At 64.0% G+C, this 42,644-nt stretch carries 39 protein-coding genes and 3 pseudogenes (1 of these 42 only partly in view); 20 read left to right on the top strand and 22 right to left on the bottom strand.

Annotated elements, in window-relative coordinates; genetic code table 11:
- The 5 genes and pseudogenes from A9310_RS26200 to A9310_RS03685 all read right to left on the bottom strand — a co-directional run.
- Positions 1-297: pseudogene (locus tag A9310_RS26200) on the bottom strand (transposase); the annotation flags it as partial.
- On the bottom strand, positions 186-824 hold the full coding sequence (locus tag A9310_RS03695) for a hypothetical protein (protein ID WP_065629413.1): 639 nt from the start codon (positions 822-824) through the stop codon (positions 186-188). The gene A9310_RS03695 and the pseudogene A9310_RS26200, both read right to left, overlap by 112 nt.
- Before the next feature lie 316 nt (positions 825-1,140).
- Positions 1,141-1,347, bottom strand: a complete 207-nt coding sequence (locus tag A9310_RS03690) for a hypothetical protein (RefSeq protein WP_065629426.1) — start codon at positions 1,345-1,347, stop codon at positions 1,141-1,143.
- A 127-nt stretch (positions 1,348-1,474) separates the two neighbouring features.
- Entirely contained in the window at positions 1,475-1,525 is a 51-nt protein-coding gene (locus tag A9310_RS26550) for an excalibur calcium-binding domain-containing protein (RefSeq protein WP_368072714.1), read from the bottom strand.
- Between the two features lie 155 nt (positions 1,526-1,680).
- Positions 1,681-2,319, bottom strand: coding sequence for a helix-turn-helix domain-containing protein (locus A9310_RS03685; RefSeq protein WP_065629412.1), 639 nt, complete (start codon positions 2,317-2,319; stop codon positions 1,681-1,683).
- 65 nt (positions 2,320-2,384) lie between these two features.
- On the opposite strand from A9310_RS03685, the gene A9310_RS03680 reads away from it, so the two are divergent.
- Both A9310_RS03680 and A9310_RS03675 read left to right on the top strand, forming a co-directional pair.
- On the top strand, positions 2,385-2,798 hold the full coding sequence (locus A9310_RS03680; RefSeq protein ID WP_254661166.1) for a DUF1761 domain-containing protein: 414 nt from the start codon (positions 2,385-2,387) through the stop codon (positions 2,796-2,798).
- 75 nt (positions 2,799-2,873) lie between these two features.
- Positions 2,874-3,883 (top strand): annotated as a pseudogene (locus A9310_RS03675) (IS481 family transposase).
- Here the strand turns inward: A9310_RS03675 and A9310_RS03670 are convergent.
- Both A9310_RS03670 and A9310_RS03665 read right to left on the bottom strand, forming a co-directional pair.
- Positions 3,880-4,652 (bottom strand): annotated as a pseudogene (locus A9310_RS03670) (integrase core domain-containing protein). The pseudogenes A9310_RS03675 and A9310_RS03670 overlap by 4 nt on opposite strands.
- Before the next feature lie 79 nt (positions 4,653-4,731).
- Positions 4,732-5,127, bottom strand: a complete 396-nt coding sequence (locus A9310_RS03665) for a RidA family protein (RefSeq protein WP_065629410.1) — start codon at positions 5,125-5,127, stop codon at positions 4,732-4,734.
- Between the two features lie 124 nt (positions 5,128-5,251).
- Here A9310_RS03665 and A9310_RS03660 point away from each other — a divergent pair, with 124 nt between their 5' ends.
- Both A9310_RS03660 and A9310_RS03655 read left to right on the top strand, forming a co-directional pair.
- The gene (locus tag A9310_RS03660) at positions 5,252-6,217 is read left to right on the top strand and encodes a YafY family protein (RefSeq protein WP_065629409.1); all 966 of its coding nucleotides are present in this window, start codon (positions 5,252-5,254) and stop codon (positions 6,215-6,217) included.
- Positions 6,218-6,295: 78 nt separating this feature from the next.
- On the top strand, positions 6,296-6,973 hold the full coding sequence (locus tag A9310_RS03655; RefSeq protein ID WP_175401069.1) for a hypothetical protein: 678 nt from the start codon (positions 6,296-6,298) through the stop codon (positions 6,971-6,973).
- A 97-nt stretch (positions 6,974-7,070) separates the two neighbouring features.
- Here the strand turns inward: A9310_RS03655 and A9310_RS03650 are convergent, their stop codons facing one another.
- Genes A9310_RS03650 through A9310_RS03635 form a run of 4 tightly spaced genes read right to left on the bottom strand, consistent with a single transcriptional unit; the run spans position 7,071 to position 9,661 of the window.
- A complete protein-coding gene (locus A9310_RS03650; protein ID WP_065629408.1) occupies positions 7,071-7,772 on the bottom strand; it encodes a helicase associated domain-containing protein in 702 nt (233 codons plus the stop codon).
- A 4-nt stretch (positions 7,773-7,776) separates the two neighbouring features.
- On the bottom strand, positions 7,777-8,535 hold the full coding sequence (locus A9310_RS03645; RefSeq protein ID WP_083207244.1) for a helicase associated domain-containing protein: 759 nt from the start codon (positions 8,533-8,535) through the stop codon (positions 7,777-7,779).
- Positions 8,520-9,272, bottom strand: a complete 753-nt coding sequence (locus A9310_RS03640) for an RES domain-containing protein (protein WP_065629407.1) — start codon at positions 9,270-9,272, stop codon at positions 8,520-8,522. Before A9310_RS03640 ends, A9310_RS03645 begins: the two co-directional genes overlap by 16 nt.
- The gene (locus tag A9310_RS03635) at positions 9,269-9,661 is read right to left on the bottom strand and encodes a hypothetical protein (protein WP_005180243.1); all 393 of its coding nucleotides are present in this window, start codon (positions 9,659-9,661) and stop codon (positions 9,269-9,271) included. The genes A9310_RS03640 and A9310_RS03635 overlap by 4 nt, the downstream gene beginning before the upstream one ends.
- A 104-nt stretch (positions 9,662-9,765) precedes the next feature.
- Here A9310_RS03635 and A9310_RS26195 point away from each other — a divergent pair, with 104 nt between their 5' ends.
- The 7 genes from A9310_RS26195 to A9310_RS25510 all read left to right on the top strand — a co-directional run bounded on the left by A9310_RS26195 (position 9,766) and on the right by A9310_RS25510 (position 21,335).
- Positions 9,766-10,983, top strand: a complete 1,218-nt coding sequence (locus A9310_RS26195) for a helicase associated domain-containing protein (RefSeq protein ID WP_368072712.1) — start codon at positions 9,766-9,768, stop codon at positions 10,981-10,983.
- A 294-nt stretch (positions 10,984-11,277) separates the two neighbouring features.
- Positions 11,278-11,481, top strand: coding sequence for a hypothetical protein (locus A9310_RS03625; RefSeq protein ID WP_139104533.1), 204 nt, complete (start codon positions 11,278-11,280; stop codon positions 11,479-11,481).
- Positions 11,466-12,599 (top strand): hypothetical protein, encoded by a 1,134-nt coding sequence (locus A9310_RS03620; protein WP_065629405.1) that lies wholly within the window; start codon positions 11,466-11,468, stop codon positions 12,597-12,599. Before A9310_RS03625 ends, A9310_RS03620 begins: the two co-directional genes overlap by 16 nt.
- A gap of 142 nt (positions 12,600-12,741) precedes the next feature.
- Entirely contained in the window at positions 12,742-13,803 is a 1,062-nt protein-coding gene (locus A9310_RS03615; RefSeq protein ID WP_065629404.1) for a hypothetical protein, read from the top strand.
- A gap of 511 nt (positions 13,804-14,314) precedes the next feature.
- Entirely contained in the window at positions 14,315-16,324 is a 2,010-nt protein-coding gene (locus tag A9310_RS03610) for a site-specific DNA-methyltransferase (RefSeq protein WP_065629403.1), read from the top strand.
- Positions 16,321-18,873, top strand: a complete 2,553-nt coding sequence (locus tag A9310_RS03605) for a DEAD/DEAH box helicase (protein WP_065629402.1) — start codon at positions 16,321-16,323, stop codon at positions 18,871-18,873. Before A9310_RS03610 ends, A9310_RS03605 begins: the two co-directional genes overlap by 4 nt.
- 1,805 nt (positions 18,874-20,678) lie before the next feature.
- A complete protein-coding gene (locus A9310_RS25510) occupies positions 20,679-21,335 on the top strand; it encodes a hypothetical protein (protein WP_139104532.1) in 657 nt (218 codons plus the stop codon).
- 480 nt (positions 21,336-21,815) lie between these two features.
- Here A9310_RS25510 and A9310_RS25505 read toward each other — a convergent pair whose 3' ends face one another.
- The 3 genes from A9310_RS25505 to A9310_RS03590 form a co-directional block, all read right to left on the bottom strand.
- Positions 21,816-22,394, bottom strand: a complete 579-nt coding sequence (locus A9310_RS25505) for a hypothetical protein (protein WP_139104531.1) — start codon at positions 22,392-22,394, stop codon at positions 21,816-21,818.
- A complete protein-coding gene (locus tag A9310_RS25500) occupies positions 22,391-22,819 on the bottom strand; it encodes a hypothetical protein (RefSeq protein WP_075863058.1) in 429 nt (142 codons plus the stop codon). Before A9310_RS25500 ends, A9310_RS25505 begins: the two co-directional genes overlap by 4 nt.
- Before the next feature lie 215 nt (positions 22,820-23,034).
- The gene (locus A9310_RS03590; RefSeq protein ID WP_065629399.1) at positions 23,035-24,084 is read right to left on the bottom strand and encodes a hypothetical protein; all 1,050 of its coding nucleotides are present in this window, start codon (positions 24,082-24,084) and stop codon (positions 23,035-23,037) included.
- A gap of 336 nt (positions 24,085-24,420) precedes the next feature.
- Between A9310_RS03590 and A9310_RS03585 the strand changes: the two genes are divergently transcribed.
- Entirely contained in the window at positions 24,421-24,954 is a 534-nt protein-coding gene (locus A9310_RS03585; RefSeq protein ID WP_254661162.1) for a hypothetical protein, read from the top strand.
- A 180-nt stretch (positions 24,955-25,134) separates the two neighbouring features.
- Here the strand turns inward: A9310_RS03585 and A9310_RS25825 are convergent, their stop codons facing one another.
- Both A9310_RS25825 and A9310_RS03575 read right to left on the bottom strand, forming a co-directional pair.
- Positions 25,135-25,695, bottom strand: a complete 561-nt coding sequence (locus tag A9310_RS25825) for a hypothetical protein (protein ID WP_175401068.1) — start codon at positions 25,693-25,695, stop codon at positions 25,135-25,137.
- A 154-nt stretch (positions 25,696-25,849) separates the two neighbouring features.
- Entirely contained in the window at positions 25,850-26,872 is a 1,023-nt protein-coding gene (locus tag A9310_RS03575) for an endonuclease/exonuclease/phosphatase family protein (RefSeq protein WP_307814794.1), read from the bottom strand.
- Positions 26,873-27,444: 572 nt separating this feature from the next.
- Between A9310_RS03575 and A9310_RS03570 the strand changes: the two genes are divergently transcribed.
- Entirely contained in the window at positions 27,445-28,182 is a 738-nt protein-coding gene (locus tag A9310_RS03570) for a M23 family metallopeptidase (RefSeq protein WP_055476454.1), read from the top strand.
- A 253-nt stretch (positions 28,183-28,435) separates the two neighbouring features.
- Here the strand turns inward: A9310_RS03570 and A9310_RS25820 are convergent, their stop codons facing one another.
- Together A9310_RS25820 and A9310_RS03560 are read right to left on the bottom strand one after the other, a co-directional pair.
- Complete coding sequence (locus A9310_RS25820; RefSeq protein WP_055476455.1) at positions 28,436-28,765, bottom strand: DUF4229 domain-containing protein; 330 nt, start codon at positions 28,763-28,765, stop codon at positions 28,436-28,438.
- A 131-nt stretch (positions 28,766-28,896) separates the two neighbouring features.
- Positions 28,897-30,540: a cytochrome c biogenesis protein ResB gene (locus tag A9310_RS03560; protein ID WP_175401071.1), complete on the bottom strand. Its 1,644-nt coding sequence runs from the start codon at positions 30,538-30,540 to the stop codon at positions 28,897-28,899.
- 380 nt (positions 30,541-30,920) lie between these two features.
- Here A9310_RS03560 and A9310_RS03555 point away from each other — a divergent pair, with 380 nt between their 5' ends.
- The 3 genes from A9310_RS03555 to A9310_RS03545 all read left to right on the top strand — a co-directional run bounded on the left by A9310_RS03555 (position 30,921) and on the right by A9310_RS03545 (position 34,997).
- Entirely contained in the window at positions 30,921-32,198 is a 1,278-nt protein-coding gene (locus A9310_RS03555) for an Ig-like domain-containing protein (RefSeq protein ID WP_139104530.1), read from the top strand.
- Positions 32,199-32,395: 197 nt separating this feature from the next.
- Entirely contained in the window at positions 32,396-32,812 is a 417-nt protein-coding gene (locus A9310_RS03550; RefSeq protein WP_055476457.1) for a helix-turn-helix transcriptional regulator, read from the top strand.
- Positions 32,805-34,997, top strand: coding sequence for a cation-translocating P-type ATPase (locus A9310_RS03545; protein WP_055476458.1), 2,193 nt, complete (start codon positions 32,805-32,807; stop codon positions 34,995-34,997). The genes A9310_RS03550 and A9310_RS03545 overlap by 8 nt, the downstream gene beginning before the upstream one ends.
- Positions 34,998-35,012: 15 nt before the next feature.
- Here the strand turns inward: A9310_RS03545 and lnt are convergent, their stop codons facing one another.
- On the bottom strand, positions 35,013-36,521 hold the full coding sequence (gene lnt / locus A9310_RS03540) for an apolipoprotein N-acyltransferase (protein ID WP_226514238.1): 1,509 nt from the start codon (positions 36,519-36,521) through the stop codon (positions 35,013-35,015).
- A 204-nt stretch (positions 36,522-36,725) separates the two neighbouring features.
- Between lnt and A9310_RS03535 the strand changes: the two genes are divergently transcribed.
- Complete coding sequence (locus A9310_RS03535) at positions 36,726-37,370, top strand: thioredoxin domain-containing protein (RefSeq protein ID WP_055476459.1); 645 nt, start codon at positions 36,726-36,728, stop codon at positions 37,368-37,370.
- Between the two features lie 2 nt (positions 37,371-37,372).
- Positions 37,373-38,002 carry a vitamin K epoxide reductase family protein gene (locus tag A9310_RS03530; protein WP_055476464.1) on the top strand — a complete coding sequence of 210 codons (630 nt, stop codon included), beginning with the start codon at positions 37,373-37,375 and terminating at the stop codon, positions 38,000-38,002.
- 102 nt (positions 38,003-38,104) lie between these two features.
- Here the strand turns inward: A9310_RS03530 and A9310_RS03525 are convergent, their stop codons facing one another.
- From A9310_RS03525 to A9310_RS03515, 3 genes are all read right to left on the bottom strand, one after another.
- Positions 38,105-39,046 carry a cation diffusion facilitator family transporter gene (locus tag A9310_RS03525; RefSeq protein WP_065629398.1) on the bottom strand — a complete coding sequence of 314 codons (942 nt, stop codon included), beginning with the start codon at positions 39,044-39,046 and terminating at the stop codon, positions 38,105-38,107.
- 248 nt (positions 39,047-39,294) lie between these two features.
- Positions 39,295-40,107 carry a cytochrome c biogenesis CcdA family protein gene (locus A9310_RS03520; protein WP_055476895.1) on the bottom strand — a complete coding sequence of 271 codons (813 nt, stop codon included), beginning with the start codon at positions 40,105-40,107 and terminating at the stop codon, positions 39,295-39,297.
- On the bottom strand, positions 40,104-40,673 hold the full coding sequence (locus A9310_RS03515) for a TlpA disulfide reductase family protein (protein WP_101821343.1): 570 nt from the start codon (positions 40,671-40,673) through the stop codon (positions 40,104-40,106). Before A9310_RS03515 ends, A9310_RS03520 begins: the two co-directional genes overlap by 4 nt.
- 506 nt (positions 40,674-41,179) lie before the next feature.
- Here A9310_RS03515 and A9310_RS03510 point away from each other — a divergent pair.
- A complete protein-coding gene (locus tag A9310_RS03510) occupies positions 41,180-42,043 on the top strand; it encodes a M23 family metallopeptidase (RefSeq protein ID WP_223258965.1) in 864 nt (287 codons plus the stop codon).
- Between the two features lie 229 nt (positions 42,044-42,272).
- A protein-coding gene (gene ctaD / locus A9310_RS03505) for a cytochrome c oxidase subunit I (RefSeq protein WP_055476897.1) crosses the window boundary here: on the top strand, positions 42,273-42,644 show its 5' portion. It continues 1,419 nt past the right edge of the window; 372 of the gene's 1,791 nt are visible here — the first part of the coding sequence; its start codon is at positions 42,273-42,275; the stop codon falls past the right edge of the window.

Raw genomic sequence — 42,644 nt, 5'->3', positions numbered from 1 at the left:
TTGAGTCGGTTGTTCTTCACCACGCGGCGGGTAATCGAGATGCTGCGCCCGGAGGCCCGCGTGATCAGCACAGAACCGGCGTAGGTCCTTCAGCGAACGGGCGTCGGTGAACCGCTCGCGGTCGTCGCCGATCTCGCCGAGCACCCGAGCGCCGGAGAGGTCAGCCAGGCCAGGAAAACTGGTGATCACCGCGTAGTCGGGGTACTGCTGGAATGCCTCGGTAGTGGCCTCGGTGAGCTGATCCACGGCGGCGCATTCAGCATCGACGCCACCCAGCAGCGCGAGGGCCTGGCGGCCGGATCGGTGGCGGCGAGCGTCGCGATCGCGGCCGCGGGAGTCGCAACGGGAAGTCCGTCGATTAGGGTCACCTCGTCCCAGGAAAGTGGGCCGTCGACCGCCAGCAGCTCCGCGGTGCGCACGCTGTAGCGACGGATGGAATTGGTCCTGATCACGGCGAGCTGGGGGAGCGGGCCGGTGACATCGGCGAGCCCATGGATGGCCAACGCGGTCGTTCCGGTGACGACGTGGTCAGGCCAGGTGGCCGCCAGCCGTTCGCCGGGAAACAGGAACGTGCCTGCCGCGACCCACGCCAGCCGAGCTGACTCGAGGACACGCCCGCCGACACGGCCGGGTTCGCGCATGACTCGATGCGCGACTGGCACCAGATACTTGTTCTGCCGCAACCTCTTCAGGTCAGTCGCCGTCATCTCGAATCGAGCGCACTGGCCAGTGGTGAGGAAGCCCCACTGCTGGGCGCGAACGTCTGCGGTGTCGATCCACCGCAACGTCAACTGCGGGTTAAGGCGGGGGAGGTGCGCGGTCACGGTGGCCGGTCAGTCCTTGTCGACGGTAGATACGTCTCCATACTCGCCTATCCGACTGTCCGACTTCACGAGCAGCGGCGCCATTGCGGCCGTCTGCCCGTTCTGGTCGTTTGTTGCCGATATGACGACTGAAGCCGCCGATCCGCATCAAGGGTTGACGGCTTCAGCGTGTTGAGGGACGGTGCTGGTCAGTGCGCCTCTCGGCGAGTGGCCGCACGCAGCGACGGAAAGGGGTGAGGCCCGGGGCAATGAGCCCGCCACCGTCGCACCAGTCAACGGCGGCCCCACCCGCGGTATTCCGCGCGGGCTGGCCGATCTATTCGGCGAGCTTGGCGACCGCCTGGGCCCAGAGGAAGAACTTGTTGGTGCCCAGGTCACGCACTGTCTTGATGTTGAACGCCGCCTGGAGCTTTTCGGCGTCACCGTCGCTGACGCCCTGCAACGCCGCGACCGGCGCATCGGCCAGCTCGGCCAGCGACTTGCCTTCGTATGCCTTGTCGAACTTGTCTGCGATTCCAGCCATGACCACTCCTTGAGAGTTCTCGACGACAGGGTTCGCAACACCCGGGAGGGTGCCGCGCCCGCAGCTTAGACCGCCGTCACGACGTTCCGAAAGGACCGTCGTGACGGCGTGTGGGCTGGCGGGGTGTCTATTCGCAGGCGACGCCGTCGCCGTCGCGGTCGATCCGCTCCTGCGGCACGGACTGCGGAGCAGTTGGCGTTACGAAATCCGGCAATTCGGCTTCCGCTCCAGCAGACGTGTCAGACAGCTAGATGTTGCTGGCCATGAGGTTGTTGACGGCGTCGCACCGACTACGGATCGATCCCTCCGATCCGCTGCCTTGGAGGTGGCGTCTTAGGCGAACGCTTGCCGAAGGGGGGCCGCGTCTCCGCGGAGTTCTCCTGCATAGAGCGCTTGGTCGATGGTGAGAGCGCCGGCGACGAAGCCGACAACGGTATCGGCCTCGGCCGCTAGGACGGTGTTCGGTCGATTCTTGTCACCGATCCGCGCGCTCGGACCACCCTCGTCGATGCGGAGAACGATGAGCAGACCCTCGACCTCAAAGCCGATCTCGACGGGCGGCGCTGCCGTCCTCCCGTGGAGAATGGCGGGCAGGGCGAGCGTCAGCCACCGGGGCCGGAACTCGTCATCACCGCGCCCGGCGGCCAGCAGAGGCACGCCCCACCGGCCCAGGGCCTCCATCGGCTCCTTGAGCTCCGTGCCCCATCGTGTCAGTCCGTAGACGACGCCTGTGTCTCCCAGCGCTCGCTCCACAACGCCGGTCTCCTCCATCGTCCGCAACCGCTCGGCGAGGAGGTTGCTCGCCACGCCCGGCAGGGATGCTTTGAGCTCGCCGTATCGCAGGGGTCCGGGCAGCAGCTCGCGCACGATCAGGAGGTTCCAGCGGTCTCCGACGACGTCGAGCGCGCGCGCCAGCCCGCAGAACTGACCGTAGGATCGACGTGATGATGCACGATTGACATTTTCAACCATGCTTGATGGTATCAATGTGCCGTCGTCGTTGCCAGGGCAGTCCGTGCTCCGGCCGTCAAGGAGGTATGAGCATGGAGATCAGCTGGATTGGTGTGCTCCTCGCGTTCGTCGCGGGGATGGTCGTCGCGATGGCCTGGTACTCAAGGGGAGCCATCGCGGACGCCTGGGAAGGACTCACGGGCATCACACCGGAGAAGAACAGACCCGTCCGAACACGGAACCTCGTCCTGCTCGCCGTGTCCAACGCGGCGACCACTTTCGGACTGGCGTTCGCCGTCGGGCTCACGTCGGCGGCCACCGGCAACGACTCCGTGTGGCTGGCGGTGGTGGTTGGGTTCGTCGCCTGGCTGACGCTGTCCGCATCGACTCTTATCCAGCACAACTCGTTCGAGCAGAAGCCTCTGAAGCTGACGATCATCAACGCCGGCTATCAGCTCGCGCTATTCCTCGCGATCACGCTTGTGCTGGGTCTGTTCTAGGCAGGTCGATCCATGACGGGACCATCACGTCCTTGCGCTAGGCGGCAGAGTATGACCTCGAGCATAAGCTCGTCGATGGGCACGCGCAGCCACAAGAATGCGCCACTCACGCCCGAGGTTGCCGACGTCTCGTGGAGCGATGCCGCACCCGGCCGATCGCGCACGTGGCGGCCGAGATGGGCATCTCGCGGGCGACCGCATCGAAGTGGGTGAACCGCTACCGGAAGTTCGGCGAACTCGGGCTGTTTGATCGCTCGTCTGCTCCGGTCCGACAGTCAACCGCGACACCCGGCCAGACGGTGGCGAGGATCGAGCAGCTACGGCGCGAGAAGAAATGGTCGGCGTCCCGCATCGCATTCGAGCTTCACGCGGACGGCACCACCGTCAGTCGGCGCACGATCACCCGCCACCTGGCTCAGCTCGGCTTGAACCGCCGTCGGTTCATCGACCCCAACGGCGAGAACAACCGAGAGATCAAGACCATCACCGCCAAGCATCCCGGGCACATGGTGCACCTGGACGTGAAGAAGGTCGGGCGCATCCCCGACGGCGGCGGCTGGCGAGTGCACGGGAAGAACAGCCCCGAGGCCAGGGCCGCCGCCCGCGCGAAGTCCCGCGGCGCGCGAGCGGGACACGCATACCTACACTCTGCGATCGACGGACACACGCGCCTGGCGTACACCGAATCGCTCGAGAACGAGCAGGCCACCACCGCGGTCGCGTTCCTGAACCGCGCCCGGGAATGGTTCGCCAAGCATGGCATCGGGAAGATCGAGCGGATCATCACCGACAACGGTGCCTGCTATCGCTCCAATGCCTTCGCCGCCGCCCTGAACGGTGCCGAGCACCAGCGGACCCGGCCTTGCACGCCCAAGCACAACGGAAAAGTCGAACGCTACAACCGCATCCTCGCCGAAGAGTTCCTCTACGTCAGAACCTGGACCTCAGAACACCAGCGCGAAAAAGCGCTCGAGACCTGGAACCTGCACTACAACTACCACCGGCCCCACGGCGCGCACGGCGGCAAGCCGCCCGCTTCCGGGACGCCATCACGCGTCAACAACGTCCTGGCCTCATACAGCTAGATGTACTGACCGGGGACGTTGGTCAACCGCGAGAAGGGCGGCTGGTTGCCGCAGGCCGTGTGCGGACGGTGCTGGTTGTACTGGTGAATCCAATCGGCGAGGGCATCGCGTCGTTCCTGCTCGCTGCGGTAACAGCGAGCGTAGGCCCACCCGTCAGCCATGGTGCGGTGGAAGCGCTCAACCTTGCCGTTGGTCTGAGGACGGTACGGGCGCGTCCGCTTCGGCGTGATCGACAAGGCCTCGCAGGTATTGCGCCACAGATGCGAGCGGTGGCGGAGCGGTTCTTTTCGCCTTGGCGGCGGCCGACATAACGCCAGCCGCCTCCGTCGGGGATGTTCCCGAGCTTCTTCACATCCACGTGCACGAGCGACCCGGGGTAGTCATGCTCGTAACGGCGGACAACTTCGCCTGTGGCGCGGTCTACGTATGCGAGCCGGTTCAGCCGGGCGGTCGTGAGGATTCGATGCACGGTGGACGGCGCGATGCCGAGCCTGCTCGCAAGTTGGACCGGCCCTTCGCGAAGTCGCAGGCGCAGGCTCACGCACCGCTTCGTCGTCGCCTTGCGCGTCTTGTGCGGCGAGGTCTTCGGCCGCGAGGACCGGTCGTGCATCGATTCGCCATTTGCGTAGCGATCTGCCCACCGCTTCACTGTCGGCCAGGACACCTGGAAGCGAGCGGCGACCTCGCTGATCGGCCAGCCGTCATCTACGACCAGGCTAGCGACTTTGAAACGGTGACGGGGAGTCAGAGCGGCATTTGCGTGGGACATGGGACTCCTTAGGACTCTCGGACGGTCAGCAGGGTTACCCTGCTGACCGTCCGAGATGAGATTCAAAAAGGGGGAAACGTTATGCGACAGCGGTTCCTTCGAGCTCGACCATCTGGCCGGGGATCGCCAGGCGGGTGACGCCGAGCATCGTGGTAGTCGGGGCGACTCCTGCCGCCCGGAGCTTCCCGGCGAGCACGCCGTAATGCGGGAACATCGCGTCCACGTCGGTGGTGTAGACGTTGAGGCGGACCAGGTTCTCCATCGACATACCGGCCTCGGCGAGCACGGCCTCGAGGTTCGCCACGGCCAACGCGAGCTGGGCCTCGACGTCCCCGTCATGCTCGGGCCGACCATCCTTGCTCATCGCTGTCTGTCCCGAGATGTACAGCGTCCTTGTCTCCCCTGAGATGACTTCGCCCTGGTTGAAGCCCATCTCCTGCGACCAAGTCACCGGATTTACTGCCGTGCGTTCCATCGCTGCTCCGTTCATTCGTTCCGCAGCGCCCGGCCGCCCTATGGCCGCCGTCCTCGACGCTGCGCTACTAGCCTCCCAACGAATCACGACACCTTGTGTCGTGTATTCTGGTGAAGATGGATGCATGCGAGCAGACCGACTGGTCTCGCTGGTGCTCCTGCTGCGCCAGCGAGACCGAATAACCGCCGACCAGCTGGCCAGTGCGCTCGAAGTGTCCACGCGCACCGTGCTGCGCGACATCGACGCCCTCTCGACTGCGGGCGTCCCGGTTTACGCCGACCGCGGTCGATACGGTGGCTATTCACTCCTTCCCGGCTTCCGCACCGAACTGACCGGGCTGAACCATGACGAGGCACTCGCGCTGCTCACCGCCGGATCATCCCGCGGCGAGAAGGTCTTCGGCCTCAGCGCACCGCTAGCCTCGGCGATGCGAAAGGTCGTCGACGCGCTGCCCGAGGGGCACCAGGTGAGTCTTGGCGATGCGGCCAAACGGTTCCTCGTGGAGCCGGAGACCGACCTTCTCTCTCGCCGTGCCCCCACCGAAGACCTGGCCGACGGCGTCATGAGCGAGGTCCGAGCCGCGGTGCTCACCGGCCGCCGGCTGCGATTCAACTACGCGGCACCTGGCAAAGCACCGAGTCGTCGAACCGTCGATCCGATTGGACTGGTCACCGTCCGCGGGCGCACTTACCTGCTGGCGACGAGGTCCGGAGACGATCGGACTTACCGTGTGTCTCGGATGCTCAGGGCCGAAGCGCTCCCCGAACCAGCGCAACGCCCCGCGCAGGTCGACCTCGACCGCATCTGGGCCGAGCGCACCGCACAGTTCCTCTCCGAGAACCACATCCCCGTCGTCGTCCGCATCAAGACCTCACGTCGTGAGGAACTGCTGGAGAATGCCAGTGCTGTCCGTGCCGAGGAACCGGAGCCGGATGATTGGATCCGCCTCGACGTGACCTTCGAAGACCTGCGCCATGCGGTGTGGGCAGTGTGGCGGCTTGATACGGACGCCGAAGTACTAGCGCCAGAATCCGTCCGCGATGCCATGTACGTGCGTGCCGAAGCATTGACGGCACGCTATCGATCCTGACGATCCGTACCGACTAACGTGTCCGGTCAGAACAGCTAGAGGTCTCCGAACCTCCCGGTGGCATGGTGAAATGCAGCGATGAACGTCCCACTCCACCGCCAGTGGCGGACTGCGACGGCTGCAGCGTGTGTGGTCATCGCCGCCGCCGTGACGGGCTGTGCGCCGGACTGGGAGGTCGACCCAGCGACCGAGTCGGTGCTGTCCTCAACCTCGGTTGTCCCTGAGGTCACGGCGACCTCGACGGTGTCGGCGTCGTCGGTCACCGACACCTCGGACCTGGCGAACCTGATGGCGATCGCCACCCACGTGTTCACCGGCCGCGTCGACGGTCAAGCCGGAACCACAGCGCTCGATGCGATTCCCGAAACCCAGTACCGAGTGCGCACCGGAGTATCGATCAAAGGTTCCGTGCCCGAGAGCGTGGTGGTCAACCAGCAGGGCGGGATCACCGACCGGGTCTACATCTCGGTCAACGGCGACACCCCACTTGCGGTGGGGCAGTGGTACCTGTTCGCCACCCGCTACCTCAAGGCGCAGAACTGGTACACCCTCATCCCGGTCGACGGCCGCACACCCGTGACCGAGCAGCAGGCGCACGACCCCGGCTCACCGCCGCTGGCGGCCGCGGCCGCGGCGACGCCCGCCCGCCCCCGGGCGGGGGTCGAACGCGAATCGCCGAGCCCGTCGCTGACCTTCCCCACACCCCGGCCGGGCGATCACCACCCGCCCCCGCCGTCACCGACCCAGCCTCGCTGACCGGTCAGGTCGTGTGTGGTGCCCCCGGTCGAAACTCGAACTGACACTGGACGGGTTTCGAATCCGTTGCCTCAGCCCGGCGGTCTGCTGTGTTGGATCAGGAGCGGTCTCCCGCAGTCCACCGCCAGTCGGGGAACTCGGTTTCGAGGCGGCGGACCCGGCCGGCCGGCAGTCGGCCTCGACGGTAGTCGGCGCGACGGTTCGCCGCCCACTGGCCGATCGCGAAGCCGTCGATCACCTCACGCTGGCGGGGGTTGCTGGTGCCGTGCACTACTCGATACCTGTGCAGGTGCGCGACGCCGGCCTCGAACGCGGCGGCCGATGCCGCGTCCTGGGGGTTCCACAGCCAGTCCGCGAACTCGTTGTCGAAGAGAGCGATTCGGTCAGCGGGTAGTCGGCCTGTGCGGTGGTCGGCGCGACGGTTCGCCGCCCACTGGCCGATCGGGAAGCCGTCGATGACGTCGTGTTGGCGTGGGTTGCTGGTGCCATGGGCGGCGACGTAGCGGCGCAGGTGTGCAATCCCGGTCGCGAAGGCGGCATCGAGCACGTTCCACTGCCAGTCGGGGAAGTCGGTTTCGATGCGCGCGATTCGCTCGGGCGATAGCCGGCCGAGCCGGTAGTCGGTGCGGCGGCTGTCGACCCAGGCGCCGATACGGAAGTCGTCGATCGTTGCGTGGCGGGGTGGTGAGCTCGATCCATGCTCTGCGGCGTAGCGGTGCAGGTGTGCGATCCCGTCGTCGAACCGCCRATCGTCCGCACGTCGGCGGCCAGCGGTCGGGGAGTTGTGCTCGCTGGGCACGGCGTCACCGCCTGCTCTTCGTGGCGGCGGGTCGTACGGTCCACCGCCAGTCAGGGAACTCGGTTTCGATGCGGCGGATCCGCTCCGCGGATAACCGGCCTTTGCGGTAGTCGGCGCGACGGGTGGCGACCCAGATACCGATCGGGAAGCCGTCGATCACATCCCGCTGAGGGACCTGGCTGGTCCCGTGGGCGGCGACGTAGCGGCGCAGGTGGGACAGGCCGGTCTCGAATGCCGTCGCGGAGGCCTCGTCCTGAGGCAGCCACTGCCAGTCCGGAAACTCGGACTCCAGACGCGCGATCCGGTCGGCCGACAGTCGGCCTCTGCGGTAGTCGGCGCGGCGGGACGCGACCCAGGTGCCGATCTCGAAACCGTCGATCACATCGCCTTCTCCGGCGTTGCTCGTGCCGTGGACGGCGACATACCTGCGCAGATTGGTGACGCCGACGTCGAACATCGCGTCGCGCACGTTCCACACCCAGCCGGGGAACTCGGTTTCGAGGCGGCGGATCCGCTTGGCCGACAGATGGCCCCGCCGGTACTCGGCACGGCGGTTGACGACCCACTGACCGATCGCGAACCCGTCGATCGTCGCGCCGCGGGGAGGTGAGCTGGAACCATGCATGGCGGCGTAGCGGTGCAGGTGGGCGATCCCGGTGTCGAAGAGACGGTCGTAGGCATTACTACGGCTGGTCGAGCCAGGCTCATGCTCGTTCGGCGGTGCGGGACAGCCTGTTTCAGGCAGTTCTAGGCGGGGGTCCACTCGAGTCCGAGGAGGGTCAGGGCGCGGGCCAGGTGTGGATCCGCGGCGTCGATGGGGCAGTGGTCGACCACGTCGATGTGGGGGCTGATGTCGGGGTCGGCGGCGCGTTCGTAGAGCGCCCACATGCGCAGCTGGTCGCCGTGGCGGGAGTCGAACTCGATCCCGTCGACTGCTGCCTGTCCGTGGTCGGTGAGGGCGTAGAGCCAGCGGGAGATGGCCTGGGTGAGACCGCGGGGTCGCCCGTCCCGTAACGCGGCGGTGTCGAGGTCATCGAGCCCGTAGCGGATCGCGAGCGGCCGAAACACCGTTCGCAGGGTGGCGAGGCTGTCCGGGGCGGCGGGCACCGCGAACCGTCCGGTCAGGGTGGCGTGGCCGAGCATCCGTGCCTCACACCACGATCGCGGGACGCGACCGGGCGGCAGCGTGGGATGGTCCTGCTCGTCTTCGTCGTCGACGACGATGTCGTCGAGCTCGGCGATCAGTTGCGGGCTGGGTCGGGCGAAGGCGAGGACTTCGAGGTAGCAGGCCAGGGGAGTGTCGGCGCAGTACAGGGTGCGCCACACCCCGTCGGGGTCGTCCCAGCGGCCGGCGAAGCGGCCGTCGGTGGCGTACTCCCACGGCGTCCACTCCCACGGACTGGGTGCGTACCCGACTCGATAGATGGGCGTGGCGGCCCGGATGCTGGTGGTGATCGGGCCGTGCGGGGTGCCGATCGTCGACGTGCGGGGTTGGTTCATCCCACCGCGGCGAACTGGCGGGCAGCGTTGAGTACCTGGGGGCCGACGTCGGCGAGGTCGCCGTCGCGCAGCAGCAACGCCGGCGCCCGGTCGTCGAGGACCGGGTTGAGGCCCTGGAACCAGGCTTGTGCGACGGCGGGGGTGTCGCGTTCGGTGATCAGGCGGGCGGCGCGGTAGGCGATCCGGAGCCGTTCGACGTCCTCGGGGTTGGCGATGGTGCGGGTGCCCTCCGCCCACTGCCGCACCGCCCGGGTCTCGCTCACCCGCCCCAGGTAGGCCACGAGCTTCGCGCCGAGCAGATCGCGCAACGCAGCCACGAGTTCGGGCTGCGACATACGGGCCGCTTCGGCGTAGGCGGCCAAATCCGGCCGGGGATGCGCTGCTGTCATGGTGATCACCTCAGATCCCAGTATAGATCCCATCCCGTGTGACAGCTAGACACCAGCGGGATTGCCCGCCGCGAACCCCTCGATGGTCGTAGTGAGAACGCCGGGTGGGTGGTCGACCGCCCGGCGGCAACAGGCACGCTAGGACTGTGACCAGCCGATACGATGAGGGTATCGCCCATCTACATCGGTATCGGGCCGTGCACGGCACCAGCAGCCCACGCCAGCGGGACGTCATCGACGGATTCCCGATCGGTACCTGGGTCGCCACCCGTCGCGCCGAATACCGGTCCGGACAAATGCCACCTGGACACGCCCACCAGCTCGAAGCCGAGTTCCCCGACTGGCAGTGGACCCTCAGGGCCCGAGCACCGTTCCACGTCGGCCTGGACCACCTGCACCGCTACGTCGCCACGCACGGCACCAGCTCGCCACCCCGCCACGCCACGATTGACGGATTCCCCATCGGCGCCTGGGCGGCCAAACGCCGCACCGAGTACCGACAACACCGACTCTCACCCAAACGGATCACCCAGCTCGAAATCGAGTTCCCCGACTGGAAATGGAACGTCCGATCTCAGCACATAGCGCCGGCGACGGTTCAGAGACGTTCGGTCACGAATCCTGTCACCGGTACCGTCGCTGCCATGGCGTATGCGACCGAACAACGACGCATCCTCGTCACTGCCTGCGCACCGTTTCGCGGGTTGCAGGCGCCGTCGGGCTACCCCGACGGATTAGCGCTGTGCGTGATCGACTCGGTGCAGTCGACCGGCGTCAGCTACTCCAGCGTCGAGAACGTGGTGGCCCGCTACAGGTCGTATCGGCGTGCTCATGGCGATGACCCGGACACAGACGGTGTCCCTGAGCTGCTTGCCACCTTCGACGAGCTCGGTGACCCGGGTGGCTGGGCGCAGAAGATCGGCAACAACAACCGCACCTCCACCCGCAGCGGGGTCCTCAAGTCGCAGGCGATCCGAGATGCGGCCCGCGTGCTCGACGGCGCGCGGATCGCCTCCGCAGAGGATCTCCGAGAGACGGCCAACGACGAGACGCAGCTGGCACAGATCCGGGATAAGTGGTGCGTTGTGACGGGGCAGCGCAGCGGAATTACCTGGCATTACCTGCAGATGCTGGCCGGGATACCGGGCGTGAAACCGGATCGGATGATCTGTCGTTTCGTTGCGGACTCGTTAGGGCTTGCCCGCCGCAGTGTCACACCGCAGTTCGCATTTGAGATCGTGACGGCCGCCGCGGCGGACATAGGCATGTCGCCCACTGATCTTGACCACGCCATTTGGCAATACCAGCGCGGCAGAAAGTAGGGTCTCGCAACGAGTGGCGTTTGCTGGAATCGAAGCTCCGTGACGCATCGGCGGCGTCTTCGATCGTTGCGATGCGCATGCGCATGCGAAGTTTGATCCCTCAACCAGGATTCGCTGCTGAAGTTGAGTATCTCGATGCTGGTCGTTCACAGGAGCACAGCCCAGGTGGCGGGCCAGGCCTATACCGGGCGAGGTGCCATCGGTGGTTAGCAGATCCTTGCCAGAGTCATGGTCGTTCACTACGTTCGCGAGAGGATCGACACTAGACAGCGTCTCTTCTGGGGAGGAATTTTCGTGGCGGACCACGACGTACGATTTAGCGCCAGCAGAGTGCGCGTCGCCGGCATCGATTTCGAGTTTGACGTTGCGATCGATGGAAAAACCCTCGGTACCCTCTACGTTTCCGAGGGCAATCTCCAGTGGCGACCCAAACACGGACAGAAGCGGTCGGTCATTCCCATCTCGTGGAAGGAATTCGCCGAATGGGCAGAGTCGTAGCTCAAAAGGGAACTCCCAACGCCGACGGCACAAGTGCACGCGTCCAGTTATGTCTACTACAGCCGTGGCAGCAAGCCGTGGATTGGTTTTTCCCTGGCGATGACGACGACCCCGATATCGGCGACCTCGTCTGGCGGACGCCACCAACGTACGCCGCCGGCGACATCATGGTGTACGTGGTCGACGCCCCCAGCCCAGCGATCATCAAGATCGACACCCTGTCCAGGGGTGACGACGACGATGGTCTCAACGCCCCACCCGACTCGGAATGGGGCCCCTTCGACGCGGGACTGTCGCTGCGGGCTATCGAAAAACGGCTAGGCGACACGTTGCCGGAGGCGCCGGCGACGATTACCGACGACAACCTCGGCCGGCGTTTGCTCGCCGCTATCGAGGCCGAAGAGGTTAACCCCACCCCATGGCGCGACGTCGACGAGTCCTGGTGCCGATGGCAGCCAACCGACAAATCACCCCCCACGCCGTTCGGCCCGACCGACTGTCTCTGCTGCGGCCGACACTTCACCTCAGCCGTGCCCGCCGAATCCCATCACCGCGACGTCGGGGACGACGAGGACCCCGCATTTGCCGACGGCGCCCCGGTTACAGTGTGTTCCGACTGCCACGGCCAGCTGCACCGACCGCTGCCCACCAGCCTGCCTGACCTCATCTGCGCGCGGCGGCCGTTATGCCCGTCTTGTTCAGCCGAACGCACCCTGGAAGTGATCTGGGGTATGCCTGCGGGCCCTCCGGGGCCCGGCGTCGCGCTCGCCGGCTGCGTCATCACCGGGCACACTCTGGAGTACCGCTGCGCTGCATGCGGTTACGAATGGACCGACGACGACACTGCCTATCCCGTCGCTGAAGGCGCCGGCGGTGGAGACCGCGTTCGAGCCCGGTTGAGCGACTACCCACTCGGCGACTTCCCGCCCGCGCGTCGTCAGCAACCTGGCCGCCTCGTAGTGGGGCGATACCATCCCCACCACGTCGACGGAGCGTGGGAATCAGGCACCCGGCACCTGGTCATCGGCGAGGATCGCAAACACTACATCGTCGACCCCAGCACCCTGCGATGGGCTGACCCCACGACATACACCAACCTCAGTCCGTCACCCGACTAGCAGCCCCCGGTCGTCGATGACGTGAAATGGCGCGGTGCTGCAGCGGGTTAGCGATTTGGCATCCGCCAGATCGCTGAACGGGCGATGTCCGCGACAGATGCAAACGGGGCTCCCAATTCGTCAACGGGTCTAGCATGACGGTGTGACAGACATCAACATCCTGGCCGTCGATGGGCCGGCAGCGAAGCCGCTCACCAGCGGATCTTTCGCAGCTTCCGGGTTCCTTGAAACCACCCACCTCGAGCAGTGGGTGGTAGAGAACCCAGTAGTCCTCGGCGAAGGTGTGATGATTGTCGCGCGACAGTACTCTAAGTGGTCCTCGAGCGAGGGGGACTTAGGACGGGAACGTCTCGATGTCCTCGCGTTAGACAAGTCTGGCCAACTCGTTGTCGTCGAGCTCAAGCGAGGAAATGACGCTCGAATTCACCTACAAGCCATCACCTATGCTGCGCTCGTGGCGGGTTTCGACAAGCAAGCATTGGCGGAGGCCCACGCCGAGTACATGGCGACGGTCGGGGAGTCGTGCTCGAACGAAGAGGCATTACAGCGTCTACAACAGCACGTCACCGATGACTGGAACGACGAGATACTCAAACTGCCGAGGGTAGTTCTTATCGCCGAGAAATATGCCGCTCAGACGTTAACGACCGTTGCGTGGTTGTCAGATATCGCACCGACGTTGGCTATCGAGATGCACACCGTGAATCTGTTCTATGACACAAGAGGGGATCAACCCTCGGCGCCGTGCGTCGTGTTTAGACGGCAGTACCCGCCAGACGACCCGTCTACTCGAGTTCTTACGCCTGGAGTCGCAAGCATTGAGTCAGCGGCTACCCGTATTGCGCAACGACAGCGTTCTTCCCGGTCGACTTATCTCCTGTACGACCACCAAGCTATCCCAGAGGGAGCAACCGTTGATTTGAATTTGCGCGGCGCCATTGCGCTGGATCTAGTGGCTGAAGTAGAGCAGTGGATCGGGGAACGTCCAGAGCGAGGACACGCGACATGGACGCGTCACAGGGATAAGCCACTCCGCTGGCTTGCAGACGACGAAGAGTCTGACCGGTCTTGGACTCCGACTAGCCTCGCGAGGCACATCGTTGCCGCAGCAACTGGACTGACCCGAGACGCTATACCGGGCGGAGACGTCTGGCTCTATGGCGAAAAGAACCTGATAACGCTCGCGCGTGAGGTGTCGACCTAGTGTAACAATCACTGGAAAGCCTACGTGCCGAGAACTACGGTCCTTGGGGCTGAATCCCGTAACTGACGCCATACGGTGAGGCAGCACTTGCTGCCGTGTTCGGATGCTGTCATCGGATGCGCAATCAGGTGGATAGCACGTCGGTGAGACTAGTGACAGATAGCTGATCCTGGACCTGGTCGAGGCCGCGAGGGATTGAAGGTTCATCCATAGGCCGGGTCGACGTAACTGATGATTATCGGCGTCTCCTAAGGATCGACGTGATCGACGATCTTCTGTGGGCGGTAGCCGGGGGGCCGTAGTCATCGGCAATCGGTGTCGGTCAGAGTCGGCGATGCGCAGCGAGTGCCGTGGCCACAGGGTTCAGGTCAAGATGTCACCTATCCGTGTAGCAGTCCCGGCCACGGGCACGGACTACAACATGTGTGACTGGCTATCTACCCGATGGCGCCCGAACCAATGCGGACCCATAGGCTTCTCCGGTAACTGTTGCGGCGGAGAGGTGAGGTGGATGGCCGACGAATCGAACGTCCTCGATCAGCTGATCTCGCGTGTCGATGATGAAACCCTGCGTGCTCGCCTGGCGCAGGAGGTCGACCTACTGCGTGGCTCGCGACGCTTTGGACTCGTGTTTGACCGGCATCTCCCGGAGTCGGTCCGCCTGCCCGACCATCCGATCCGCAAGGGCATCCGCGTCGCCCTGCGAGATGAGTCCTCGGCCGAGACCTGGATCGTCGACCGCTTCACCGACCGCACCCGTGAGGTCGCAGTCCTCAGCGGCGACGGCGGCGAGCGAGTTGCGTCTGAGCTGATCGTCGTCCGCGAATTCGAGGAACCGATCTACCCGGGGCTGCGCTCGGTCGAGCGCATCGAGAACGGCCCTGCAGACGCGCCATGGCACGTGGTGATCAACGGCGAGAACTTCCACGCTCTCCAGGCGCTGCGGTCGACCCACCGGGGCAAGGTCGACGTGATCTACATCGACCCGCCGTACAACACCGGCAACGACGGTTGGATCTACAACGACCGCTATGTCGACCAGAACGATCGGGCGAAGTCCTCGAAGTGGTTGTCGTTCATGGAAAGGCGGCTGCTTATCGCGCGTGACCTGCTCAAACCGACGGGCGTGATGATCGTGGCCATCGGCGACGAGGAGCATCATCGACTCCGTATGCTCTTGGACCAGGTATTCGGGGACTCCAACTTTCTGTCGGACATCGTTTGGCAGGGGGGTCGGAAGAATGACTCTCGCTATGTCTCCAATGGCGCTGACTATATGTTGGTCTACGCGCGCGATGAGTCGGCGCTGGCGGCTCGAGAGATTCGTTGGCGGGAGGAGAAACCTGGAGTCGATGAGGTACTGACTCAGGGCGCTGCGGCTTGGAGCGAGTACGGCCCCGACGAATCGGCCGCAACCGCCGCGATGCGTGCGTGGTTCAAGGCTCAACCCAAGGACTCTCCTGTTCAAGCTCTTTCACGCAATGTGTGGTTTCTTCCTGATGGAACTTTGTGCAGGGATGCGGATACCAGGAGCCCAAGTCCACGCCCAAATCTGCGGTATGACCTCCCGCATCCGGTGACAGGCAAGCCCTGTCGCATGCACCCCAACGGTTGGGTCTACTCAAAGGCGACGATGCAGAAGATGATTGAGGAAGGACGCATCATCTTCCGCAACTCACACGCAGACGTCGTCAGTATGAAGAGGCCATTGGAGCAAACATCAGGGAATGTGGTCCAATCAGTCTTCGAGCGAATGCGGGTGCATTCCGGAAGGCACCTGCGTGATGTGTTCGGGGACAAGCGGTTCCCGTTTCCCAAGGACCATGAAGTGTTGATGCGGTGGTTTCGTCTTGCCGCACCTCAGGATGCTGTGATCGTGGACTTCTTTGGCGGGTCCGGCACGACCACCGAAGCTGTGATGCAACTCAACGCGGAGGACCGGGGGACCCGCCAGTCCATCCTCGTGACCAACAACGAGGTCGGCGCGACCGAGGCCAAGAAGCTGAGGAAATCGGGGCTGCATCTTGGTGACGAGGACTGGGAGTCGCGCGGTGTATTTCAGTACGTCTGCCGCCCGCGGATCTCGACGGTAGTCATAGGTGAGCGCGCCGACGGCTCCACCTACTCCGATGGGCTGCCGGCCAATGTCGAGATGTTCGATCTGACCTACCTCGACCCGGGGATGGTCCGACGCGGTCATGAGTTCGAGTCGGTCGCACCGCTGTTGTGGCTCGAAGGGGGCGCTCGCGGGCCGTGCATCGACGACGAACCCGAGGACGGTTGGGCGCTGACCGATGCCTACGGCGTGCTGCTCGACGTTGACGCACTCACCGCGTTCGCGTCCGCCGTCACCGACGCTGCGACCAGCGGCACCCCGCCAGTGGTCCTGTTCATCGTTACCGACTCGGAGGCTGAGTACCAGCAGGCCGTCGAGCGCCTGCCGGTTGGCATCGAAACCGTCCAACTCTACGAGGACTACCTGTCCAACTACACCATCAACGTCACCGGTGGTGTGCGGTGAAGTTCACGCTGGAGCCGTACCAGAGCGATGCGGTCGACTCGGTGCTCAACAATCTCGCCAAAGCCCGCGCCGGTTACCTCGACGACGGAGAGCGGACCGCGGTCGGGCTGACGGCCCCCACAGGTGCCGGTAAGACCGTCATCGCCACCGCCGTGCTCGAAGGTATCTACAAGGGCACCGCGACCCGACCGCCGAATCCGAGAACCACCGTCCTATGGATTACCGACGACCGTGCGCTCAATGCGCAGACAATCTCCAAGATCACCCAGGCAGCGGGCGGTTCGATCGACATCAACCGAATCCGCTTCATCGGCGAAGTCGACCATCGGACGCTGGAACCGGGCGTGATCTACTTCGTCCACATCCAGGCAATGCAGAAGAACTCGACGCTGCACGCTGTTCGCCCCGACGGCACCAAAAACGACAAACGCACGCACGGCGTCTGGGACATGATCGCCAACACCGTCCGGGACCGGGGCCAGGACTTCCTGGTGATCTGGGATGAGGCGCACCGCGGCTCGGGAACCAAGCACACCGACCGTAGGTCGATTGCCGGGACCATCGTCGACGGCGGCACCACCAACATCGGCACAATTCAACCTCCGGCTCCGGTCGTCCTGGGTATTTCGGCTACTCCCGACCGCTTCCTTGCCGCGATGAACGCCGCGAACCGCACGCCGCGACTGGTCGAGGTTAACGCCGGTGACGTACGCGAGTCCGGTCTGCTCAAAGACCGCATCCTGCTGCGCAGTCTCGGCGAGTCCCAGTCAGCTCCCAACACGATGCTCGCGCTGGCCGTCGAAGATCTGAAGTCCTCCGACGAGGCCTGGCGCACCCACCACGAGACCACCGGAGACCGGCTCGTCGAGCCGCTGCTCGTCGTCCAGGTTGAGCAGGGCATGGCGCCGGCCAAGGAGGAAGCACGCCTCGCCGAGATCCTGTCAGTGATGGAGTCGACCTGGCCAGCCCTGTCGGATTACGCCGTCGCACATGCCTTCGGTGACCCGCACGGCCCGAAGAAGGTGGGGGACAAGACGATTCGCTACCTTCCGCCGGAGGCAATCTCCGGCGATGACCAGGTACGCGCGGTGCTGTTCAAATCGGCGTTGACCACCGGCTGGGACTGTCCCCGGGCCGAAGTAATGATTTCGTTCCAAAACAAGGACAGCTACACCGAGATTGCCCAGCTGATCGGCCGGCTCGTCCGTACCCCGCTGGCCAAGCGGGTCGACGGCGGCGACCGCCTCGACGAGGTCGCCGCCTACCTACCTGGCTTCCGCTCCGAGCATGTGGCTCGTGTCGTGACCGCTCTGACCGAGGACGAGACCGTCGAGGTCGAGGTCGTGGTGGCGCCGGTGGTGTGTGAGAAGTCCACCGACGTGCCGACGAAACTGTTCGACCTGCTCGACACGCTGCCGTCCTACACGCGGCAGAAAGCGTCATTCGCCTCCCGTACCGCACAGCTGTTGAGCCTGGCCACCGCGCTCACCGAGTACGGGATCATCAAGAAGGGTTCGTCGACCGCCAAGCGCTGGATAATCGACCAGATGCGCGCCGCTGACGGCCAGCACAGCAACGAGATCGACGCCAAGGTCGCGGACATACTCTCGCTGACGGTCAGCACCACGATGGTCGCCTACGGCGAAATGGTGATGCAGAGCGTCGGTAAGTCCGACACCGCGACCAACGAGCGCGACATCGAGGGCTACTTCCAGAAGGCCAAGCGGATGCTACCCGATGCCTCGGCGACCTGGTACTTCGTCGACCTGTGCGATCGCGGTGAAGAGGACGTCGACGCCTATGCCCGCCTCGCGGCGATGGCCGAGCTCGGTTTCAAGGACATCGTCGAACAACAGGCCGCCTCGCTCATCGACGACTGGCGCCAGCAGCACGGCGCCAAGGTGTCGGCCAAACCGCGGCATGTCCGTGAACAGATCGAACCCCTGTGGCACCTCGGGAAGACGCCGATGCTGCCCACCACGGTCGAGGCCCGCGACGTCTATCCGGCCGCCACGGAGAGGCTCAAGAACAAGACCGCCGTGCCCATCGACACCTACCCTGGGCACCTTTACGTCATTCCTGGGGGCAAGCCCAACTCCGGCAGATTCCCCGTCGACACCTCGCGGTCGTCATGGGAGACCGAGGTGCTGGCCGCCGAACTCGACTCCGACACCCTCGTCGGCTGGTACCGCAACCCCTCGTCGGGCCGACACGCACTGGCGGTGCCCTACATGTTCGGCGACAAGCACCAGCTCATGCACCCGGACTTCCTGTTCTGGCACGACGACGGTGACGGCAAGTATGTCATGGACATCGTCGATCCACACCGCTTCGACCTCGCCGACACCTCGGCCAAGTGGTCGGCGCTCGCGCGCTACGCACAGGACCACACCGAGAGCGTCCGCCGCTGCATGGCGGTGGCAGTGGTCGGCGGTTCACTCAAGGCGCTGGACCTCACGACCCCGGGCATCGACCACCGCATCGCAGAGGCGACCAATCAGAACCTGATCGCGGCCATCTTCGATGGCGAGGGGATGTCGTTTCCGTGACAAGGTGTTCGCGTTGTCCTGGGTGAGTGGCAGGATGACCGGAGCGCGAGAGCAACTGAGCGCCCGCACGTTCGGTAGGGCAGGGTGCTGAGTAAAGCAGAGACTCCGCTACAAGACGCGAGCGACATGGACATGCTGCACAAGCTCCGCGCACGATAAGCGGTCGCCCCGACTCTGCGAACCGATCACGCTATTTGGCCGTAACGAACCGGCGCTCTGGGTGTCTGCGGTGCCGTGGTGCAACATCGCTGCGGCCGCGGGGACTGGTCCGCACAGCGACGATGCCGACGTCGCAGACCGGGTTCGGTCCGCAACGCGGCGTGTATCGGGGCCAGGTGCGGCCCGCCGCGCGTGCCTAGGACGTCGACGACGACACTGTTCCAGATCGGGTACAGGCGCGACGATTGGCTTCGACGCGATCGTCGTGCCAATGCCGTTCACCGTGTGAAGTTGGGTGTCGAGGACCCAAGCTGGCCATGTCGGGTCATCGGTTCGGCTTCTTCGGCCAGCTCTCGGTCGGGTCCGATAGCGATGAGCAGCTGGCTGAATTCGGCTCGGCGGTCGCGGAGGAGTTCTCGCGCGGCGATGGGGCGATCTTGGCCGATGGCCGCGCGGGCGATATTAGGTGCGCTGTCTCGGCCCCACGGGTAGCACGACGAGTCCCGCTCACTCGTTCGGATCAATTTGTGGTCGCCCGATTGTGGGACTGTCGCCCCGCGTATAGCGTCGAACCGACTCAAACTGGATATGGGGTGGGAAGTGGGCGTTCGTTGGAAGCGAATTCTGGCTGTAGGTCTAGTTGCGAGCGGTGCGGTCGCGGCGATGGGGTTCGTTGCAGGGGGTGAAGCGTCGGCTGACACCATCGACGGTCACTCGATGCAGACACGCTTGCTGTCGCGCGGGAGTGAGAACCTGTCGCAGCAGAACGTCCATCTCCCTTCCTCGGAAGTCGGGACGCTAAAGGTTACTACCACGAAGTCTGGGGCACACACTTACATTCACGTCCAGATTCGAAACAAGCGTGTACCGACGACCTGCTGGGTTACCGGGACCGGTAAGTCGCCGTACGGCGACGGGCCCACATCACAACAGACCTCAGACACCAAGCGTGACGTACTTGACGCTCGTGGAAACGCTGATTTGAAGTTCGGGCCATTTGTCGACGGTCCGGCTAGCGTCGGCGGTGGTTGCTTCGGTGAGTGGAAAGGCGAGAATGTTACGACGTATCTCGCGAATCCATACGCAGTGCCGATCGCGATCGGCGGAGGTCCCGCGGGGTCTCCGGCGCCAGCACCGGACAGCCCGGCGCCCGGCCCGAGTCCATCGTCACCAGCAATTCCCGAGTCGTGCTCTGACGGGATACAAGCGATCATGGATCAGTGGGGTCTGACCGGGCAGGTGGAAGATCAGATTCAAAGTCTGGTCACCCGGCGAGGCATCGAGACGACCTTCCAACAGGCGTGCGCACTCCTTGAATTGGCACAACCTGAAAATTGGACCCAGAATCCAAACGACATAGTTCAGAACTTCTGCCGGGTAGGAAAATCGCTTATTCCCGCGGAGCTGGCGTATAGGGCACTCGAAGAGGCAGGCAGAGCCACTCGAAACCAGTTCCTGAAGGACTTCGGCGGCGGGGCCGCGAGGTCGTGGGCGCAACAGTGTGAATGGTAGGACGGACGTCCAGTCGTGAGACAACAAACAGTGTTCCCCTTCAAAGGTATTCGCGCAGGCGTCGACCACATACGTTTGCATCCGCTCAGCGCGGGACTTATACACCTCCGAAAAGCATTCCCTAGGATGCGCCGATGAACGACCGCTCGCGTAGCATTGATCGTGCGATTCAAGCGGTTCTCGATAATGACCGCGCCTCCTTCGACGAAGTGATGAGTTGGCCGATAGACGAATCCCCCTTTGGCGTGCCGCTATTCCTACGCGCGGCGCACATACGCTGCTGGGCTGAGGATCGTTTCGTCGATGGATTCACTGAGGCTGGCCGGCAGGCGGAGCTGGCATTACGTCACTACGAACACGACCTCGGTGCTCCTCCTGTGGAGTCTTTGGGTCTAAACCCTGCTGACACAGACGTCAAGCGAGGCGAGCTGGCAACGCTGTACGCCTACCGACTGTTCAGCACAGCAAGATCAGAGCGAGAGAGAATCTCCGACGGTAGATTCGCAGCGGGACTGCGGGCACTGCAGCTGTCGGGAGATATTCAAAGGGGTGACGACGGTCGCGCCAGCTCGACAAAGATGCATCTGAAGTGGCTGTTCTGGGCCATCGAGCTCCGAACCTATTCTGCAGCTGCACTCGGGCTGGTGCGCGATGCAGCGCTCGAGGACGTGCGCGGTGAGATCGAGGATGCGGCATGGGAAGTAGTCTCTGAAACGGTCTGCTTGGCTGTCACAGCCACAATGGACGCTGCGCAAGCAGCCGCTGCTGGTGTCGCCGGACTCCTGCAATGAACGGCCGCAGAGACAGCGATGACGAGCGCACGCCCCTGACCACCGGCAGCCGCTGTCGGATGACAACGCAGTAGGGAGTAGGGCCAGCTACTCTGGGAGCGGTCGACCTACCCGCATCTACATGCGGGCACAATCGCTGATTGGTGTCGGAGATTGTGAGACTCCTGGGCGGATCGGCGCAGTGAATGCGCCTGGATGACAACTGATTCGGGAGTAGGAGATGATTCGTGCAGGTCGCGACGGGACGGGCCTCATGACCGTGTCACTGGGTCTCAACTAGGGTGTCAAAGTCCCAAGTACCGTGTCATCCGACAAGCTCCGCCAGGACACCGGCCGTTCGCGGATTGCGCCGACCTGCAGAAATGTCATAGTACAAGTTATCGGCACTCGTAAATTGCTGAGGGAGAATAGGTTTGGATTGCCTTTGACATAAGCTATGAGGTTCTCCCAGTCGCAGGCAGCTCGGGTCTACGGCCAAAGTCACTTCGTGAACCGCCACCATTTTCCGATGGCGTCGAGATCATCAGCCATAACTTCGATGAGCTCCGAACGTGCTAGATCTGATTTCGACCGGGCGTAGCCGCTACCCAGCGGTACGTCTTCTGGTCGATTTAGTGGCGGTGCTTGCCAAGCGCTCGTCATATCGGGGCCGACCTCCGCGGTAGCTGCGTTAGCGAAGGCTCTATATGAACGGCTTACAGACGGAGGCGCGTGCAGTTCGATCAACGCTTGATGATGTGAAATTGCCGTTTTCGCGTCTGAAAGTGCACTGGAAATTGTAAACCAGTTAGCTGGGTCCGCTATCTTTCGCCGTATACGGTACGGCCCCTCCAGGTACTCCTCAACCGCGCCAATGGCGTTGCCGTAGAGGTCGGCTCGTTCACTTCGACGCGTGATCTTACGCTGAATGCTGTACCCGATCACAGCTATGACGGCGGCGATCAGCGCGGCGACCGCCGCCGCAATTATCGGCGCACCATCTGACCATCCGAAACCTTCGAAGAATCCGCTGGACGAGCTAGTTTGCCCACCGGGTGGTTGAGGACCTGCGCTGGTCACGCTGCGTCTACCGTTGGGAATCCATGCTCGGCTTCATCGCCGAGCCATTCTCCACCGGCATGACCGCCGGTGGCGCGCCAATACGCTTCGTAACCCAGGTGATCGACGGTGACGTCGAGCAGATCATTCAAGCCCTTCGTCGCGGTCCATCGACGTGATGGTGGGTCGAGCGGATAGTAGAGGCAGAGGGCATCATCCTCAGACATGCGGTGCTTAGATGGCATTCCTAGCTCTGCCCAAACGCGCGGATAGTCCTCAGCGTGTAGTCCGTACGTGTCGTATGCCGGTCGGGCGTAGAAGACAACAGTGACCAAGACGAGGTCGTTCGGGCCGCGCACGTCGAGGTCAACCTGGTATCCCAGCGCATACGGACCTTCGATGATGCGCAGATTGTCTCCATGAAGCCTGCGGGCGTGAGCTTCCATTGCCACTCGCCACGCTGGTAGCGATCCGTACCAAGTGGCTGGAAACTGCTGGTTGGGAGTGTTTTGAAAGAACGTGGCCCATGGGGCCGGCAGATGGTCGAGAGGGGCCGAATTGGGCGCGCGAGAACCTGGGAAGGGGCCACGGTGTGTAGGCGCCGGACGAACTGGTCGCCGTTTCGAGGACTTGCGTGGAACACGGCGGGCGCGATGTGAGCTCACCGAGCCCACGACCTGACTGGGGTCCGATCACGTACTTGCGGCGAAAGTGCTGGAGCGGTCGGTACAGATCGCTGGCGACGGTTCTGCGCAGTCCGCTGGAGATGCTGCTCGGCTATGGCTGCGGCCGGTGGACGTGAAAGCATCTGTTCGTCATTGAAGAAGATTGCAAGCGCCTCAATGGCTAGCACATCGTAGCCCTCAGCGTCGTATTGGATGGCCTCGGCGAGCTTCGCGCGGGCCTTCTGGAGCTTGGCTACGAGTTCTGTGCGGTCGCCTGGCAAGGCGATGGCTCCCGCGACTCCGGCAGGATCTGGTGTGTCACGCCAACTGAGGTCGTCGATGGCATGGTCGAACCAAGCAACCATGCCATCGAGCTGGTCGAGCTCGACGGCCAAGCATGCCAGCGCTAGGGCCTTGATGTTCCAGCTACACAAGGGTTTCGAGTGAGTGCGAGCCCAGTGTTTGAGCAACCGGACGGTCCGGGAGTAGTTGTAGGCGCTGGATTTCGCCGCGCTCCGCACCAAGGTGGTGTGCGTTTCGGGGTCGGACCGGTCCCACGAGTCGTAGTTGGGGATCCATAGGCCGGCGCCCGTCGGGTAATCGAGTGCGACGATCACGTCCGCGCTGAAGTCATCCTGACTCGGATCGACAGGGCTTCCAAATGAGACGTACACCGATCGTTTACGGCCGCCAACTATGACCCGAAGGTTGGGAAATTCGGTCTTGTGAGCACTGCGGATCGCATCGGCAGCTCGGAGCTGGAGGACCTCCGGGCCCTGACCGTGCGGGCCATACGTGCTCTCCGGATCAGGCACGACGACACCGAGGTCGATGTCGGTTAGTGGGGTGAGGGCGTCACCATGCGCTACCGACCCGTTCAAGTAGGTACGGCTGGTTCGGCCGAACTCCCTCCGCAAAGTGCTGGCTAGAAGATCGCGTCGGCGACGGGCTTCAGCGAGTTCGTCGTCGCTGACCTGGATGCGCTGACGTGCTTCGCGGAGGACGTCAGCGAGGCGTCGGCTCGTGGTCAGGTCGGGGGCGGCCATAGCTCACCGTTTCCGGCAGACGATGTCGACACCCTTTTGCCAGGCTTCTCCTGTGATGTTGGCGCAGCACCAACGCCCGGTGTAGCGTCTGAATTGCATCCCCATGCGAACAGACGATCCCCAGGCCGGGTGACGATCCCCGCTCTGGGGATTTGTCATGTCTTGCCTCTGATTCAGAACCCTACACCTAGTGGGTGACATTTCTGTCCACCACAACGGGTTGTGAATAACATTCGTGCAAGTCGAGGCGCGAGCGGAGTGGGGCAACGCAGAAAGCCGCCCCCGTGTGTCCCCTGAGCCCTGTCGAGGCGTAGCCCACCAATAGGGTGTTTCATCATGTCGACGGCGTGGGCAGACGAAAGCGGGTCGCGACCGGATATGGATCCCGGCGCGTACCTGATGTCCGCGGCACTCTGCGACGAAGACGACGTCGACACCCTCCGCAACGCCATGGAAGTGCTGCGCCTGGCCGAGCCGAAGGTGCACTGGCACGGCAGCAGCGAGCAACGGCGAACCGATCTCGTCACCGCGGTCGCCGAACTGCCCCTGACAGGGTTCGTCGTGGTGCACGTCGACAAGGAATCCTCGGATCGGCGGCACCGACGCAAATGCATGGAGTTCTTACTCCCGCACCTGGCCGACATGCCGTGCGTCACGATCACGCTGGAATCCCGAGGCCAACAGGACGCGAGCGATATGGACATGCTGCACAAGCTCCGCGCACGACATGCGGTCGCCCAACTCTGCGAATCGACCACGCTATCGGCCGCAACGAACCGGCGCTCTGGGTCGCCGACATCGTCTGCGGTGCCGTGGTGCAACATCGCTGCGGCCGCGGGGACTACCTCGACATACTCGGGTCTGGTGTAGAAATACACACCATCGGCCCCTGAAAGACCGCGAGCCACAGGCCTCGTCGTCCGGCGAGTAATCCTGTGGCTCACTTCCAAGCCCACCGCAATGGGCTGGCTACGGCTCCGATTGTAGCCTCACTACGTGGCTACACGCCACCCAAGCCCGTGCACGTGGAGCGCCTGCCATGCAGGCCTGTCACGCTCTGTCCCTCCAGCGCTCGTTGGCCGACTGCCGTGTCATCCCGGCCGCCGCACCGATATCGGCCCACGAGCGACCCAGCCGGCGAGCCTTAACCACCGCGGCGTCGAGTTGTGCGTCGGCGTCCCTGCGGGCAGCCGCGGCTACCCGGATCTCGCCATCAACGTCGATCGGGTCGAGATGTTCGCGCTGCCACACCGCTCGGGCGGCCTCCGCGACCTCGGGCCGCACGTTGACGTCGAGGTCGGTGTCGGGGGCGAACACCTGGCGGCGGGCCAGGTCCTCGAGGGACGCTGAGGGCACCCGCATCCACTGGACGGAATCGGTCCAGGTCGACACATCAGAGCTGGTTCGCCGGGCGCAATCGCAGGACAACAGCCAGCCGACGATCTCGGCCGACGGCCGCCGACGATCCTTGTACGGGTGCCGGCCGGTCTCCACGATCTCGTAGTCCACGCCGTCGATCATGGTCGACCCGTGGCTCACGGCCCCGTTCTCGAAGAACGGCACCAACGCCGCCTCGTGCAAGTGCGTGTCGCTCTCGTGCATCCAACCCATGCCGATAGGGTAGCCCTGTGATGTCAGGAGAACCAGACGCCGGCTTTCTCAACGTCAGGTTTACCTGACATAACGTAGATTATCGGCGAATCTTGATGCGAATCAACGTGTTTCGTCACCAGTCGGGCGGCCTCGGCCAGACCGCGATTCAATCTCAAAGCCGGATGCTCGCGAGCACCCCGTGGTGGTCGGAGCCCGGCAGATCGATCCGCCGGAACGATGTCGGTGTCGGGCCGTTGCGGGTGAGTACCCGATCGAGCGCGAGCAGGGGCGGGTAGGGTCGGCCGGCGGGGTAGGTCGCGACGACGCCGGATCCGAGATGCTCGGCGGCGTCGGTCAGCTGGGGTGAATCCGGCGGTCCGGAGAGCAGCTGCCGGAAGGAGCGGTGATCGTAGGTCGAGTTGGCATCGGCGCCGATGATCAGCGGATCTGTGTCGGCGGACAGGATCGAGCGTAGCTCGCGGAGCTCGGCATTCCAGCGCCACGATGGTTCCGGATAGGGCGGCAACGGATGCAGTGCATAGACCGAGATGGGCGAGCGGTTTGGTAGCGTAAGTCGCGCATGAAGATTCGACAGTTCGAATCCGCGCAGGAGTTGCCCGTCAGTCAGCGGGGACCGAGCATAGATGCCGGCTCCACCTCCACCCTCGCGGGGACGGAGAAACGCGAACGGCAAGGCGTGGCGCAACCCGGCGCGATCGAGGGCCCCCACCGACTCGGGCGTCAGCTCGACCACCGTCATGACGTCGACTCGCGAGCTGCGTACCCGCGACACCATCTCATCCGGATCGGCCTGCCCGCGAAAGATGTTTGCCTGCATAACGGTCAAGTCCGAGTCCGAGACCAGTTCGTCCACTCCCCAATACAGCGGGGCCTGCGCCGTGACGCCCACGGCAACGACGAGCACAGCTGCCACCGCGGAGATCCAGGCGCGCGCGACGAGCAACAGCACCAGGCCGAGGACACCGACGCCGATTAACACCGGCGTGAACGCCGCCACCCGGGACGCGGTATTGCTGACCAGGCCAGAGTAGTGAGCAGCAATCCCGACGACAGCGGCGAGGACCGCACCCCAGCCGAGTGCTCGTAGGAGTCCACGCATGCGGTCGATCATGCCACGATCGCCGTCAGGCTCAGAACGCTGATAGAGGCGCAGGATGACGATTCTGACGCCCACTCGGAGAAACTAACCACGGTAGTAGTAATCTGTCCGTGGCCCGTTCGATATCGAACTGTTTCATCCGGAACGACGCTTGAACTGAGGGACCTTCATTGGCACGGCATCGCAAATCTGACCCCAGCCCACCTCCTGCTGGTATACCTGCGTCCCGCCGCCCTGCGTCGGCGGCTTTCGACCGCGGGCCTTCGGTGCCACGGCATTCGGGTATCGCGCGGGCGTCGGGGCGACATCGGATACCCCACCCCCCTGAGACTGCGGTCGGGTTCACCCGAGCAGTCCCCTCACCTGCCCCGGCCCTCACGCGCTCGCCGCAGATTTCATCGGTGAGTGCGCCCAGGACGTCTCCTCCCAACCCGCCTCGCGGCGCCCGCCCACACCCGTCCCCCTCGCATCATGCACGGCCGCACGCGGCCCGTTTCGACCATGACGCGTATGGGCCGTGGCGCACACCACGCTCGGTCGACGTCGGCAGGAACCAAAGGGTTGCAGCGCCTACCGCGCCATGGGAGCGGGCGATGTCCGTTCTCGATCACCATGACAATGAGCCAGTTCACTCTGATTTTCTCGATGTGCTCGACGAGGAGAAGACGTCGGGAACACCACTCAGGTCCGTAGCCGCAGCCGGGGTCAGTGGATCGCTCGCGGCTGCGGTGGTCCTTTGCGTCGCCGGCGGGACCGCGGCCACTGCGCTCGCCGATCGTCACAGCCCAACAGTCACCCCAGTTTTCCAGGCTGGCGTGTCCGCCGACGACCGATCCGCGGCAACGCCATCACCTGTAGCCCTCGGATCGGTGGACGATCGACAAGACACCACGCCGGCGCGGACATCGTCACTCGATGAGCTGACCGCGGCCGTGCGAGAGTTGGTGCAGCCAGATCGTCTGCGGCCTTCCGATCCCCCTGCGCCACAACGGCCGCGGTCGGCGGCACCTACCTACGGCACCGTGACCTCGAGCTACGGGGCACGCTGGAGTACCACGCACTATGGCCTTGACATCGCCAACGCGATTGGCACGCCGGTGGTGTCCGCAAGCGATGGGCAGGTCATCGAATCCGGTCCGGCCGATGGTTTCGGTTTATGGGTACGCGTGCTGCAAGACGACGGCACGATCGGCGTGTACGGGCACATCAACGAGGCGTTGGTGAGCGTCGGACAACGAGTCCGGGCCGGCGAGCAGATCGCAACGGTAGGAAACCGCGGCTACTCCACTGGACCACACCTGCACTATGAGGTCTGGCAGCAAGACGGACCCAAACTTGATCCGGCACAGTGGCTGAGAACCCGGGGCGTCTACGTCGTCGGCTGAACCGGCGTGAACGGTGCAAAGCTGCTGGAGATTTCGTGGCAGGTGTGCGGGCGTAAGCCAAGCCGACGTTGCCAGTCTCGTGGTCTTACTGAGCTTTACCGACGGCAAGCTTCTGGCAAATGCGCCCGATCGATCGGATCGCAACGGTGTGCAAATCTATCGTGGTCACAGGCCGCGGCGGACAGTGGCAGCCGCTCTTTGCTGGTTGGTGGTCGTACCCCATGATGAGGTGCGTACGTGCCTGGGTTGTGGTTTAACTATCTGGCAGGTTCACCGAGCGGCTCTTCGCGAGTCCCCTCTTGCTCGCATGGTGGGCGTCCATCGCTTCGGCCTGGTGATTGATGCGAGTTCGTAGGGGTTTGAGGACGAGCATCGAGACTGGACTACTGAGCACTACTGCGAGCACGACGGCTCCGAAAATCGGGATTTTCACGTCAAATACGAAGGAAATCAACAGGATCAATCCGCACAGCGCAGCGGCGAGTGCTAGCCGCGCGGCGTTATACAGCAGGGCAATCGCGACGAGTGACTTGCCCGAAGGGGCGGGCGAGGGGGCGGCATGGTCAGAAGTGCTTCTGCTCATGTTCGGTAGGCCTTCCGTGTGCTGCTTGTTGAATGCGATCGGATGTATGTGTGACGTGGCACGCCCTCTCGTCGAGTGCTTCAACTGGGGGACATCGATCCCCGCAGGATGAATCTCTGCTGATGTGAGTCTCATTCGTGACGTGTGCGTCGTAGTCGGCGGTTCGCTGACGCTGGCTCGGTCATCCATCGCCGCGCTTGCTCGTTGAAGTCTTCGCCCCACCCAGCCTGATCGGTGCGGGCCAAACCGGCGATGGTGACAGCAGTGCGTCGTTGGCCATCGATCTCGGTGGGCACCAACCGCACCCAGATTCGTCGGCGCCGGACAAGCAGGGACACAAGTAGCCCAGCCAGCATCACAGTCGCGGTCAGCAGGACCCAGTTCTGTGCCGGCCCGTGCGACACCTGCATGGACACAAACCGTTCGTACCCGTCGAAGCGCACTACGGTGCCGTCGGCGATGGTGTGGGTCTCTCCTGGGCCGAGATTGACTTGGGCCCGCTGCTGGAGCCGGCCCTGCTCGATGAGTGATTGGTTCAAGGAGTATGCGTTCTGCGGACGACCGGTATCCAGTCCGGTGTCGCCCTGGTAGATCCTGATCGCTACATACGGATCATTCGGCACGGGAAACGACGAGGTGAGAAGCGTTCCTTGGAATGCCGCGGTCGGCGCGAACAGACCCTCAATCGCGATCTGTCGGCGGCGCCGTTCATCCGCGTCGGGGTAAAGCCCCGCGGGAGTATCAAAACGGGCCGCGCCTGAGGACAACATCGTCTGCAAGTTGTCGGGAATGAAAAGTACTGTCTGAGTGCGCTGCTCACCGTTCGGGAAGGTCACTGTGAATGTAGGTGCGAAGCCATTGCCTAGGACGTAGACGCGGTCACCGGCTACTCGCAGAGGCTCGTTCACTCGAATACGCGCAGCGTTCCAGGTAGTGGGGTCGGACTGTCGTACGTCGTCGGTGTAACTGACGTCGGCTTCGTACATGTCGGGCTGGCCGCTCGGCAGGAACCTCGCATCGAAGCCCTCGACACGAACACAGAATGGTGAGAGATCGGTGCCGTCGACAAGGCTGCCTGCTCGAAACGAGTCATAGACGGCCGTCGAGGTGTTACAGAGGCCTTGCGTGCCATCGGCGATGAGACTGCGGGTGCCCTCGTACCCGTAAAGTTTGTCGGCCGCGATCGCTATCAACAGGGCGAGCAGTGAGAAGTGGAACAGGAGGTTGCCCCACTCGCGGAGGTAGCCCTTCTCCGCGGAGATCTCCACGGCTTCGGTGGGTTGGGCACCCGTCGCCGGGCGCGTGGTGGTGACTCGGCGCCAGCCACGCAGATTGGTATTTATCAGGGCAGCAACCTCGTCAGGATCTCCGTGCACCGTGTCCTCGACGTGCCGCGGCAGACGAATGAGGTTGCGTGGCGCGGGGACCGGCTGAGCGCGCACTGCGCGCGCATGCTCGAGAATTCGGGGGGTGAGGCAGCCCACAAGCGATACGAACAGCAGGACGTAGATCGCGGTGAACCACGTGCTGGCGAAGACGTCGAACAGCTGCAGTCTGTCCATCCACACCCCGAGCGCGCCGCGGTCGGCAATGTACTGGGTTGTTTTCTGCTCGTTGAGCGGTCGTTGTGGCAGCATGGCGCCCGGGATCGCGGCTGCGGCCAACAGGAACAGCAGCATGAGTGCGGTTTTCATCGACGTGAGCGATCGCCACAGTCTGCGCAGGGAGCCAAGCGCCGGGTGCGCTCGGCGCGGCGTCGGCGCTTCGGTTCCCATCATCGTGGTGGGGGTAACGTCGTCGCACTCCGACAGTCCATGACTGCAGGAGCGACGTCGAAGTCGCCGGCCGAGTGCCGATCGACACCCGCCACCACGAGCGCGGTGGGTCGCCGGGACATACTCCCCCGCACCGCCACTATGGGTCTCACCTGCTCTCCCTCACCTACCCGGATTACTACGCACCGTAGTATTTATAGAACCCGGATGGCAACCACGTTGGGTCTTGCTTGCTCGATCGGAGCGGTGAGGCCTGGTGAGCCGTAAACTACTATCATTGTTAGTAAGACCTGTGGCGGCGCCTACATTCTGTGGTCGTCGGTGTGTGCTCCGGATGAAGGGCTTTGTAACTGATGGGCCGCTTTGGCACTCCGAGGACGATGCGTCGCGACCGCCGATCGACTGGCCATAGTCAGCTGCGGCAACGTCTGGGAACCCTTCGACGCCACCGTTCGGCGCAGGTCAAGGCTCGGCATGTACTGGTATTGGCGGCGCTGACGGCCGTCGTGGTGGTACTGACCTCGTGCAGCTCGGCTGGCGGTAGCTCTACCTACAGTGACCAGATTTCGGCCGTCGACAGTTTTGCGGCCATCGCACAACCCTCCATCGCTGTGGCCACCGAAGGAGGCGATCGGCTCGCTCCCGACGCGGTTGTCGAACCTGGGCTTCCTATCGTTGTGACGGCCAGTCGCGGCGCGTTGACCGACGTCGATATCCCAACATCTAGCGGGCGTGCGTTGGCGGGCTCGCTGAGCGAGGATGGCAGTACCTGGACAAGCACCCAGCCGTTGGGGTACTCGAAGCAGTACTCCGTTCGAGCTGAAGCCGTGGGTGTGGGTGGTCGAACGAGCGTCTCGCAAGGCTTCACCACAGCCTCGCCGGAGTCGCTGACCAGCGCGGCCATTCTGGGCGAGAAGACCGTCGGAATTGCGCACACGATTGGTGTTCGATTCTCGGATCCCATCCCTGACCGCCGGAAGGCGCAGGCTGCAATCACCGTGGCCTCTGATCCACAGATGCAAGGCGCGTTCTATTGGATCAGCGACTCCGAGGTCCGATGGAGGCCCGAGCGCTTCTGGATGCCGGGGACCAAGGTCAGTGTCGCCGTGAACATTTACGGAGTCGACCTCGGCGACGGGCTCTATGGCAACAGAAATCTGTCCTACGACTTCACCATTGGCCGAGCTCAGACAATCGAAGCCGACGACAACACCAAGACCATCGTCGTAAAGAGGGATGGCAAGGTCATCCGAACGATGCCGACGTCGTTCGGCAAAGACAGCACACCGACTCCACGCGGCATCTACATGATCGGTGATCGCGTCGAGCACATCGTCATGGACTCCTCCACCTACGGAGTTCCTGTCGAGTCATCGGCGGGATACCGCACACCCGTCGACTGGGCGGTGCAGATGTCTTACAGCGGCATCTACATGCACGGTGCCCCGTGGTCTCTGTCGGCGCAGGGCAACAGCAATGTCAGCAACGGCTGCCCGAATCTGAGTCCCGCGGACGCGGAATGGCTCGTGAAGAACACGATGCGCGGCGACCCCGTCACGGTGAAGAACACCAACGCCGAAACACTATCGGGAGTCGATGGACTCGGCGACTGGAACATCCCGTGGGCACAGTGGAAGAAGGGCAACGCAGACACCTAGGCATCGGGCTGGCTCGATCCAGACACTCCATCACGGTCCAGTCGACTGAGCTCGTCCGGCCTTGACCCTGGACGCCTACGGGCCGGCCCCGACCGGTCCGTGCCCGCGGGTATGCCATCCGCCACATCAACGGATATTGAGGTATTTGCCCGAAGGTGGTTACATGGCGACATATCAACGAACGTAAGGATGTCGATATGACCCGGGAGCCGGTGGATACATGCGACTTGCTGTGCCTCGATTTGCCTCACGCAGAAGGTATCCGGTCTGCGTTGCCGGATGCGACGGCGGTCGACCGTGCCGCCACCGGGGCCCGTGCGCTCGGCGATCCCACTCGTCTGCGCGTAGCGACAGCGTTGCTGTCGGGGGACGAACTGTGTGTCTGCGACCTCGCGTGGGTGGTCGGCATGGCGCAGAACCTTGTCTCACACCATCTGCGCCTGCTCAAGAGTGCCGGCCTCGTGACCGGGCGTCGCCACGGACGGTTGGTGATGTATGCGTTGACTCCGTCCGGTCATGCTCTCGTGACAGCGGTTCTGGCGGTCGCCGGGGTCTCCACGACAGCCGCGACGAAACCGGCGGCGGCCATAGTGCAGGGGCATACACATGAGTGACGCATGCTGCGGACCCTCAGATTCCGCCGCCCTCGAGGCTGAGGCCGATCAGGGACCGGTCCGGTTGTGGCAAGTACGCGAGTTGCGTTTCGCCGGCGCAGCAGCAGTTTTCCTCGCGTTCGGCTGGATCATCGGAAGCTCGCTATCGGACACCGCAGGCGTCGTCCTGGAACTGCTCGCGGCAGTTGTTGCCGCCTCCACGTTCGTGCCGTCGACACTGCGATCGCTGCGCCACGGGCGCATCGGTGTCGGAACGCTGATGACGATCGCCGCAATCGGCGCCGTGGCGCTAGGCCAAATACCCGAGGCCGCGCTGCTGGGAATCTTGTTCTCGGTCGCTGAAGGACTCGAGCATTACGCGGTCACCAAGACCCGGCGAGGCCTGCGGGCGCTGCTCGCGCTGGTTCCACCGACCGCATCGGTGATTCGTGGGGGTCTCGAGGTCACCGTGTCACCGGATGAGTTGATCTTCGGCGATGTGATGGTGGTGCGTCCCGGTGAGCGCGCGGCGACCGACGGGACTATCACCGCTGGCACTACCAGCGTAGATCTGTCGGCGATCACCGGCGAATCTGTGCCCGTGGAGGCGGGTCCGGGTGACTTGCTCTACGCCGGCGCGATCAACGGTGGCGGTGCGATCGAAGTCCGCGTAACCGCCCGCGCCGCCGACAGTTCCCTAGCCCGCATCGTGCACATCGTCGAGCAAGCGCAGGAACGCAAGGGCGCCGGCCAACGTCTCGCCGACCGCATCGCCCGCCCCCTGGTCCCGGCCATCATGGTGCTAGCCGCACTCGTGGCCGGTATCGGTGCGCTACTCGGTGATCCGCTGCTGTGGCTCGAACGCGGCCTGGTGGTGCTCGTTGCCGCGTCCCCGTGTGCGTTGGCGATCGCGGTGCCGCTGACGGTGGTCGCCGCGATCGGCGCCGCCAGCCGCCATGGCGCACTCGTCAAAGGCGGTGCTGCACTCGAAGAGCTGGGACAGGTCCGCGTCGTCGCGCTGGACAAGACCGGCACCTTGACCCGCGGCACTCCGGAGGTCATCGACGTGGTGAGCACACCCGAGGTCACCCGCGAGGACGCGTTGTCTTATGCCGCCGCGCTCGAGGCTCGCAGCGAGCACCCGTTGGCGAGCGCGATTCTCGCGGCCGCACCTGCTCTGGGCTCACCTGCCGATGACGTCACCGCGATCGCCGGTCACGGCCTCACCGGCCGGATACGCGGACAGCAACTGCGCCTGGGCAAACCCGGGTGGCTCGATCCCGGCGCGCTCGCCGGAGACGTCACTCGATTGCAGAGCGACGGCGCCACCGTCGTGCTGATCGAACGGGAAGGCACCGTCGTCGCCGCGATCGCGGTCCGCGATGAGCTTCGCCCCGAGGCCGCTGAAACGATCGGGCAACTGACGGCGCTGGGTGTCGACTCGGTCATGCTGACCGGGGACAACGACCGCACCGCACATGCTTTGGCCACTGCGTCCGGAATCAGCACCGTCCATTCCGAACTCCTTCCCGAAGACAAAGCCGACTTGCTGGCCACGCTAGCGCGCGGGCGGGCGATCGCCATGGTCGGCGACGGCGTCAACGACGCCCCGGCGTTGGCCACCGCCGATGTCGGTATTGCGATGGGAGCGATGGGTACCGACGTCGCTATCGAAACCGCCGATGTGGCGTTGCTGGGCGAAGATCTTCGCCATCTCCCGCAACTACTGTCCCATGCTCGGCGCGCACGCCGAATCATGATGCAGAACATAGGATTTTCCCTAGCGATCATCGGTGTGCTGATTCCGCTGGCCGCCACGGGCGTCCTCGGCCTGGCCACAGTGGTCTTCGTCCACGAACTCGCAGAAGTGCTGGTGATCGCCAACGCGATTCGTGCCGCCCGGACGAAAGCGCTGCCGGGCACCGGTGCCGTGCCCCGGGTATCCCCCGGCACGCTCAACATCTCGGTGTCGGCCTACCACGACACAGGCGACGCCTGTTGCGCTCCAGGACCAGCCACCACCCCCGTTCAACCACGGTCGGTGCCCGCGGTACCCCTGCTGCCGACACCACGAGCACGCGGCGCGGCGACCAGCAAGAGCTGTTCGGCCACAACAGAACCAGGGTGCAGTTGCTGTTCGAGCCCGTCGGATGGCGCCGATGACGTACCGAGTAGCTCGCCAACGTTTCATCGCGAGCGTCACTGAGGGAGCCACGCCGCGTCAGGAGCGTAGGCGTGATCTCCACGTGCGTACAATCAGTGCCGCCAGGACGGCGGCAGCACAGATCCCTTCTCCTGCTGCTCCGATCCGCGTCGCCAGGGTCGTCGTTGTCCTCAACGGCACCCGCGCGATGAGAACATCGGGGGAGAACAATTCTGTGCGTTGTGCAATGGTCCCATCAGGTTCGATGACCGCGCTCACGCCACTGGTTGCTGCGATGACCACCGCCTTATCGTGTTCGACTGCCCGAACTCGCGACATCGCGAGTTGCTGGTAGGTCATCTCGGTGCGCCCGAACGTCGCGTTGTTCGTCGGAACCGCGATCAGCTGCGCACCGGCGCGCACCGATTCGGTCACCAGATCGTCGAACGCGACTTCGTAGCAGGTCGCTACCGCCACGGGCACCCCGGCAAGATCGACAACGCCATCGCCTGTGCCAGGAATGAAGTTGCCAGCCCGGCTGGCGTAGGACGAAAGCTGTGTCATCAGTCCCCGCAGCGGCAAGTACTCCCCGAACGGCACCAGCTGACGTTTGTCATGCTCCTGACCAGGCCCGGTGACGGGATCCCACACCACCAACGTATTGCGGGACGTGCTGTGGCTCCCGGCGATCACCGCGCCCACCAGGATCGGCACCTCGATCGCCCGCGCGGCACGATCAATTTGCGCCGCAGCATCACGGTTACCGAACGGGTCGATATCGGATGAGTTCTCCGGCCACACCACCACATCGGGACGCACGACCCGCCCAGAGCTGACCTCCTCCGCCAGGTCGAGAGTGCGCCGGACATGATTGTCGAGCACTGCACGTCGCTGAGCATTGAAGTCCAAACCCAACCGCGGTACGTTGCCCTGCACCAACGCCACCGTCACCGACTGCTCCTCCGGTTCTGCTGTCTGCGACGGCGCCAGGGTCCATGTCAGCACTCCCACTACGGCGACTGCTACGCCTGGGCCGGCCAACGCCCGAGGGTGCACGTTGATTACCGCCACTGCGATCGCGGCCAGGAGTGCGCCGAGCAGCACCACAACGAAGGACAACCCCGGCGCGCCAGCCAAGGCCGCTAACGGCAGCAAGAACCCGTCCGGCTGACCGAATGCTATTCGGCCCCAGGGAAAACCGCCAAAAGGCACGCGGGAGCGGACGGCTTCGACTGCCACCCAGGCGCATGCTAGCCACACCGGCGCTCCGCGGCATCTGCCGACCAGCGCCGCCACCGCCCCGAAGACACCGAACGCCACCGCCTCGACCGCCGCCAAGGCCAGCCACGGCACCGCACCCACATACGTACCGACCCACGGCAGCAGCGGCACGAAAAAGCCCAGCCCAGCGAGATAGCCGTAGCCTGACGCCGCCCACAGCGACCGCCCACGCAGTGTCACCACCAGGACCGCGATCGCCACCGGGGCAAGGAACCACAGTTGGCGCGGAGGGAAGCTCACATACAGCAGCCCGCCCGAACCGGCCGCAGCCGCGATACGTAGTGCAGATGCACATATCGGTGGCAGACCTGCGCCGGCATGCCGAGCATCCGAGTGACGACTCACCGCCCACCGCTCCCCTCACCGGTTCGGTCGTGCGTGATATGCACGCCAATCGCCCGGACGACACCGCACGCCCTGTAAACTACTAGCCAACGTAGTAGTAAACGTGACGGGAGTGATGATCGTGCCAGCTCAAGCGGTCAAGGTTCGACGCGGAGGGATGTCTCGATGAGTCGCAACGTCAAGATGTCGCTCGCGGCAGTCTTCGTGTTCTGCCTGGCGCTCACAGTGGTGTTCGTGGTCTCCCGGGCCGGAGAGAGCGAACAGTCCGGCGACCAGGCGTATACGACGGTACGGCCTGATTCTCCACGGCTATCGGCTCCGACCGAGTCCAAGGCGACATTTGTCGAGTTCCTGGACTTCGAGTGTGAAGGGTGTGGGGCGGCGTACCCGGCGGTGGAGCAGCTTCGCCAAACCTACGGCGATCAAGTCACTTTCGTGGTCCGCTACTTCCCCCTCCCCGGGCACTTCAACGCCGACCGCGCGGCACGGGCCGTGGCCGCGGCGGCCGAACAAGGCCAATTCGAACCGATGTACCGCAAGATGTTCGACACTCAACGCAGCTGGGGCGAACAAAAGGTGCCGCTGGACGATCTGTTCTTCTCCTACGCCCAGGTGTTGGGCCTGGACATGGAGCGATTCGCCGCCGCCTATGACTCACAGGCCACCCGCGAGCTCATCGACCGCGATGTCGCTGACGGCAAAGCACTAGGCGTGACCGGAACCCCCACGTTCTTCATCAACGACGAACTCATCAAGCCCGAAGGCTATGACGATCTGAGCTCTGCGCTCGAATCCGCGATACGTCAGTGACCATCACACCCCGGCAGACCTCAGAGCCGTCAGGCTTTGCGCCCGACACGCAGATCCCGGTTTTCCCGCGGCTGCTCCCGTGGATTCTTGCGGTCTGCGGAGGCATTGGACTTGTCGCTGCGTTCGCACTGACCGTCGAAAAGTTCGAACTGGCAACCGATCCGAACTACACGCCGACCTGCAGTATCAACCCGATCGTCAATTGCGGATCGGTCATGGACACCCCCCAAGCAGCCGTCTTCGGGTTCCCCAACTCACTGCTCGGAATCGCAGGCTTCACAGCTCTGATCGCTATCGCCGTCCTGCTAGGACCCCGCCCGGCCTTGTGGGTCATGATCGGATTGCAGATCGGCCTGACGGGTGCGGTGGTGTTCGTCCATTGGCTGATATTTCAGAGTCTGTATCGAATCGATGCACTCTGCCCGTACTGCATGGCCGTGTGGGTCGTTGTCGTGGTTGCCTTTTGGTATGTGAGCCTGCGCAATGCCGACCATGTCTGCCCATCCGGGAGAGCACGCCGAGCCCTCGATGTGGTCCTCACGGTGCACACCGTAGTACCGCTGGTGTGGGCGATGGCGGTGATCGCCCTCATCATCGAACGCTTCTGGTGGTACTGGTCCACGCTGGTGTGACCGTGGCCCGATTGACAGGGGTGAAGCATCGTCTCTCCCCTGGCAACGATCGTGCACTTCGTGCGCAGACCGGCGGCGTGGGTGTCGTCGATGCGCCACCCCTCACGGGTGATGGGCTGCCAAGGCTTCCTCCTGGTGACGCTGGGCACTGGTCTCGAGCTGGAAGGTGGAGTGCTCGAAGGAGATGGCGAAGTGGGTCGCCACGCACGTTCGGATGTCATTCAAGATCGTGGGGGCGTGCCCGTCCTGGAAGCAGTCGTCATCGACCACCACGTGAGCGCTAATGATCGGCAGACCAGTGGCCACCGTCGATGCGTGGAGGTCGTGCACGTCCTGCACGCGGTCCATCTCGAGAATGTGGGCCCTGACGTCGTCCAAATCGATCTCCCTGGGCGTGAACTCCATCAGCACTCGCGTCGTCTCTGCCATGAGCTTGAGGGCGCGGGGTGCGATCAGTAGCGCAATGAACAGGCCGGCCAGTGCGTCGGCTTGTTGGAAGCCGGTGGTAGCGATGACGATCGCGGCGACAATTACACCCAGCGATCCCAGTGCGTCGTTGAGGACCTCCAGGAACGCCGCTCGCATGTTGAAGTTGGCCCCGCGTCCTGAGGCAAGCACCAGCATGGCGACGATGTTCGCCACGAGCCCGATGATTCCGAAGATCAGCAGTTCGGTCGAGGGAACCTCTGGCGGAGCGAACAGTCTCCGCACGCCCTCAACAGCGGCGTAGAGCCCGACAGCAAGCAGCAGCGAGGCCTGCCCCAGAGCGGCGATGACCTCGATGCGCCGCAGTCCCCATGTGCGAGTCTTGCTGACCGGACGGTGCATCACGGTTGCTGCGACCAGCGCGACCGCCAACCCGATCGCATCTGTCGCAGCGTGCGCGGTGTCGGTCAGCAGCGCCAGACTTCCCGTGATCACCGACCCGACCAACTGGGCCACGACAATGATCCCCGTCAGAACAAACGCTATCGCCAGACGGACACGCAGCGACGAGTCGCTGGACGCAGGATCGGTTGGTCCGTGGTTGTGTCCGGCTCCCATACTTCGTACTCCCTCTCATCCACACCCAGATAGCCACGCTACCCCTATATATCAATACATGCGCATGTGACTATATGACAGACCGGGCCGGAACGGTACCAGCGGATCACGTCACGACTGACTCGGGATGTGCTGAGATGGCCCGACGTTGGCGGCGTGGAGGCGGTGGTTGTTCGGTCTCGTGAGGGTGCGGTGACCGGAAACAGGGGGACGCTGTGGACGTCGAATCGGGGCCGCCACCACAGGGCTCAGATGGGTAGTTGAGTATCGGTGATGAACGCGTCGCGCACCCACACGATGAATTGGTCCCACAGGCCGGTGATCAAAGCGATGCCCACCGCGATCATCATGGCCCCGCCGGCGATCTGGATCATGCGGGCGTGGGTGCGCAACCAGCCGAGGCTTCGCAACGCCCACGCCGAGGAAAACGCAAGCACAACAAAAGGAATGCCAAGGCCGGCGCAGTACGCCACGATCAGCGCGACGCCCTTGGCTGCGGTGGCGCCTTCGGTGCCGCTGGCCGTAGCAATGACTGCCGCGAGTGTGGGCCCCAGGCACGGGGTCCACCCGAGTGCAAAGACCCCGCCGAGCAGCGGGGCGCCGGCGATGTTGGAGACGCGGCGGGGGGCGAACCGTCGTTCCTGTTGCAGTGCCGGCACCAGCCCGATAAACACCAAGCCCATGACGATGGTGACCACACCGCCGATACGTTGCAGGACTTCACGATTCACCACGAAAGTCGTGGTGACCCCAAGTACTGTGGCGGTCGCTGCCACGAAAACCACGGTGAAACCGATGACGAACAGGCCTGCGGCGAGCGCCACACGCGAGCGACCCCGTTTATTCGACTCCCCCACCGACACCGCCGGCGCCTCGGCGCCGACCACGCCAGCCAGATAAGACAGATACCCCGGGACGAGCGGGACCACACACGGTGAGGCGAACGACACCAGCCCGGCGATCATGCATGCGAGCAGCGCCAGCAGTAGCGGACCGCTGGCGACGACGTCAGCAAACGTCTCGCCGACCGAGGCTTGCAGTTCGACTGACTGCGCCGTCATGGGCGTTGTGTCACAGGCTCAGCGACGACGCGCTGAACTGTTGCCCCGAGTTCGTCGGCGGTGATGGCCTTGAGGAACACCGCGGCCGGACGGTGGTCGCGGTCGAGCACGATGGTCGTCGGCACCACCGACGTTGGAGTGGTCAGCGCAGCCAGAGTGATGCCGGCAAAGTCGTAGATCGAGGGAAAGGCGACTTTCCTGTCGACAATGAAGTCCTTCGCCGCTTGCCGGTTGTCGCGCAGATTGATACCGAGGAACTCGACCCCCGAGGTCTTGTTCTGGGCGTAGACATGCTCGAGGTCGTCGGCTTCTCCCCGGCAGGGTCCGCACCACGAACCCCATACGTTGATGACGACGACTTTGCCTGCGAAGTCGTTGAGTCCGACGGTCTGGTCGGTCACCACATCAGGGCCTGAGACGTCAGCGATCCTCTGACGGCTTGCAGGCGGGTCGTAGGTGATGACCGTCTGCCCGCCGGGTGAGACGAACTGAAAGGTTCCCCCCTGCGCAACGGCGTCGTCGCCAGCGCTACCACAACCCGACGCTACCCACGGCACCACGCACATCAGCGCCAGGATTGCCGCCCGCACCGCGGATATCCTTCTCTCCTGCTGCACCAGCACTCCTTGACCTTGATCTACTACGCAGCGTGGTAGATTAACGTTCGCGTTGTCAACATAGCCGTAGTTTTTGCGATCTGCACCGGCCCGTAGGCCCACGTCCCGCGGCGAGGGTTCTGCCGCGTTCATCTGACGTATCGGTGCGCTCAGCTGTGATTACGCTTGATTCGGTCGAGGTCCCGAGGCTGGGCATCATTGCTTATCTGCAACTACGTTCCCTAGTAATAGAGGCCGCCAGTTGCGACTGACGCTCAACCGGATCGTGTTACTGCTGTGACCTGTGGGGCCTATGGTTCGAACGGAGGGCTGCCAATCGGGGCCTCATGTGCACCTGGCGTGCGGTGCTGAACGTCAGTGCGTCGCGCCCGTCTCCGGAAGGTCTCGCTGGCATGCCTATGTCGTCCCTCATTCGCCGCTGCGGCGTTGCACGGCCCTGTCTGAGGCTGGGGGCCGTGGGAATTGTTGCTGCGGTTCTGCTGAGCCTCTCGCTTGACGCTCGAGCGCGCGCCGACGCAGATGACACCCATGTGGCCCAGCAGTTCGCCCAACTGGTCGCCGAGACGATCTCGGCATCCTTGGGGGGGCCGGCGATGGGGGAACTAGCCGACGAGATCCGGACCGTCAGCACATGTCTGGCCGATCGTGCGCGCCCAGTCGAGCCGTCGGAGCCAACGGATGACCCCATCACTGCGGTGGGTTGCTTTGCCGCCGTTCTCAGTGCGGGACGAGCAGCCGCCGAACTGGTTGTCGACGCGCTACCGATCGGGCGGTTGCTGGCGCTGCTGGCATTTGAGATGCGTCCCCACGATCCTGCGACCCCGCATCCCGCACCGAACGGTCCACCCGTCTATTCGTCGCCGTCGCCGGGGTCCGTAGTCGCTCCGACGAATGGTCGAATCACCTCCACCTTCGGTGACGGTCGAGGTCATCAGGGCATGGACATCGGCAACGACCTCGGCGCGCCGATTTTCGCGGTCACCGACGGCGAAGTGATCAACTCCGGCCCTGCCCAAGGCTTCGGATTGTGGGTACGTATCCGACATGCCGATGGAACAGTCACCACCTACGGCCATAACGACGACAACCTCATCGAGGTAGCGGCTCCGGTCACGGTCGGCCAACCCATTGCCACGGTTGGCAACCGAGGTAACTCAACCGGCCCCCACTTGCATTTCGAGGTGGCCGATGCATCCGGTGCTGCCCTCGACCCGGTGAGCTGGCTCGCCGAACGCGGCGTCCGTCTGCCCGCCGACGGCGAACCTACTATCCCTCCCAACGAACCGCCGAGCAGCGGAAGTGCAGACCTCTGGCGGTAGGGAGCAGCGCCGCGTAACCGCGATGACCCTCCGCGCCTGATATTGGTGAGGGAGCCGACTTTTCGTTGCCGCCATGTCGGTACTCGCCCGAGATTCGGGATTCCGGGCCCAACTATGCTACCTAGTAGTTAATCGACTACAGTCCGTAGTTACGGCCCGGGAAGTCGCACGCAGGATGCGCGTGTTGCTCGATCAGGGCCACCGTTTGTCCGACTCAGATGGAGGCCTGATGACCGCGGTGTCCCCGCGCCCACCCGAGGTGGTCGCTACGCGGCCCTACCCCGAGCGGCGCAAGTCCAGAGGGTCATTCATCTACAAGCTGCTGACCACGACCGATCACAAGTTGATCGGCATGATGTACATCGTCGTGTGCTTCGCGTTCTTCCTCATCGGCGGCCTGATGGCGCTGCTGATGCGCGGCGAGCTCACGACGCCGGGCATGCAGTTCCTCTCGACCGAGCAGTACAACCAGCTGTTCACCATGCACGGCACGATCATGCTGCTGATGTATGCCACCCCCATCGTGATCGGCTTCGCCAACTTCGTACTGCCCCTGCAGATCGGCGCTCCCGACGTCGCCTTCCCGCGGCTCAACGCCCTC

Source organism: Gordonia sp. UCD-TK1 (assembly GCF_001691435.1).
GTDB classification, from domain to species: domain Bacteria; phylum Actinomycetota; class Actinomycetes; order Mycobacteriales; family Mycobacteriaceae; genus Gordonia; species Gordonia hongkongensis.
This window is presented reverse-complemented; position numbering and strand designations above follow the sequence as displayed.

Coding starts and splice junctions, on each gene's coding strand:
- A9310_RS03690 (WP_065629426.1), bottom strand. CDS start 1,347: ATGGCTGGAATCGCAGACAAGTTCGACAAGGCATACGAAGGCAAGTCG.
- A9310_RS03685 (WP_065629412.1), bottom strand. CDS start 2,319: ATGGTTGAAAATGTCAATCGTGCATCATCACGTCGATCCTACGGTCAG.
- A9310_RS03680 (WP_254661166.1), top strand. CDS start 2,385: ATGAGCATGGAGATCAGCTGGATTGGTGTGCTCCTCGCGTTCGTCGCG.
- A9310_RS03665 (WP_065629410.1), bottom strand. CDS start 5,127: ATGGAACGCACGGCAGTAAATCCGGTGACTTGGTCGCAGGAGATGGGC.
- A9310_RS03660 (WP_065629409.1), top strand. CDS start 5,252: ATGCGAGCAGACCGACTGGTCTCGCTGGTGCTCCTGCTGCGCCAGCGA.
- A9310_RS03655 (WP_175401069.1), top strand. CDS start 6,296: ATGAACGTCCCACTCCACCGCCAGTGGCGGACTGCGACGGCTGCAGCG.
- A9310_RS03640 (WP_065629407.1), bottom strand. CDS start 9,272: ATGAACCAACCCCGCACGTCGACGATCGGCACCCCGCACGGCCCGATC.
- A9310_RS03635 (WP_005180243.1), bottom strand. CDS start 9,661: ATGACAGCAGCGCATCCCCGGCCGGATTTGGCCGCCTACGCCGAAGCG.
- A9310_RS03620 (WP_065629405.1), top strand. CDS start 11,466: ATGGGCAGAGTCGTAGCTCAAAAGGGAACTCCCAACGCCGACGGCACA.
- A9310_RS03610 (WP_065629403.1), top strand. CDS start 14,315: ATGGCCGACGAATCGAACGTCCTCGATCAGCTGATCTCGCGTGTCGAT.
- A9310_RS25510 (WP_139104532.1), top strand. CDS start 20,679: ATGAACGACCGCTCGCGTAGCATTGATCGTGCGATTCAAGCGGTTCTC.
- A9310_RS25500 (WP_075863058.1), bottom strand. CDS start 22,819: ATGGAAGCTCACGCCCGCAGGCTTCATGGAGACAATCTGCGCATCATC.
- A9310_RS03590 (WP_065629399.1), bottom strand. CDS start 24,084: ATGGCCGCCCCCGACCTGACCACGAGCCGACGCCTCGCTGACGTCCTC.
- A9310_RS03585 (WP_254661162.1), top strand. CDS start 24,421: ATGTCGACGGCGTGGGCAGACGAAAGCGGGTCGCGACCGGATATGGAT.
- A9310_RS25825 (WP_175401068.1), bottom strand. CDS start 25,695: ATGGGTTGGATGCACGAGAGCGACACGCACTTGCACGAGGCGGCGTTG.
- A9310_RS25820 (WP_055476455.1), bottom strand. CDS start 28,765: ATGAGCAGAAGCACTTCTGACCATGCCGCCCCCTCGCCCGCCCCTTCG.
- A9310_RS03560 (WP_175401071.1), bottom strand. CDS start 30,540: ATGGGAACCGAAGCGCCGACGCCGCGCCGAGCGCACCCGGCGCTTGGC.
- A9310_RS03555 (WP_139104530.1), top strand. CDS start 30,921: ATGCGTCGCGACCGCCGATCGACTGGCCATAGTCAGCTGCGGCAACGT.
- A9310_RS03550 (WP_055476457.1), top strand. CDS start 32,396: ATGACCCGGGAGCCGGTGGATACATGCGACTTGCTGTGCCTCGATTTG.
- A9310_RS03545 (WP_055476458.1), top strand. CDS start 32,805: ATGAGTGACGCATGCTGCGGACCCTCAGATTCCGCCGCCCTCGAGGCT.
- A9310_RS03535 (WP_055476459.1), top strand. CDS start 36,726: ATGAGTCGCAACGTCAAGATGTCGCTCGCGGCAGTCTTCGTGTTCTGC.
- A9310_RS03525 (WP_065629398.1), bottom strand. CDS start 39,046: ATGGGAGCCGGACACAACCACGGACCAACCGATCCTGCGTCCAGCGAC.
- A9310_RS03520 (WP_055476895.1), bottom strand. CDS start 40,107: ATGACGGCGCAGTCAGTCGAACTGCAAGCCTCGGTCGGCGAGACGTTT.
- A9310_RS03515 (WP_101821343.1), bottom strand. CDS start 40,673: ATGTGCGTGGTGCCGTGGGTAGCGTCGGGTTGTGGTAGCGCTGGCGAC.